This window comes from Frigoribacterium sp. PvP054 (assembly GCF_040547465.1).
Taxonomy (GTDB): domain Bacteria; phylum Actinomycetota; class Actinomycetes; order Actinomycetales; family Microbacteriaceae; genus Frigoribacterium.
In genome coordinates this window covers 1-56,712 of record NZ_JBEPPU010000004.1, presented here as the reverse complement: position 1 = coordinate 56,712, position 56,712 = coordinate 1, and the positions used below count along the sequence as shown (strand labels likewise).

Genomic DNA, 56,712 nt, shown 5'->3' with positions numbered 1-56,712 from the left:
AGTCGCTCGGCAACCTGGTCAAGGTGAGCGAGCTCGTGGCCGCCGGTCGCGACCCGAGGGCGGTGCGCCTCGCCCTCCTGTCGCACCACTACCGCTCCGACCGCGAGTGGTTCGACGCCGACCTCGGCGACGCCGAGGCCCGCCTCGACCGCTGGCGCGCCTGGGCGGCCACGAGCCACGGAGGCGCGGTGCCGGTCGAGACGCCCACCCCGTTGCTCCTCGCCCTGCGTGCCGCCCTCGGGGCCGACCTCGACACGCCGTCGGCCCTGCTCGCCGTGGACGCCGTCGTCGCCGGGGGTGCGTCACCGTCCGAGGTCGACGTCGACGCCGTCCAGGCCCTGCTGGGAATCGATCTGCGCGCCTGAGCCCCCGGCTCCGACCCCCCCGCCCATCGACGGACAGGATGCGCGACCGGTTGTGCATGCGTCTGCATGAGACTTTCTCAACCAGCACGATCGTCTGCCCTACGATGGTCCGCGTGCATCCGTCGACCGTCCCCACCCCGACCCCGGCCCCGGCCGACGCGTCGGCCGACGAACGGCGGCCGCTGACCCGGCGGGACGGCCGCGTCGACCTCTGGATCGCCGCCCTCGTCTTCGGGCTCGGGCTCGCGACGCTGTGGCTGAGCGCCGTCATCGTCTCGGACTCCGACGGCGCGAGCGCGCCGTCGACCGTCGAGTCGGTCCTCTGGCTGGCCGCCCTGTGCGTGCCGATCGCCCTGCGCCGGCACCGGCCCGTCGCGGTCCTCGTCGTCGTCTCGGCCGTCTTCCTGGCCGCCCAGCTGAGGGGCTACCCCGACACGCTGACCCCGTCCATCGTCGAGTTCGTCGCGATCTTCACCGCGAACGCCTGGGCCTCACGCCGCGGTCGGGCGCTCGTCGTCAGCGTCGCCGTGACGGCCGTCATGTTCGTCTGGCTCGGGGTGTGGCTGAGGACGGTCTACGTCTCGGACGCCGACTCACCCGACGCCGTGACCCTGGCCACGATCGCCTACACCCTCGTGTCGAACGGCATCGTCCTCGTCACGGCCATCGCCTTCGGCCGGGCGGCACGCGTCTCGGCCAGCCGCCTGCACGCCCTCGAGCGCACGGGGGTCGAGCTGCGGGCCGCCCACGAGCTCGTGGCCGACCGTGCGATCAACGAAGAACGCACGCGACTCGCCCGAGAGCTGCACGACGTCGTGGCACACCACGTCGCGGTCATCGGCATCCAGGCCGGTGCGGCCAGGCGGACCCTCGACCGACCCGAGATCGCCCGCGGCGCGCTGACCGCCGTCGAGGGGACGGCACGGACGACCATCGACGAGCTCGAACGACTGCTGAGCGTCCTGCGATCGCGAGACGGTGAGACCGGACCGGGCCCCTCGGGCCTCGCCGCCCTGCCCGACCTGATGACCGACACCCGGGCCCTCGGCCTCGACGTCCGGTTCTCGGTCGACGGCGACCCGCGCGACGTCCCCGAGAGCATCGGCGTCACGCTCTACCGCATCACGCAAGAGGCCCTGACGAACACCCTCAAGCACGGCAACGCCTCCCTCGCCGAGGTGTCCCTCCGCTACGGCGACCGCACGATCGAGGTCGAGGTGGTCGACGACGGACGCCCCGGCCCGACGCCCTACCCGGGGGCGGGCGGCCCGCACGTCGCCGCCACGTCCGGCGCCGGCCTGGGGCAGCGGGGCATGCGTGAGCGCGTCGACCTGCACGGGGGCGAACTGCACCTCGGTCCGAGACGTCGAGGCGGCTACCGCGTCCGAGCCGTCCTGCCGATCGGCGCCTGCGTCGATGCCCGCCCCCGCGAACCAGCCGTCACCCCCGACCCGTCCGAGAGAGCATGAACCACACCATCGATCCGATCGACGTCCTGCTCGTCGACGACCAAGACCTCGTCCGCACGGGATTCCGCATCATCCTCGACACCGCGCCCGACCTCCGGGTGGTCGGCGAGGCCCGTGACGGGCTCGAGGCCGTCGACCTGACCCGGCGACTCCGTCCAGACGTCGTCGTCATGGACATCGAGATGCCGGTCCTCGACGGTCTCGAGGCCACCCGACGCATCCTCGAGCAGTCCGCCACCGACGGTCCGGCCGTCCTCGTGCTCACCACCTTCGGTCGCGACGACTACGTGTTCCGCGCACTGCGGGCCGGGGCCAGCGGCTTCCTCCTGAAGACGGCGACGCCCGAAGAGCTGATCGAGGCGATCGCCGTCGTGCACCGGGGTGACGCGCTCCTGTCGCCGCAACTGACGCGTGCCGTCGTCGAACGTGCGGTCGGCGGCGATGCGGCCGCCCGCGTCGTGGTGCCCGGTCCCGCCCTCGCGACCCTGACCGAGCGCGAACGCGAGGTGCTCGACCGGTTGGCGTCGGGGGAGTCCAACGCCGAGATCGCCCGGCGGCTCTTCCTCGGCGAGGCCACGGTCAAGACCCACGTGTCGAACGTGCTCGGCAAGCTCGGGTTGCGCGACCGGACGGCTGCCGTCGTGTTCGCCTACGAGAACGGCGTGGCCGTCCCCGGCGAGTCGTCGCGCTGAGTCGCCACCCGGGCGGGGTCAGGGGACGGGTGGGTAGCGCGGGTCGTCCGGCCGGCCGTCGCCGCCCTTGCCGTCGCGCCGACGCAGGTAGCGCTCGAACTCCTGGGCGATGGCCTCGCCGCTCGCCTCGGGGCTGTCGACCGTGTCGCGGGCCTGCTCGAGCTGCTCGATGTAGCCCGCCATGTCGTCGTCCTCGGCCGCGAGGGCGTCGATGCCGGACTCCCACGCCGTCGACTCGGCGGCGAGCTCGCCGCGGGGGATCGCCACGCCCGACAGCTCGTCGAGCTTCTCGATGAGGGCGAGCGTGGCCTTGGGCGACGGGGCGTTGTGCACGTAGTGCGGCACCGAGGCCCAGATCGACAGGGTCGGCACGCCGGCGGCCTCGACGGCGTCGGCCAGGACCGACAGGATGCCGACGGGCCCCTCGTAGGTGCTCCGTTCGAGGGTGTACTCGTCGCGGACCGACTCGTTCTCGCTGCTGACGAAGACCGAGATGGGTCGGGTGTGCGGGACGTCGGCGAGCATCGCCCCGAGGAACACCACGCCCGTCACGTCGTGGACGTCGATCAGGTCGACGATCTCGGCGGCGAAGCCCCGCCAACTGCGCGACGGCTCGGCCCCGAGCAGCACCAGCACCTCGGTGGCGGACGCGGCGGGATCGCGGGGGAGGACGGTCGCCGCGTCCGCGGCCGCGTGCAGCTGGATGCGGGGCCACACGAGCGACCGCTCGCCGTCGTCGTCCAGGCCCACCTGGGGCCGGTTGAACTGGTAGTCGATGTACCGCTCGCCGTCGAGTTCGGCCACCGGTTCGAGCGACAGGGTCTCGACGAGGCTCCGCGCGACGCCGCTGGCGGCCTCGCCGGCGTCGTTCCAGCCCTCGAAGGCCACCACCAGCAGGCGTCCCGCAGCGAAATCCGACGTGTTCGTCAACCTGAGTCCTCACCGTGCCGGAGGGCGTCCGGCGCTTGACCTTCCACGATAGACCGTGGCGACGACCGGGAGGCGCGGGTCGGGAGCCGGTGGGCCCGCGCCCGGTAGACTCGTCCGCCGTGACCGAAACCCTGCCTGCCGCCGTCCTCTGGGACATGGACGGAACCCTCGTCGACACCGAGCCGTACTGGTTCCTCTGCCAGGTCGAACTGGTCGAGTCGTTCGGCGGCACCTGGAGCCGTGCCGACGGTGACGCCCTGATCGGCAGCGGCCTGTGGCAGTCGGCCCGCGTGCTGCAGTCGCACGGCGTCGAGCTGTCCGAGGACGAGATCATCGACCGCCTGACCACGGCCGTGCTCGAGCGCTCCGCGGTCGAGATCCCCTGGCGCCCCGGGGCCAAGGAGCTGCTGGCCGACCTGCGCCGCGAGGGCGTGCCCACGGCCCTCGTCACCATGTCGATCCGCCGCATGGCCCAGTTCATGGTCGACGCCATCGACTTCGAGGCGTTCGACGCCATCGTCGCCGGCGACGACGTGGAGCACGCCAAGCCGCACCCCGAGGCCTACCTCCGCGGTGCCGAGCTGCTCGGCGTCGACCCGGCCGACTGCATCGCCATCGAGGACAGCACGCCCGGGCTGGCCGCGGCCGTCGCCGCCGGCACCGTCGCGATCGGGGTCGAGCACCACGCACCGCTGGCCGACGACGGCCCGTTCATCCGTCGCGAGACGCTCGTCGGCACCACGGTCGACGACCTGCGTGACCTCCACCGGGCGGGTCGTGCCGTCCGCGACCGGTCGACGTCCGACTCCTGACCCCGGTGCGCCCACCGCGCCTCCTGCACCCCACCGGGTGCGACCCGATCGAAAGCAGCACCCCCGCATGACCGCGATCCGCCGACAGTCCGGCCCCTTCGTCGAGGGCGACAAGGTCCAACTCACCGGGCCGAAGGGCAAGATGAACACCATCGTGCTGACCCCGGGCGCCGTGTTCCACACCCACCGCGGCATGATCGCGCACGACGACGTCGTCGGCCTGCCGGACGGCTCGGTCCTGGCGAGCACGACCGGCGACGAGTACCTCGCGCTGCGCCCGCTGCTGAGCGACTTCGTCATGTCCATGCCCCGGGGTGCCGCGATCGTCTACCCGAAGGACGCCGCCCAGATCGTCGCCTTCGCCGACATATTCCCGGGGGCCACCGTGGTCGAGGCCGGGGTGGGCTCGGGGGCCCTCTCGCTCTGGCTGCTGCGCGCGGTCGGCCCCGAGGGCCGACTGGCCTCGTTCGAGCGTCGCCAGGAGTTCGCCGACGTGGCCGAGGGCAACGTCGCGAGCTTCTTCGGCGCCGAACCCGCGAACTGGACGGTCACGGTCGGCGACCTGGCCGACGAGTTGCCGGCGGCCCTGCCGGACGGCTCGGTCGACCGGGTCGTCCTCGACATGCTCGCCCCGTGGGAGAACGTCGACGTCACGGCCGACGCCCTCAAGCCCGGCGGCCTGGTCGTCTGCTACGTCGCCACGGCCACGCAGCTGTCCCGCACGGCCGAGGCGCTCCGGGCCTCCGGGGCCTTCACCGAGCCCGACGCGTCGGAGACCCTCGTGCGCGGCTGGCACGTCGAAGGCCTCGCCGTGCGACCGGACCACCGCATGATCGGCCACACCGGCTTCCTCCTCACCGCGCGACGCCTCGCCCCGGGCGCGGTGCTGCCGCAGCTCAAGCGTCGCCCGTCCAAGTCGGACTACAGCGACGCCGACGTCGAGGCCTGGACCCCCGGGGCCCTCGGCGAGCGGGCGGCGAGCGACAAGAAGCTGCGCAAGACCGCCCGTCAGGCACGCTCGGCGGCCGACGCCGCCATCGCCGCGACCGAGGCCGTCGACGGCGCCGGGCCCGCCGGTTCCGCACCTGCCTGAACCGCACGGGCGGGTCGGACGCCCCCGCTAAGCTGTCCCCGCATCCTCGCGACCCGACCGGTCGCCCCACTCGACCCCCCGGTCGCCTCGACGAAATGAGTCCCCGTGCGCAAGATCCCCGCCCTCGTCGTGACGGTCGGCCTGCTCGCCTCGATGACGGCCTGCTCGACCGCGACCGGGCCCGGCTCGACCGGCTGCCCGCCCACGGGTGACGCCGCCTCGGTGGTGACGGCGACGGGGGACTTCGGTTCGAAGCCGGACGTCGACGTGCCGACTCCGATCGTGACGAAGAAGACCGAGGTCTCCACGCTCATCCAGGGCGACGGTCAGCGCCTCGTCGACGGGACGCCGGTCGTCATCGACTACACGCTCTTCGACGGCACCACCGGCCAAGAGCTCGAAGACAGCGGCTACGACGGGTCGACCAACGTGCCCCTGACCGTGGGCGGCCAGACCCTCGCCCCCCTCGTCGACGCGCTCGAGTGCTCGACCGTGGGCTCCCGCGTCGCCGTCGCCGTGAAGGCCAGCGACCTCTCCGCCTCGATCAACGGCGCCGCGACGACTCCGAACGACGACCCCGACGCCGCCTACGTGGCCGTGGTCGACGTCAAGCGCGCCTTCCTCGCGAAGGCCGACGGCGTCCTCCAGCTCGGGGCGAACGGCCTGCCGGCCGTGGTGACCGCTCCCGACGGCGCCCCCGGCATCACGATCCCCGCGGGCGACGCCCCTACCAGCGAGGTCGTCCACCTCGTCCGCAAGGGCCACGGTCCCACGTTGACCGGCGACGACACCGCGGTCGTGCAGTTCACGGCCGTCACCTGGAGCCAGCCCTCGACGGTCGCGGGGTCCACGTGGACGAACGGGGGCTCGGCCACGCCGGTCGACCTCGGCGACTCGCAGATCCCCGACGACATCCGGTCGGCCCTGGTGGGCCAGCAGGTCGGTTCGCAGGTCATGGTCGTGCTGCCCGCCTCCGCCGCGAGCGGGGGGTCGGCCTACGTCTACGTGTTCGACGTGCTCGGCGCGATCCGATGACCCGCACCCGCTGAGCCGGTCCTCCGTGCCCGCTGCCCGCACCCCCCGCGTCCCCGTCGAAGAGCGCCTGTTCAGCCTCGTGCTGGCCCTGCTCGCGACGGACTCCGGGCTGAGCAAGACCGAGATCCTGTCGACCGTCCAGGGGTACCGGCAGAAGTACTCCCGGACCGGTGACAACGCCGCCCTCGAACGGCAGTTCGAACGCGACAAGGACGACATCCGCGAGCTGGGCGTGCCGCTCGAGACGATCGACGACCCCTCGGCGGTCGGCAACAACCAGGCCCTCCGCTACCGCATCCCGCGTGGGGAGTACGAGCTGCCCGACGACATCGCGTTCTCGTCGGAAGAGACGGCGCTGCTCACCCTGGCGGCCATGGTCTGGCGCGAGGGGTCGCTCTCCCACGAGTCCCGCCGGGCGCTGCTCAAGCTCCGTTCGCTCGGTGGGGCCGCGAGCGTCCCCGAACTCGAGTACGCCCCGCGGCTCCGCTCCCGCGACGCGGCCTTCGAACCCCTGCGCAATGCCCTCGACCGGGGCGTCGTCGTGCGCTTCGACTACCTCAAGCCCGGCGACGAGGCCGCACCCCGACGCGAGGTCGCGCCGGCCGCGCTCGTGCAGCACCACGGTCGGTGGCTCGTCTCGGCCGTCGAGATCGGCACGGGGGCCGTCAAGACCTTCCTGCTCTCGCGCATCGTCGGTCCCGTGCAGGTCACCTCGACCCCGTTCACCCGTCCGGACGACGCCACGGCGGAACGCGCCCTGGCCGACCTCGAGCAGGTCTGGCGCGACCGCACGGCGACGGTCCGCGTCGAACCCCTGTCGGACGCCGAGACGCGCCTCGGCAAGCGTCGCGGCACGACCCGGGTCGCCCCCGACGCCTTCACCGTCCACTGGACGGACGAGCACCTCCTCGCCGACGAGCTGGCCTCGTTCGGCCCCGAGGTGACCGTCCTCGAACCCGAGAGCCTGCGCGCCCTGGTGCTGAGCCGGCTCACGGGCGTCCTGCGGGCGCACGGCGGCTCCACGTCACCCACCGACGTCGACGTGAGGCGGGGCACCGGTGGCTGACGCGCGGGGCGCCCTGCACGCGGCCGACAAGCTGGCCTTCCTGCTCTCGCTCGTCCCCTGGCTGATGGACCACGAGCGGGTCAGCGTCGCCGAGGCCGCGGCGCACTTCGGGGTCAGCGTGGCCGAGATCCGACGCGCGGTCGAGCTCATCGCCGTGTCGGGCATCCCGGGCGAGACGACCCAGTACCAGCACGGCGACCTCTTCGACATCGCCTGGGACGACTTCGAGCAGAACGACGTCATCGTGCTGACCAACCTGGTCGCGATCGACGACTCGCCGCGATTCTCGGCACGCGAGGCCGCGGCCCTGATCGCGGGCCTGCAGTACCTCTCGTCGCTCCCCGAGAACGCCGACCGTGCCGCCATCGCCACGCTGATGAGCAAGTTGTCGCGGGGCGCCTCGAGCGAGCCGAGCCAGGTCGCCGTCGACCAGGCCGAGACGAGCGAGGTCCTCCGCCTGGTGGGCCGGGCGGTCGAGACCGGGGTCCAGCTCGAGTTCGACTACCGGGGCACCAGGGGGGTGGCGGAGCGTCGCCGGGTCGACCCGTTGCGGGTCGAGTCGATCGATGCCGACTGGTACCTCCGCGCCTGGGACCACCTCCGCGAGGCTCCGCGCACGTTCCGGCTCGACCGGATCGCCGCCCCGGCGCTCACCTCCACGCCCATCGCCCACCGGGCCGTCGACGTCGCGTTGCCCGAGACGCTCTTCGAGGGGTCGCCGGACGACCTCGACGTCGTCCTCGACCTCGATGCCGCGGCGGCCCCGCTGCTGGCCGACTACGGCCCCGACGAACCGGAGGCGCTCGACGACGGCAGGGTGCGGTTGCGACTGCGCGTCAACCGTCTCGGGACCTTGTGTCGGGTCGTCGCCGGACTGCCCGGTCGGCCGGAGGTCGTCTCTCCCGAGTCGGCTCGCACCGCCGTGGCGGACTGGGTCCGCGAGGCGATCGCGCGGTACGCCGACGACGCGACCCGCGCCTCCTGACCGTCCCCGCCGCCGCCCGCCCTGTGGATCGCCTGCGCCGCACCCGTCTCGGGCGACACGTGACGGTAGACTGACCGTCACCCTGCCCCGCAAGGAGACCCCATCATGTTCGGAAACGCGCTCTCAGGCTGGCACCTGATCATCATCCTGGCGATCGTCCTGTTGCTCTTCGGTGCGCCGAAGCTGCCCGCCCTCGCCAAGAGCATCGCCCAGTCGATGCGCATCTTCAAGAACGAGGTCGCCAGCGACAAGAAAGACCCGGTCGACGACTACGACGAGCGTCCCACGCGTCGTTCAGACGAGTCCTCCGCCCGGTCCACCGACCCGACGACCGCTCGACGCGTCGACGACTCCTACCCGTCGCCCGATCGCGACCTGCCGCCGAAGTCCTGACGCGTGGCCACGACGACGACTCGTGGCGACAGCACCCAGGGGCGAGGGGCAGGCCGTGTCCGCGGTCGCGACGGCAAGATGTCGCTCGGTCAACACCTCCTCGAGTTGCGCAAGCGGCTCTTCATCTCCGCCCTGGCCCTCATCCTGGCCGCTGTCGCCGGTTGGTTCCTCGCACCCTTCGTCCTCGACGCCCTGAGGTCGCCGGTCGAGGCGATCGCTGCGGCGCGGACGGGTGCGACGACCCTCAACTACTCGAACATCACGGGTGCGTTCGACCTGAAGCTCCAGATCGCCGTCACGGTCGGCGTCGTCATCTCGAGCCCGATCTGGCTGTACCAGGTGTGGGCGTTCATCGTGCCGGCGCTCGTCCGGAAAGAGAAGCTCTATGCGGTCGGGTTCATCGGCACCGCGATCCCGCTCTTCCTCGGCGGCTGCGTCGCGGGTTGGTACGTGTTGCCGCACATCGTCGAGGTGATGACGAGCTTCGTCGACACCCAGGACTCCACGATCATCGAGTCGAAGGTCTACTACGACTTCGTCCTGAAGCTCGTCCTCGCGGTCGGCATCGCCTTCGTCATGCCCGTCTTCCTCGTCCTGCTGAACTTCGTCGGGGTCGTCTCGGCCGCCTCGATCGTGAAGGGCTGGCGTGTCGCGATCCTCGTGATCGTCCTCTTCACCGCCATCGCGACGCCCTCGGCCGACATCTTCTCGATGTTCCTCCTCGCCGTCCCGATGGTGATCCTGTTCTTCCTCGCCGCGGGTGTGGCCTGGTTGCACGACCGCCGCGCGGCGAAGCGTGCCGCGCTCCTCGACGCCGAACTCGCGGCGGGCTGACGCGGTGACTCCCGAGCTCAGCCCGGCGGAACGCTTCGCCGCCGCGAAGACGCGCGTCAAGACCCCCCGGCTCCAGGCGTTCCGGTCCCGCCTGGGCTTCTCCCTCGACCCGTTCCAGGTCGCCGCGTGCGCCGCGGTCGAAGAGGGCGACAGCGTCCTCGTCGCCGCCCCGACCGGGGCGGGCAAGACCCTCGTGGCCGAGTTCGCCATCCACCTCGCCATGCAGGACCCGCGGGCCAAGGTCTTCTACACCGCCCCGATGAAGGCCCTCAGCAACCAGAAGTTCCAAGAGCTCGTCGCCGAGTACGGGGCGTCCGAGGTCGGTCTGCTGACCGGCGACACGAACGTCAACTCGCGGGCCCGCATCGTCGTCATGACCACCGAGGTCCTCCGCAACATGATCTACGCGGGCTCCGAGATGCTCACCGACCTGCGCTACGTCGTCCTCGACGAGGTGCACTTCCTCGCCGACCGCTTCCGGGGTGCCGTGTGGGAGGAGGTCATCATCCACCTGCCCCTCGACGTGCGCCTGATCTCGCTCAGCGCCACCGTGTCGAACGCGGAAGAGTTCGGCGACTGGCTGCAGACCGTGCGAGGCAGCACCGAGGTCATCGTCTCCGAGGACCGCCCCGTGCCCCTCGACCAGCACGTCCTGGTCGGTGGCAAGTTCCTCGACCTGTTCGACTCCTCGGGTCAGGCCGCGACCAACCGGGTCAATCCCGAACTGCTCCGGGCGACGTCGCTGGGCCGGCGTGGCGGCCGCAGCGGGGGGCGGCGCAACGAGGGCCACTCGTCCGGCCGCAGCGGCCCCCGCGGCCATCTCGTCCCACCGACCCAGGGCGGGCCCGGACGTCTCGACCGCTGGAAGATCGTCGAGATGCTCGACGACCAGAACCTCCTGCCCGCGATCTTCTTCGTCTTCAGCCGCGTCGGCTGCGACCAGGCCGTCGCGCAGGTGCTGCGGTCCGGCATCCGCTTGACCACCGCCGAGCAGAGGCAGGAGATCCGCGAGATCGTCGAGGCCCGGTGTCGCACCCTGCGCGACGAAGACCTGGCGGTGCTGGGTTACTGGCGGTGGCTCGACGGGCTCGAGCGCGGTGTCGCCGCCCACCACGCCGGGTTGCTGCCGGCCTTCAAAGAGGTGGTCGAAGAGCTCTTCCAGAAGAAGCTCGTGAAGGTCGTCTTCGCGACCGAGACCCTCGCGCTCGGCATCAACATGCCCGCGCGCACGGTGGTCCTCGAGAAGCTCGAGAAGTTCAACGGCGAGGCGCGGGTCCCGATCACGCCGGGCGAGTACACCCAGCTGACGGGACGCGCGGGTCGTCGGGGCATCGACGTCGAGGGTCACTCGCTCATCCAGTGGCAGCAGGGCCTCGACCCCCAGGCCGTCGCCTCGCTCGCGTCGCGGCGCACGTACCCGATGAACAGCAGCTTCCGGCCGACCTACAACATGGCCGTCAACCTCGTCGAGCAGTTCGGGCGGTCGCGCACGCGAGAGGTCCTCGAGACCTCGTTCGCCCAGTTCCAGGCCGACCGGTCGGTCGTCGACCTGGCACGCAAGGTGCGGTCGCAACAGCAGTCGCTGGACGGCTACGCGGCGTCGATGGCCTGCCACCTCGGGGACTTCGGCGAGTACACCCTGCTGCGCCGAGAGGTGGGCGACCTCGAGAAGCAGGGTGCCGCGCGGGCCGACTCGCAGTCGCGGGCCGAGCGCGACAAGCGGCAGCGTCGCATCACCGAACTCCGTCGGCAGGTCCGACAACACCCCTGCCATGCCTGCCCCGATCGCGAGCAGCACGCCCGGTGGTCCGAGCGGTGGTTCAAGCTCAAGAAGCAGACCGACCAGCTCTCCGCGCAGATCCGCAGTCGCACCGGCGCCGTCGCCAAGGTCTTCGACCGGGTGACCGACGTCCTGCTCGAGCGCGGGTACCTCGTCCCGACGGGCGTGAGGTCCGGAGGCGCGGGTCGCGTCCCGCGCGACGCCGAGGTCGCCGTCGCCCCGGCCGGCCGCACGCTCCGGCGCATCTACGGCGATCGCGACCTCCTCGTGGCCGAGAGCCTCCGGCTCGGCCTCTGGAACCTCCTCGACGTCCCGTCCCTCGCCGCGATGGCGGCGACCCTGGTGTACGAACCCCGTCGTGACGAGGGGCAACTCTCGGAGCGCTTCCTGCCGCGAGGCGAGTTCCGCACGGCACTCGACGCCACGCAGACGCTGTGGGCCGAACTCGACGACCTCGAGCAGGAGAACCGTCTGCCGGGCAGTCAGCAGCCCGCCCCGGGACTCGCGCTCGCCATGCACCGGTGGGCCCGCGGAGCCCCCCTCGACTCGGTCCTCGAAGACGCCGACCTCGCCGCGGGCGACTTCGTCCGGTGGACGAAGCAGACCATCGACCTGCTCGACCAGCTGTCGGTCGTGGGCGACCTCCCCGTCGGGCCGACGGCCCGGCAGGCGCTGGACGCCGTCCGTCGCGGCATCGTGGCCTACACGGCGGTCGCTCCCTGACCTCCGGCTCCTCCCGTCGGGGGAGCGGCGGGCCGACGGGTCTCCCAGACGTCCCCACCTAGAATCGCGGGGTGTCCTCCCGAGCGTCCGACGTCCGACTGCCCCTCTGGCTCGCCGTGGTCGTCGCGCTGGGGGCCGGCGCCGTCCTCGACGGCGGCTTCCCCGACGGCGACGTCTGGCCCCTGACGTTCGTCGGCATCGGGTTCGTGCTGCTCGCGCTGAAGGGTCGATCGCTCGGTGGCTCGTTCCTCGTCGGTCTCGTCGCCGGGCTGTCGTTCTACCTGATCCACATCTCGTGGGCGACGCTCTTCCTGGGCGTCGTGCCGTGGGCCGCGCTCTCGACGCTCGAGGCACTGTTCTTCGCGGCCGGGGCCATGCTGATCACGCTCGCGTACCGCTGGGTGCCCAGGGTCTGGCCGGGAACCCTGGGCCGGACGGTCCTGCTCCCCGCCGTGGTGGGCGGGCTCTGGACGTTCCGCGAGTTCGTCGCGGGCAACTGGCCCTACGGCGGCTTCGCCTGGGGGCGGGTCGCGCTGAGCCAATCCGAGAGCCCGTTCGCCGGCCTCGTCGCCTGGCTGGGCATCTCGGGACTGTCGTTCCTCATGGTGGCGATCGTCGCCGCGCTCCTCCAGCTCGCCCTCCAGACCACCGTCCGCGGGTCGACCCGGGTGCTCGCCGGCGCCACGGTGGTCGTGGCCGCACTGGCGGTGCCCGCCTGGCCCACGCACTCCTCCGGGACGGCGACCATCGCCGCCGTCCAGGGCGACGGCGACGCCGGGTACTTCTCCGACCGCGAGTACGGCGACCTCACCAACGCCCAGGTGCTGGCGATGAGCAGCCTGCAGGCCCAGCTGGCCCAGCTGCCCCAAGACCAGCGCAGCCTCGACATGATCGTCTGGCCCGAGGGCGGCAGCGACCGCGACCCGACCCGTGACGCGGCCGGTCGGTACGTCTTCGACGCGATCAGCCGCGGCTACGACGCTCCGCTCGTCTCCGGCGTCATCACGCAGAGCGACGACGGCGAGACCGTCTACAACTCGTCCCTGCTGTGGTCCGACGGAGCCGTGCAGGACCAGTACGACAAGAAACACCCCGTCCCTTTCGGCGAGTACGTCCCCGACCGCGACTTCTGGCGTCCGTTCGCCCCCGACCTCATCGACCTCATCGGTCGGGACTACACCCCGGGGACGCGTGACGAGGTCTTCGACCTCGGCGACTTCCGGGCCGGCATCTCGATCTGCTTCGACATCGTCGACGACCAGCTCATCACGAACATGATGGACGAGGGCGCCCAGGTCATCATCGGCCAGACGAACAACGCCGACTTCGGCACGAGGCCCGGCCAGACCGACGAGAACGAGCAGCAGCTCGCCATCGCCCGCCTCCGGGCGATCGAGACCGCTCGGCCCCTGGTCAACGTCTCGACGGTCGCCTCGACGCGGGCCATCGACGCGTCGGGCCGGACGACGGCGAGCATCCCCGACTACGAACCCGGCACCATGGTCGCCGTCGTCGACCTCGGGACGGGGACGACACCCGCCGTGGTCGCCAGTCGCGCGATCGAACTGCTCGTCTCGTTCTTCGGGCTGGCCGCGCTCGTCCTGTCCCGCCTCTTCATCGGCACCCGCCGGTCACCGCGACGCCGTCTGCTCGACGAGGCGCCCGACCCCTTGTTGCCGCGGTGGCGGGTGGTCGACTGATCGGCCCGCCCCCGGGCCACGAGAAGAGGCCCGGCCACCTCACGGTGTCCGGGCCTCTCGTGGTCTGCGGTCAGGCGCCGATCTTGTGCTGACCCTTGCGGGCACGCAAGAAGTCGAGTCGTTCTTGCAGGAGCTCTTCGAGCTCGACTCGACTGCGGCGTTCGAGCAGCATGTCCCAGTGGCTGCGGGGGACCTTCACGTCGCCGGCGTCGATCTCGACCGGCTTGCCGTCGGCCGTCAGCAGACGGCCTTCCTGACCACTCTTGGGGGACTGCCAGATGTCCGGGATCTCGGCGTCCGCAGCGAACACCATGTCGAACGTCTGACCGTCGGCCGTCTGGTAGACGGCCTTCTTGCGGGGCGAGAACTCCACGCCCTCTTCGCTCTGCAGGCTCTGGCTGCCGAGCCTCATTCCGCGCAAACTGCGATCTGCCATTGTGTGGTCTCCTCTCGCGTTGCAATCACCCGTTGTAACCCGTTCTGGACCCCGCCCGTTCCGAGCCTTGCGCTTTCACAGTCGCTTCACAGTGCCCGGGCAGGCTCGTCAGCCGGTCACCCCAGGTCGTGACGCACCTCGGCCAGGGCCAGGTCGGCGCGGTCCGAGACGATGCCGTGGACGCCCAGGGAGAGCAGCCGGGCCATGTCGGCTGGCTCGTTGACCGTCCAGACGTGCGTCTCGACGCCCAGCTCGGCGAGCTCGGCCACACGCGCGGCGGTGACGATGCGGACGGGCCCCTTGCGCTCGGGCACCTGGACGGCCCCGCATCCCGTCAGGGCGCGACGGATGAGGGATCGCCGCAGCCGGGTGACCGGGACGAGCCCGGCGGCCACGGCCGCGACGATGCCGCGTGACGAAGCCGAGGTGGCGACACCCGGCAGCGCTGCCACGGCCCGCAGGCGCCGACGGTGGTCGAACGAGGTCACGAGCACGCGATCCGTGGCCCGCACCCGCTTGATCGACCGGACCGCCGACGCGACCGCCTCGTCCGACTTGAGGTCGACGTTGAACCGCGTCTCGGGGAACGCGTCGAGCGCTTCGTCGAGGGTGGGGATCTCGTGCTCGCCGTCGAGCCGGACGGTCTTGACGTCCGCCAGGTCGAGGTCGAGGAGGCGCTGGTCGCGTCCCGCGAGCCGCTTCAGGTCGGGGTCGTGGCTGATCACGGCGATGCCGTCGCGCGTGGCGTGGACGTCGGTCTCGACGTAGGTCGCACCCGCCGACACGGCCAGGGCGAAGGCCAGCATGGTGTTCTCGGGCGCCTCGACGGCCAGCCCGCGGTGGGCGAGGACGCGCGGCCCGGGCGGCGCGAACCAGCCGGCCGAGACCGGGGGACCGCTCGTCACGACGAGGTCGTCGGCGGAGCGGTCGGCCCGGTGCCCGAGGCGTCGGCCTCGGGGGCGGAGCCGGCGGCGGCGTCACCCGCCGCGCCTCCTCGGGGAGGCGTGCCACCGGCCGTGTCACCGGGGGTGGTCACCGTCGGGAACCCCAGGTCGGGTTCGGCCTCGAGGTCGACCGTCGAGGCCAGGTCGGGGGTGACGTCCATCTCGGAGACCTTGGGTGCCTCGGTCGGCGTCCATCCGGGCGCGTTCGGGTCGCGCGGGGCGAAGAACCCCTGCCCGATGCCCTTGAGTGCCTCGGTCAGCTCGCTCGGGATGATCCACATGGTGTTGGCCGAACCGTCGGCGATCTTCGGCAGGGTCTGGAGGTACTGGTAGGCCAGCAGCTTCGGGTCGGGGTCACCGGCGTGGATCGCGTTGAACACCGTCGCGATGGCCTCGGCCTCACCCTGTGCCCTCAGCACCTGGGCCTTCGCGTCACCTTCGGCCTTGAGGATGGACGACTGGCGCGAACCCTCGGCCTCGAGGATCTGGGACTGCTTGGTGCCCTCGGCGGTGAGGATGGCCGCGCGACGGTTGCGCTCGGCGCGCATCTGCTGCTCCATCGAGTCCTGGATCGACAGGGGCGGGTCGATGGCCTTGAGCTCGACGCGTCCGACCCGGATGCCCCATTTGCCCGTCGCCTCGTCGAGGACGATGCGCAGCTGACCGTTGATGTTGTCGCGGCTGGTCAGCGCCTGCTCGAGGTTCAGCCCGCCGACGACGTTGCGCAGCGTCGTCGTCGTGAGCTGCTCGACGGCTCCCAGGTAGTTCGCGATCTCGTAGGTCGCGGCCCGGGCGTCGGTGACCTGGAAGTACACCACCGTGTCGATCGAGACCACCAGGTTGTCCTCGGTGATCACGGGCTGTGGCGGGAACGAGACGACTTGCTCGCGCATGTCGATCAGCGGGCGCACCCGGTCGATGAACGGCACGAGGAGGTTGAGTCCGGGGGAGAGGGTCTTGTGGTACCGACCCAGGCGTTCGACGACGCCGGCGCTCGCCTGCGGGATGATGCGGACGGAGCGGAACAGGATGACGAGGACGAGCACGACGACGATCGCGACGACCACGACGGTGACGACGGTTCCGGCACTGATGGTGTCCATGGGTTCAGGACCTCTCTGCGGGGGCGACGAACGCGGTCGACCCCTCGATGGCGGTCACGACGACCGGGGACCCGGTGTCGAGTGCGAGGTCGGCGCCCGCCGACGTCGCGGGGGAGGACAGCACCCGTGCCGTCCAGGTCTCGCCGTTGGACAGCTTCACCTGGCCGGGGTCGGACCCGATCGGCACCACGACGGTGCCACGCAGGCCGAGCAGGGCCTCGACGTTGCTGGGGGTCGGATCGCCGCCTCGCCGGAGGGCGCGGAGGAGGGGCGGTCGCACGGTGAAGAGCAGCAGCACGGCGAGGACGGCCGCCACGATCGCCTGCAGCCACCACGGGGCGCCGAAGAGCCCCGCGAGCAGGCCCCCGACGCTGCCGAGGGCGAGCATCAGGAAGGTGAACTCGAGCGTCGTCACCTCGACGATGACGAACACCAGGATGAGCGCGACCCACGCGACCCATGCGAAATCGTCCAGGACGTCCATGTCGACCTTCTCTCGTTCCCCTGTTATGGAAACTACCACCGTCCACCGACGCTGACGAGGGTGGTTGGTAGGGTCGAGTCCGGCCCGCGGGCCGATCGACCCCTCGCACAGTCTGGAGCACGCCTTGTCCAACCCCCTCGCCGCAGAATCCCTCACCGGAACCCGAGTCCTGGTCACCGGATCGTCCCGGGGGATCGGCGCCGACACGGTGCGCTACTTCGCCGAGGCCGGGGCCAAGGTCGTCGTCAACTACCGCAACAAGGAGAAGCGGGCACTGCAGCTCGTCTCGAAGATCGAGGAGGCCGGTGGTGAGGCGATCGCGATCGGTGCCGACCTGACCGACGACGCCAGCGTCACCGCCCTGTTCGACACGGTGCGCGACGCGTGGGGCGGGCTGGACGTCCTGGTCATGAACGCCTCGGGCGGCATGGAGACCGGCATGGCCGAGGACTACGCCCTCAAGCTCAACCGCGACGCCCAGGTGGCCCTGCTGACGGCCGCGCTGCCGTTGCTGGCCCCGGGGTCGCGCGTCGTCTTCGTGACCAGCCACCAGGCGCACTTCATCCGCACCACCGAGACGATGCCCGAGTACCTGCCGGTCGCCCTCAGCAAGCGCGCCGGCGAGGACGCCCTGCGCGAGATGCTGCCTCAGCTCGAGGCCGCGGGCGTCGAGTTCGTCGTGGTCTCGGGCGACATGATCGAGGGCACCATCACGGCGACCCTGCTCGAGCGGTCGAACCCCGGCGCCATCTCGTCGCGCAAGGAGAGCGCGGGCAAGCTCTACAACGTCGCCGAGTTCGCGGCCGAGGTCGCGTCGGCCGCCATCGACCCGATCCCGGCCGACCACACCCGTCTCGTGGGCGACACGAGCGATTTCGCCCCGATCGTCTGAGACGGGGCACGTCGTGACCGAGAGGGTCGTGCGTCCGACCTCGCGCCTCCTCGTCCTCGACGAGGACGACCGACTGCTGTTGATGAAGACGGTCGCTCCCGACACGAGCCGTCTCGCCCGCTGGATCACGCCGGGCGGCGGCGTCGACCCGGGCGAGACCCACGTCGAGGCGGCCGTCCGTGAACTGCACGAGGAGACCGGCCAGGTCGTGACCGAGGTCGGCGACGTCGTCCGCGTCGACGACTTCGAGGTGCCCTGGGACGACGCCGACCACACGCACGGTCACGCCGAGTTCTTCGTCGTCCGACTGCCGCACTTCGAGGTCGTCGACGACGACTGGACCGACGACGAACGAACCGACATCCTCGAGTCGCGCTGGTTCACGCTCGACGAGTTGACGACCGGCGACGAACAGGTCGAGCCGGCCGACCTGGCCGGGCTGCTCCGTCAGGTGCTCGACCGGAGCTGACGCGACGAGCCCCTTCTCCAAGTCTGTCGTGGGTGACTGATAATGCACATTATGTCAAGTAGTAAGAGCACTATTTGCAGGAATTGCTCTTAGGTCAAATTCGGTAAGTCTCGGCGATGCCTCTTTAAACCACATTTGATCAGGATATTCGTCACCAGCTGAGCCGTGAGCGCGGATCACAACCCGAAAGCCGTTCTCGCGCTTCGGGCCCCTGAGAACATGGCCCTGACCTGGGATGTCGTGGTTGCCGCCTGCGGCTTTTGCTCTTAGAATGCAAAAAATGCATTCAAGGCGGGACGTGTCGTGGTCGAACAGCTGGGTGGGTTGTCCTTCCTTCCGTTGCCCGACCGCGGACCCGACCGTGATGCGTTCTTCGGGCAGATCCTGACTGGATGGAAACGGCAGCAGTTTGCGAAGAACTTCGGTGCATCCACAATCAATCGCCGACTGGCCTCGATCCAGGCCTTCGCAGACTTCACGGAAAAGTTTCCCTGGGAATGGACTCCCGGAGATGCTGATGACTACTTCACCCACCTGCGGCAGGTCCGCGGACTAACCGTTGCGACAATCAGGGCGTATCAGAGCGACGTACTTTTGTTCTGCGCCTATGCGACGAGCGACGACTACCCCTGGAACGAGACCTGCGGACGCACCTTCGGTATGTCGATGTCGCAAGTCATAACCGACCAGAATAAAAGTCGCCACAGGACAGACAGCCCGTCCTCTCTGGAGAAGAGATCCTTCGAGATCGACGAGATTCAGGAATTCTTCGACTTCGCTGACGACGAAGTTGAACGTGTGGTGAGGAGCAAGCGCAAAGGTGGCTTAGAGGCTTGGCGTGACGCCGTGGCTTTTAAAGTGGCGTACGGATGGGGCCTCAGGCACGATGAACTTCGTCGGCTCAGAGTGTCGGATTTCTCGGCCAGCGCCAAGGCGCCCTACTTCGGAGACTATGGAGTCCTTCGTGTTCGCCATGGCAAGTCCACCGCGGGGAGTCCGAAGCGGCAGCGTTCCGTTCTAACTCTCATGGACTGGGCCGCCGAGGCCGTCGCGGACTGGATCGACAACGGCCTGCCACGGCTGGGAGAACCTCTAGACCTTCTCTTCCCCACTTCCTCTGGAGGCGTTGTTTCCAAGGGGCAGCTGCTGAGGCGCTTCAGGAGCTACGCGGCCGCACTCGATCTCGCTCCTGGCCTTGACATTCACGGGCTACGCCGGTCTTACGTGACGCACATGATCACGGTTGCCGACTACGACGACAAGTTCATTTCAATGCAGGTTGGTCACACCAACACGTCGACCACGACTATCTACACCCTCCCCTCCGCCGACTATGCCGCGAAAGAGCTAGAACGCGTCCTGACTAGGGACGTGCTGAAAAGCACTGGAAAGCTCCTCCGCAAGCCTTTAAGACCATCTGGAAGGAAACCTCGATGAAACGCCAAATCGAGTACCAGTTCCGAGTACGAGAACTCATGGCTCGGGCCGGGATGCGGAACAGTCGCGACCTCGTGGAGCCGCTGCGTGACCGTGGCGTAACCCTCTCGGAGTCTCAGATCTACCGTCTCGTGTCTCAAGATCCAGAACGAATCTCATTCCAGGTCCTGGCCGCCCTCTGCGACATCTTCAGAGTTGAGGCCGGAGAGCTCCTCACGTTCACGGCATCTGACGTTCAAGCGAGGCGCCCTCGGACTGCTGTCGGGCAGAACTCCGATGTCCCGCTTCTCGAGGCCTACCGTCCAGTACGCGCTCGCATTCGGCCCGCTGAAGATGACTGAGTTCAAGCCACGCGGCCGTCCGCAAACAAGCAGGACGGGGCACACCTGTGACCGCTGCGGACGCCAGACAGGAAAGATTCGAGTGCGTTGGCCAGACGGACGCATTTGCGGCATTTGCTTCACGAACGCAGTGCACACCTTTGGAACTTGCCCTCTCTGCGACCAGCAGCGCATGCTCCCTGGCCGCCACGAATCAGGCGCCGACATTTGCGTCGACTGCGCGGGGATCCACACCAACGTAACTTGCGATGAGTGCGGCCAAGAGCGCGAACGCTTCCGAGGTGGGCACTGCATCTCTTGCGTGGTCCAATCAGAACTGACTTCCATTCTGAGACCGAATGACCCACCTGATCTCCGCCTCAAGAGGCTGGTCCTCATTCTCAGCACGGTTAAACGGCCGGAGAGCATCTACACATGGCTGAGAGCAAACCACGGCGCCTCGGCGGAGCTGCTTCGTCAGATCGGCAACCGCGAAATCGCTCTGTCGCACGAATCCTTCGACAAGCTTCCAAAGACAGCCTCAGTTGAGCATATTCGAGCGATTCTCGTGCACAACAAGATGCTGCCGGCCCAGGACGATCGTCAGCTCGCGATGTTCACGCAGTGGCTCGACGAGCGGTTACTCACACTTAGCGCCACACCAGCGATCCACTCCCCCATCGAACGGTTCGCCAGATGGCACCACCTCCCACGTCTAAGGGAGAAATCCACTGAGACGAAGAATATGAACTACGCCGTGCGGAACGCTAAGCAGGAGATCACTGAGGCAGGAAAGTTTCTGCAGTGGCTCCTCGACGAACGAATGACGACAGCGACTCATCTGGGCCAGATCCACCTTGATGAGTACATCTCGGAAGGACCCTCAACGCGGCAGCACATCCGAAACTTCGTGAGGTACCTTCAACGCGAAGAGACCCTGACCCGCGTCGATGTAGCAAGACGCGAAGCCAAGACCACCCCCATGCTCACCCAATCGGAACGCCTGAATCATGTAAGGCGGCTCATGGAAGCCGAGAACATGAGCGATTCCATTCGAGTTGCAGGCCTGATATTCCTGCTCTACGGCATTCCGATCGGTCGCATCTCCATGATGAAAGTCGATCAAGTGAGCGTGCGACCGACGGGTCTCACCATCCGTCTCGGCAAGGAGTTTGCCCCTGTCCCCGAGGCTCTCATCCCACTGTTTCTGGACCACCTCGGTTCGCGGGACATGGGTGGCACTGTCAACACCGGAACAGACTGGCTTTTTCCTGGGGCCCGGGCAGGGAAGCCCCGCTCCCCCAATACGCTCCTCCTCAAACTTCGCGACGATCTAGGGATCGACCTTCGGGGCGTCCGCAATACAACGTTGCGCGGACTAGTCGAAGAGATTGATCCAAGCTCGCTTGCCAAAATGCTCGGATACTCAAAGCAAACGATGTCGAAGCACGCCTCCGCAGCCACCGTCCCATGGTCGCGCTACGTGACAGACAAGAACCCGAACTACGCGAGTCCAAGACCGACACGTCCACCTGCGGCACCTTAGGCAGGCCAGCAGCATCCCTCCTCATCCCAGAAGATCCGAAAGCGCAGTAGCGCATCGGCGCGACATCGACCACCTCACCCCTGAGGTAGCGAGCCCCTACTCTGGTGTCGTGAGCAACAGTTTCCGACAACGACCACGCGAACTTGCTCCCGAACCTTGGCCCGAGTGCCCTTCCGAAGATGCGACGGTAGAAGCTGCTCGACGTTTTGTTCTCCGTTTACGCGAGGCCATGGGGCATCTCAGCACTCGCGCTGTTGCGAGGCAAGCCGGCATGAACCACGTCACGCTGCTGAACGCCCTCGCGGGAAATTCTTGGCCTGACCTTCTCACCCTGGCCCGACTCGAACTCGCCTTGGATGCAGAACTTTGGCAGCGTCCAAGTTCCGTCACCGACTAGACGGCTTGGAGCGCCTCGAAAGGAAACTAAGTACTAGACGGCTTGGAGGGCCTCGAAAGGAAACCAAGTACCGCAAGTGAGTCCCGCTAGCTCCTTTAGCGAACCTTCACGGGACCGCCGGGACGCAATTGGTTCGGCTCTCAAGTGACGAAGCCTGAGGCTGAGGAGTTCTAGCAGGATCTGCGTCACTTCTCTCAGATTCTCCATCCCCGAACCCGCGCTTAGAACGTACTCCCCCGATGCGAGATCGCAGACAGCCGCCACCTCCGCGCCATCACGCCGTAGTAAGAAATCGACTCGCGAGCCAACGGCCCCGTATTGGACCTGTAGCCCAGAGGGTAACTGAACCTGCGCCAGCCACTGAAGGTCGACGGCTTGGTCTTCGCCTGTATCGATGGTCACAAGCGGACCACTGCGCGCCTGGATCGAGACTGCAAAGACCATGTGGTTAGTATAATCACCAGTCATGGCAGGAGTGACCGTTCCTCCAGGGGCGGGCCAACGTGATCCTCTGTCCTCCCCTTGGGAAGCGCAAAGAAGGATGTCCGGTTTGAGAATGCATGCGCGGCAACGACGTCCTCGGCACCTCTTGATCGATATTCGCTTCGAGGTTCGGGGTCCGAACTGTCAGGACCATTCCGAACGAGAACTCCATAGAAATCCTCCTAGTGGGCCGCCCGTTTTCGGAAGTCGACCAGCGGACGAAGGTCAAACGGCGGAACTCGCTGGTGGCGCGGGCGAGCCGCTTGTCGCGACGACCATACGGATACCTCGCGTCCTCAAGCTCAGAGCCGAGTCGGCTGTCTTGACGACGACGGGCCGTACTGGCGGCTACAACTCGCTCACGTCGTTCATTGCCGGGGCAATCAGCCACGAATTGGTCCGGCTGGCCACCGACCTGAACGAGGGGCGACCATTTGCACCAAACTCAGGCCCGTTCCGCATCGGCCGCCCTGCGGGCCGAGGTCGAGGGTGACGGTGCTGGCGCCAAGAACGATCGGCCGGACTAAAGCCGACTGACCATCGAGCCACTAAGAACGGCAGTCCACAGCATGGCCGATGCTTACGAACCGCAGCCGAGCGTCATCGCCACCAGGGCCCCACTTTGTACCGCAACACAACGGAAGGACCATCGCCATGGGACGCGTCATCGTTCACGCAAAGGGTTTTGACTTCGGTCCACGAAAGCGACAATTACCCTCACGGCCAGCGAGGCAGCTAACAGCCGAAGAGGCAGCCTTTTTCGTGAGCTCACGATCAATAACTCCGGCGCAATTGGACGATTCCCAGGCTCGAATCGCGCGAGGTGATCTCCGGTGCCTTGAACGCAGAACGGAGAGGTCAGCAATCGAAGAAGCCACGACACCAAGGCATGCCGCGAGCCTTCTGGGGCTGGAACACGACGGGCTCGTCGCCTTCAATGGCGATCTCTTCGCGTTCGTAGCAAACGGCGAGCTTTGGTATCCAGGATGGCAGTTCACCGGCTTTGCCAGCCGCCCCGTCATACCCGCTCTGCAAGAACTCACGAACGCGTTCGAGGACGACATGCACCCTGCGTCCATCTTGGGGTTTATGACCACCCCCCAAGACGATGCGCGAATCGACGGCACAGCAAAGACTCCCAAAGAGTGGCTCGAGCAAGGACGCAGCGTTGACACGCTCGTGGGCATCTTGGAGAGCTTTCTAATGTCTTGAGCCACCGGATCTCCCCGCCAAGGCGTGCAGCCCTTCGTATGGGCCTGACGCGGGTCAGCAGAGTTGCGGCTGTCACGGGTGCAGTTTTACGGGGTGCCGAGCAAGTCGACCGTCTCGGCCTCGCGCTCCTACCCGGCGGGATCCAGGTCTGCGGCGGTTACTGCGGGGTCGAGCTGCTGCAGGTCGAGGCCCTGGGGGCGGCTGTAGGTGATACGCACGGCGGTTCTCCTGCGGGGTCTTGGGTCTGCGGTGGCGGCGTGGCCGCCGAGGTGAGGGGCCGTTGCGCTAGCCGCGACCCCTGGTCGGTGTCAGGCGGCGTCGGCCTCGTCGGTGTCCTCGTCCTCGGGGTCGAGAATCGCGGCGTTCCGGTGCGCGGTGGCGAGCACGCGGGCGGCGGCCCTGCGGATCAACTCGACGTCGGCGTCTGCCCATCCGGCGACGTATCCGACGCTGTAGGCGCTGGTGTCGAACCCGACGAGCCCGGCGACGACGTAGGCGACGCTCTCGGCCTCTGTCTCCATGAAGCCGCGGTGCTCGGCGTACTCCGCGAGGTCGTCGACGTGGCCCATGAGCACGTGCGCCGTCTCGTGGATCATCGATTTTGCGGCGTGCTCGGGGCTGAGGTGGTTCCCGATCACGACACAGCGACCCTCGGGGTCGCTGTAGCCGTTGCGGCCGCCGCTGAGGTCCTGGAGCTCGACCGTCCATCCTTCGCCGTCGAGGTAGGCACTGAGCGCGTCCACAATGCCGTGGTCCTCGGCACCCGTGAGCTGGTCGACGATCGTTCGATCCGTCTCCCCCTCGATCACGTCGGTTTGGGCGATGTTGAACACGGAGAGGATGGGGAACCTGGCGATGCGCTTCTCCACCTCGTCGCCGTTCTCGTCCTCCTCGGTCACCTTCTTGGTGCTGTAGCCGAAGATCCGCACGGCCTTCTCGCCCTTGCGGACCTGGCGGCCGAGGCTCTGCCACTTGCGGAGCCCCGCGACGCGCTCGGCGTCGGGGCGCTGGCTGAGGATCAACAACACGTTGTTGAGGCTGTACGAGTGGAACGCGGACGCGAACGCGAGAAAGGCCGTCCAGCGGTCAGAGTCGCGGAGGGCCTTGACCTGAGTCGCGATCGACTCGTGGAGGGCTGCGGCCTGGGCTTTCTTCTCCTCGATCGTCTTGCGGGGCGTGGCGGCCTTCTTGGCGGGGCGGCGGGTCTTCGTGGTGGTGGTCATGGTTCCTGCTCCTGGGTCGATCGGTGATGATGGGTGGAGCGGGAGGGGGCGATTACGGTTCGTCCCCTCCCGCGCTTGGTCACTCGCTGTCGGTGCGGGTGAGCGTGTCGACGAACGTCACGACCTCGGGGCCGGTGATGGTCGCCGTGTGGGCGAGTTCCCACCCGTTCCGCGCGAACGTCGCGAGGTCCGAGTCGCGCTCGCCCAACTTGCGGAGCTGGCGCTGCAACTCGCCCTCCCCGACGACCGGAACGAACGTGGTCACGGTGGTGATCTGCTGCTTCTGCATTTGCTTCCTCTCCCTCTCGTTTTTTTGCCGTGAAGGCGGTTTTCCGCCTTAGCAACCGGAGGGCGCAGTGCAACCCGAAGGGCGGCAGGGGAGAGAGTTTCGGCGCGAAATAAGGGAGCTTGCGACCGCGTGCCGAAAATCTCGGAGGAGCCGGTGGCGTAGCCACTTGAACGGAGTCCCGGAGGTAGCTACGAGGGAGCGCAGCGACCGAGCCGCCGAAGGCTTCACGGCAGAAAGACGTGCCCGAAGGGCATTGAGCGCCGCGTAGCGGCTCCCTGGGAGCGCAGCGAATCCCCCGGACCGCGCAGCGGGCCGTGCCCTGGGCCGGCACCGGACTCGAGAACGATCAGGGCGCACGGAGAAGCCCCCGCCCGGCTGGGGGGAGCCGGAATGCGGGGGCTGCTGCTGCCTAGCGGGTTAGGGACCGCCCGGCAGCTCTCGGCCAGCTTGGGGGGAAGCTGACCGGAGCCAAGCTACGCGCGGCCCCTGACGGCTCTCTCGGGCTCAGTAGGGAGCGACCGAGGTCACGATGCGATCCTCAGGGAGAGTGGCGCGCACCTGGTCGATCGCGTCGGCCGGCGTCGGGACGCCTGTCTCAACGGCCTCGGCCTCGGCGCTCGTGTCGCCTTTGGGGCCGTGCCTGACGAACCAGCTCATGACCGGGAGCTACCCGCGGTCACGACGGCCACTCGTCCGGCTCAGGGTGCAGCCGGCCTGTTAGGGCCGACAGCTCGGGCTCGTGCTGGATAATCCACGCGACGGCACTGTTCAAGCTGGCCTCTCGGCGTAGCCAGGGCCGGCCGCCGGCATCGTCTCGGCCATGGGCGTAGCAGTGATAGACGATCCCGCCCAGCTCGTGGCGTGAGAGGACGTAGCCGAGGGGTGCGGCACGGTCCCGGCGGACCTGCCAGACGCCGAACGTGCCAGGGATCGGAGGCACTGCAAGCGGGTGCGTCGGGATCGGCCGGCGCAGAATCTTCGCCGCCGCCTCGCCTGCCCCTTGAACTCCCACGGCGGGAGCGTAGGGCGAGCCCCCGTCAGTGCAGCTCGGAGGGCCTGTTTCGATTGTCCCAGAGGTCGAGAGCTGCCTCGATCATGTCCAGAGCGGCGTCGAAGTAGCCGGCCACGACGAGCAGGCTCGTGGTGACTCTGTAGTCCGCTCCACCGCGTTGAGCCTGACCGACCTGCTCGCGATCGAGAAGCAGCAACATCATCGCGTTGTTGCCGTGGGCCATACCACTCGACGTCTGCCACAAAGCCAACGGAGTCAGGAAGAGGTCGGGGAAAAGCGGCGCAATCTCGACGAGGCGGTCAGTGACCGACAAGACAGGACTGAGCTTCACGCCGACCAGGGCCTCGCGACCATCGCGGTCACGTTCCAGTGCGGCGATCGCTTTCTCCCAGCCGGGGTCCTCGCGGCCGGACTTCTCCATGACGTTATGCACCTGTCGGCGGTTCTCGCGGGCGAGTTTCAGCGATCGCAACACCCGCTCATCGCGTGACGTCGGGCTCAGTAGCCAGAGAGCAGTGGCGGTGGACTCGTAGGCGCTCCGCACGAGCGTGAACATTGTGAACGGCAGGACGGCCCCGCCGTCCGTGACGATGATCTTGAAGCCGTGTAGGTGGTCGAGAGCGACGCCGAGACTGGCGCGCACCTGGTCGGGGACCGAGCTGTATGGCGTAGCGCTCTGATCCCCCGCGAGAGACGAACCTGCCCGCATGGTCATAGTGTCGGCACGAGCCGCAAGGGCGTCGTAGCGGGCGAAGCTGCGCGCGAGGGCACGTCGCCCAAGTTCCTCGTGCTCAGGAGTTTCCTGCCGATCGTGCTGGCCTCGCTTACCGCCACCTGCTGCTGCCATACAGACCATCTTGGAGGCCGTGAACGTCGTCCGACCGACCATCCGTCAATGGGCGCATGACAGAGACTCAGTCGGTGTCAGTGCCAGTCCGGAAATCGTTGACGGCGTTGTATCCCGCCGCGCCGAGCCTTGACACCTGGGGAAGGAAAGGCAGCACCTCCTCAATCGTGTCGCGTCGATCGCCCTCGGAGACTTCCCCGTTGCGCTCAGACAGACCCAGATAGAGAGCCCACAGCCGCCCATAAAACTTTGGGTGAGCGGGCTCACTGACCGCACCTACAACGGCCCCAAGGAGGCCACGGAGTGTTGCTGTTTCAGGGACTCGCATGCCTAGATATTGACAGAAATAGGTGTCTCGATAGCCGATAGGTGATCGGGCACGATCGCGTGGAACGATGAGGGCGTGACGAAGAGTGACCAGCTCAGTGTGTCTCCCGAAGACAGTGCCGACTCCCGACTTCTGGCCGCCGGCATCTGGGCTTGCGCCACAGCTCTCCGCGACGCCCTGCCGATAGTCGCCCCTGCCCGGGAGAAGCTGGCAGGCATTGAGGGGGCACTGCAAAACCCAGGTGCGCAACTGATCGTGGCTCGAAGCGCATCGGCACCACTCGGGTTTGCTGTCCTGGTCCCGCGAGAGGTCACCACGGAAGTGCTCTATCTGGCCGTCGATCCTGCAGGCTGGGGGCAAGGTGTTGCCACTGCTCTGCTCGATCACATTCGGGAACACGCAGCGCCGTCGAGCGCCGATCTCGAGTTGTGGGTAATCGCTGATAACGCTCGGGCCGTGCGAACGTACGAGCGCGCAGGCTGGATCGCAACCCAAGATGTCAAGGTCCGCAACGACTCAGGCCGTTTGGAACGGCGCTACCGGCTGTCCCGATAGACGATCGCTCACCGAGCAATGGCGGAGGACAGCCACTCCCCCGCAGCTGCGGGGCGCTGGCTGTCTCGATAGGTCAGTCCGAAACAGATCTCGATGAACGATCCCCTATCGGACAGGCCAACACACCCTTTTCTTGGTCGGAACGAATGTTGTATCAGCAGGTGCAGCTTGGTCGGATCAGTGCTTGACTGAGCGTGGCGGAGACGCCACGGCGGTGGGGCTCGCCGTCACCAACCTCGACTCAGGTCGACAACAGTCCCTATCTCAACCACTGGCGTAGTCAGAAACCGAGATAGGAGACCAGATGACCACCGACACCATCGTCGTCGGAGCCCATACCCGGACCGCCGACACCGTTCTCTCGACCGCCGCCCGGTTCGCGGCCCGGCTGTCGGCACAACTCGTCGTCGTGCAGGTCGACGACTCCCGCGTCCCCGCTGACCCCGACGACGCCAGCGGCCGAGGGGCAACCGTTTCCCTCGACCCAGACGAGTACGACGACGTCGCCGCCGCCGCCGCCGACAGATCTGCCCTCGAGGCGACGGCAGCCCGCCTCCGCACCGACGCGCAGATCACGGTCGACGTCCGTGTCCTCGCCGGTCACCCCGCAACGGCGTTGGCCCGCGTCGCCGCCGACACGCACGCTGTGATGATCGTCGTCGGATCCTCGAACGGTCCGGCCGCGGGCCTGAAGGCTGCACTGCACGGGTCCACGGCATCGTTCCTCATGCACCATCAGCTCGTGCCGATCCTCGTCGTGCCGGTCTCAGAAGCACGGCCGTGACAACCCGGATCGCCCTCGTGCGACATGGCGAAAGCCAGGCCAATGCCGATGGTCTCTTCACCGGCATCACCGACTCACCCCTCACGACCGGAGGCCGGGAAGAAGCCCGCCGTGCTGCACACCTGCTCGACGAGGCGGGTTTCCGCCCGGCATCGACCCTGTGCTCACCGCTGGCCCGTGCAACTGAGACTGCCCGCATCATGGTGGCCGAGAACAAGTGGCCCGTGCCCGCCACCGTCGACGTGCGACTCCGGGAACGCGACTACGGCGACCTGACCGGACGGACCAAGGCGGATGTTCGCCGCTCAGCGGGCGAGGAGGACTTCACCCTGTGGCGGCGCTCCCTGGATACCCCGCCCCCGCCGTCCTCTGACGCGCTGTTCGCGAAGCTGTGGGCTCAGGATGCCCTCCGTCATGTAGAACCCGAGAACCGCACCCGGGCCGAGAGCCTGCTCGACGTCATCGCCCGGGTCCGCCCCGTCACCGAGGCGGTCAAGGCCGGGACCGCCGGCGGCACCGTGCTCGTGGTGGGCCATGGCAACAGCCTCCGCGCACTCTGCCTGCTGCTCGACGCGCTGACCCCGCTCGAGGTCGCCGCGCTCAACATCCCGACCGGACACCCACTGATATACGACCTCGCCCCTGACGGGCATCCGCTGACACGGGGCGGCACGTATCTTGACCCGGCCGCAGCGGCCCTCGCCGCCGCGGTCATCACCCACGAAGGAGGAACCTGACATGAACGACTACATCAGCAACCGCACCATCCACACCCACGACGTCGGCACCTACGTCACCCACGGAGGTGCACACCCCGTCCAGATCGTGTCCGCCCTCGGGCGGTCGATCTTGGACTCCCGCGGCTTCCCCACCGTCCAGGTCGACCTCGAACTCGCCGACGGCACCCTCGTCTCCGGCGCCGCCCCCGCAGGAGCCTCCACCGGTGCCCACGAGGCCGTCGAACTCCGAGACGGTGGCGCAGCGTTCAGTGGGATGGGCGTCCGACGAGCCGCGCAGATGGTCACCACCGAGATCGGCGACCTCCTCACCTCACGCCCTTGGGCCGGGATCAGCGAGATCGACCGTGCCCTCGCCGACCTCGACGGCACCCCGAACTGGTCGCGGCTCGGCGCCAACGCCGTCGTCGCGACCTCGATCGCGGCGTCCCGGGCGCTGGCCCGCGAAGCCGGCCTGCCCCTGCACCGGTGGATCGCCCTGCTGTCGGGGGCGAACGAAACGCTCCCCGTCCCGCACTTCAACGTCCTGAACGGAGGCGCCCATGCAGCTAACGACCTCGACTTCCAGGAATTCATGATCGCTCCCGTCGGGGCGACCAGTGAAGAGGAGGCGGTACAGACCGGCGCAGAGGTCTACCACGCCCTGAAGACGCTCGTACAGACCCGCTACGGCACCGCAGGGCTCGGCGACGAGGGCGGCTTCGCCCCGGCGATCAGCAACCCCGAGGAGGCCCTCGACCTCATCGTCCAGGCGATCACCGACACCGGCCACCAGGCCGCGCTGGACGACGTCGCCATCGCCCTCGACCCTGCCGCGAACGGATTCGGCGACGGAGACGGCCGATACCGAGTCGCCGGGCAAGACCTCGATCGTGGAAGTCTCGCGGACCGGTACGGTGCCCTGCTCGACGCGTACCCGATCAGGAGCATCGAAGACGCCTTCCACGAGGACGACCACGACGGGTGGGCGCTGATGGCGTCGAGGTTCGGCGGACGGGTTCAGCTCGTCGGCGACGACCTCTACGTGACCGACCCCAGAAGGATCGCCGAAGGCGCGGAGCAGGGCTGGTCGGACGCCGTCCTCATCAAGCCGAACCAGATCGGTTCTGTCAGCCAGACCCTCGACGCGATCGCGACGGCCCGGTCGCACGACATGGCCTGCATGGTGTCGCACCGCTCCGGGGAGACCACCGACACGTTCATCGCCGACCTCGTCGTCGGCACCGGGGTCGGCCAGATCAAATCCGGTGCCCCCGCACGCGGGGAACGGGTCTGCAAGTACAACCGCCTCACCGATATCGAAGCCGATCAGCCCGGACTCCCCTACGGCCTCAGCACGAAGGACGATGCATGACCACCCCCTCACCCGACTCACCGTTTCCGCCGCTGCCTTCGAGGAGAGGTGACGAGTTCGAAGGGCTGGGCCAGGACCCGGACCTCGATGTCGACGACTCCACGGGCAACGAACGGCCCGTGCACCTGCGGTGGCGGTTCATCGGACTCGTCACCCTCGGCGGCACGATCGGCACGGGCCTGCGCGAAGCCCTGGCGTTGAGCTTCCCCGCGGCCCCGGGCAGCATCCCCGTGACGATCCTGCTGATTAATGTCGTCGGTGCGTTCGCGCTCGGGCTGCTCCTTGAGTCGCTGGTGCGACGAGGGCCGGACGCGGGTCGCCGACGCGACCTGCGGCTGCTCATCGGAACAGGCGTTCTCGGCGGATTCACCACCTACAGCGCCCTCGCAGTCGACACCGCGACCCTGCTCGGTGACGCGCTGCCGATCGCGATCACCTACGGTGTGGGATCGGTCGTGCTCGGCGCCGTGGCTTCCTGGGCCGGCATCACCGTCGGTGCCGCCCTCCACCGCCGTTCCGAGGCGGTGTCGTGATCGCCCCGTGGCTCTTCGTCGCGACCGCGGTCGCCGGTGGTGTGGGTGCGGCCCTGCGCCTAATCGTTGACGGCGCCGTCCGCAGCACGTGGTCGGCCCCCATTCCGCTGGCAACCCTGGCCATCAATGTCAGCGGGTCGTTCGTGCTCGGCTTGCTCACCGGTCTTGCCGACCACGCGGGGCTGCCTCGAGAGTGGCTGCTCGTCGCGGGCGGCGGGCTCATGGGCGGCTACACCACGTTCAGCACCGCCAGCGTCGAGACCGTGCGCCTCATGGCCGAGAAGAAATGGGTTGCTGGAATCGCCAACGGCGCGGGCATGCTGCTGCTCGCCGTCGCTGCCGGGCTCGTCGGCCTCACCATCGGCACGTCATGACACCCCTCTGCTGACGAGTCGCGGATTCTCGTGACGGCTGACCGTCGGGGCATGCTCGTGGTTGCATCAGGTCTGCGACCGTTTCATGCAGCCGCATCGGTCGGCGGCCGCCGACTCCCTTATCCATTTCGACGAACGAGTGAGCAGGAGAAAGCACCATGAACGACACGGTCATCCATGACTTGGTTTCCGAGATGCTGAGTCGGCTTCCGTCCGGTCGAGGCATCGTGGCTGTGGACGGCGATGCTGGCGAGCAACTCTCGGACATGGGCAGTCAGTTGGCTCGGGAGATCAGCGCGAGAGGCCTCACGTCATCCGTCCGAGCATTCACGGGCACGGACTCCGAGTCCGCGCCCGCCGGCACGGACGTCGTGTTGGTCGTCGGCGAGGGCGCGCTGCAGCCTGGCGTCCGGGCGCGGTGGAATTGGACTCTGTGGGTGGAGGCCTCCGGGGTGCGTGACCCGGCGAGCAACGACCTCACCGCGGTGGCGTTCGAGAGCTACCGGTCGCGTGACGAGCCCAAGGGCGCCGCCTCGGCCATCGTCGACGTCAGTGACCCCGAGGCCTATCGCCGTGACTGGAACGACGCCTGTTCGATCTGAGCCGCTCCCCCACGCCCCCACGTCATCCGCGGTCAGGGCAGGGGACGGGGAGGCGCGAGGAGCGTTCCGCGGATGACGCTGCCGTGGAAGGTGCGCACGGCGACCGTGATCCAGGCCCCGACGAGCCCGATGTAGAACACGACCGCCAGTACCTGCAGCGCGACGAGGCCCGTGTGCAGGGCCAGACCGTTCAGGCCTGTCACGCAGGTGCCGACGGGGAAGGTGAACGACCACCAGGTGAGTGAGAACGGGAGCCCCTGGCGGATGGTGCGGAGGGTGATGGCCGATGCCAGTGCTGCCCACATCAGAGCGAATCCCAGAGTGGGCACACCGTAGACGAGCCCGAAGACGAACAGGGCGTGCGAGGTTGCCTGGTCGACGGCGAGGTGGGCGTTGCCACCGAGCAGGTTGGCTGCGGTGATCGACTGCCCCAGGGGGCCGAGGACGATCCAGAGGGTCGGGACCATGCCGGCCGGGCCGATCTTGTGCTGGGCCAGGCGTGACCAGATCAGCGTGATGATCACGATCGACGCCAGCAACGACAACCCGAACATCGCGTAGCACCCCCAGAGCATGTTCTGCCTTGCCTGCCCCGCGGGCAGGAAGGGCAGCAGCAGCGCACCGGTCGAGGCAGACACCATCGGAGGAACCACGGGCATGAGCCAGCCGCCGAACGCACTGTCGGGGGCCGTGTCGTGCCGGGTGAACGTCAGGTACGGGACCGCGATCGCGCTGACGAGGCCGAGCACCGTACCGATGGTCCACAACACCCAGTCGATGCCGACCGCCAGGGGCGTGCCGAGGACGTCTTTGCCCAAGAGCAGGGTTCCCGCGCCGACGGTCAGCAGCGCCATGGGCGGTGCCCCGTAGAAGTGCGCCATCACCGGATTGAGTCGATGCCCCCGCGCGGTGGCTTGGTAACGCACCGAGTGCATGACGGTCGCCGTGCTGAGAGCGACCAACAACACGCTGGCCAGTGCCCAGACGATGGTCGCGGCGGGGCGCAGCCCCGGGAACTGCAACGGCAGGGTCGCCGCGGCGTTGGCGACGATGCCGGTCCCCATGATCGACGCGAACCAGTTCGGGGTCAGGTTCGACACGATCTGCCCGCGGTGCTCGAGCTGGCGGAACAGACCGTGCGTGCGGGGAGGGGCGACAGTCGGTGTGATCGTGGCAGGCATGCCTCGATTTTCGTACGTGCGTCCGGCTGCCGATACGGGCGGATGCTTGTGGTGTCACAATCGATCCTTGTGACCGGACTCCCTATTGATCTCGAGACGCTCCGACTGCTGGAGGCGATCTCGAGGTCGGGCAGTCTGGGCCGTGCCGCGACATCGGTGGGCATCAGCCAGCAGGCGGCGTCGTCTCGCATCACGGGCGCCGAGCGGCGGCTGGGTCGTACGTTGCTCGTCCGCTCTCGGGCCGGCTCGGCGCTGACCGAGCACGGACTCCTGGTGTGCGAGTGGGGCCGCCCCCTGCTCGAGGCGGCGACCACCTTCGAACGATCGCTGCACACCCTGATGACCGGCGCCTCCGACGCTCTCCTCGTCGCGGCGAGTCAGACGGTGTCAGAGGCGCTGATGCCCCGCTGGATGACAGCGGCAGCGGATCGTGTCCGGGTGCGCCTGGAATCGGGCAACAGCGACTGGGTCGTCGACGAGGTCCGTTCGGGGCGCGTGCACCTCGGGTTCACCGAGACCCCTGATGAGGCCGATGGGCTCGCCAGCACCGTCCTGGGTGTCGACGAACTGCTCATCGTCGTCTCGCCCAGACACGCATGGGCATCGAAGTCCGAACCCGTGACGGCAGCCGATCTCGCATCCACACCGCTCGTGTCTCGGGAGTCGGGCTCGGGCACCCGCCGGACCCTCGAGCTCGCCCTGGGGATCGACCCTGCCCTGATGGCAGAACCCGCTGCGCAGTTGTCGTCGACGGGCGCCATCCGGGCGGCCATCGCCGGCGGTGTGGGCCCGGGAGTCATCAGCTCGTTGCTGGTCGAAGACGACCTCCGCGCCGGGCGCCTCGTCACCGTCCCGGCAGCCGTCGACCTGAGACGACCGTTCCGCGCTGTGTGGTCGGCCGGTCTGAACACCGGGGCACAGGATCTCCTGGCCGTGATCGCCGCGTTGCAGCACAGCCCCGACTCCTCGCCGAGATGATCAGAGAAGCGAAGCGTGCCGTAGGGCCGTGACGGCCCGCAGGTGCTTCTCGCCGGCGCGGGTGGCGTTCGCCGGCGACAGATGGGGTGCCGCGAGCACGGGCACGACCCTCGCACGCGGTTCCAGGGTGAAGTACCTCATCACGCCCGTCAGGGCCGGAGTGCCGAAGGTCACGATCGCCCGCAGCTGCGGCAGAGAATCGAGCAGCTGAGCCAGGGCAGGGCGTGCGTCGTCGAGATCCGTGACGGTCGGCGCCCGACCCAGGGCCCACGGGACGATGTTCCATCGCAGGTAAACGTTCCTGCCCAGACCCGACTCGATCCGTGCTCGCCTGAACGCAGACGCCGTCGGCCCCGAGTTGTCCTCACTGCTGATCGCGTCCTCGCCCTGCCTGATCGTGGCAGGACCGGGTGATTCCATCAACACGAGAACTTTCGCCGCTGCTCCTCCACCTGATGGGTCGAAGCCCGGCACGAAGCGCGCACGTTCTGGTCCAGAGCTCCGCCATTCCGATACGAGCTGATCGAGGCCCCTGGGCTGCTGCATCCCTAGACGCTACGACGTTGAGGACCGCTTTCGCCCGCTCACCGACGACGCGGAACGACCAAAACGGCGTCCTCTCCGAGTGCGCTCGCCCCACAGCAAGTCATCCAGTGGGCGATCGTCTATCGGGACGCCGCCCTGAGCAGGTTTGCGAGATGGAAGTTCCACCCCTCCTCGTGTGCGGCTCGAAGTCCGTCGCCATCTACGAGCTGCCCAAAACCTCGTTCCGTCAGCGTGACCGTGCTCCGCTCGCCGTCACTACGGATGTCGAAGCGGACCATAAGTGGCGACGGCCATTCCGGCTGCTGCCACACGAAGGCCAGCCGACTCGGCGGTACTGCTTCCGTCACGCGATCGTCAGCGAAGTGCTCGCGGCCGCCCTCGGTCCAGGTCTCGCGCACGACCGAGCCGACCTCGGGAGTCAGCACTAGTTCAGGCCACCAGGAGTCGCGCTCGTCCGTAAGCGCGCACCACAGTCCCTCCGCGGAGGACACCGATGCGACGGTGATCGACAGCGAGTCAGCGCACATGCTCAGACGCTAGTGCGTCTGCCCAGCACCGGTGCCGATGTGCCGGCCAACGATCCCCTACCGGGCATGTCTAACGTCGCGAGTCATCCCTCCGATGAGCTTCTCTTCGAACCAAACGCGAGCCTGCGGTTCCGGCTGACGATGCCGATGCCGATGCCGATGCCGGCCAGTATCATCGGCACTTTGATGATGGGCGGCTGTTCAACGCTGAGCCACCGACGATTATCAGCCCAGGCGACCGGGTCCCGAGGGGCGATCTGCCGACCCTGCATCTCGCGGACCCTGCCGGCCGTCTTCTCTATGTTCTGGCTGGAGATGAGGCGGTCGGCTGTCGACCCAGCACCCATCATGGCGCTCCGAGTGCTCGAGCAGATTGACTTCGCCCAACGCAGCATCGCAATGTCGGATCCCCTTTGTAGACTGAAGAGATCAGCCCGACGAAGAGCGGAGTGCGTTAGATGGCTCACCTGAAGCAGCAATTCAAGGATGCGTTGAAGTCCATTGAGCCCGGCGATGACAAGGCTAACGCGCCAGAGGCGCATCGTCTCGTCCGTGATGCCCTCGCGGCTGATGCGAAGCTCGCCGAGTACGGGGTGAACCCGGTGCTGATTGGTTCCTACAAGCGAAGCGTGTCCATCAAGCGCGTAAAGGACGTTGACGTGTTCGTCCGCCTCCCCGATCTACCGAGCGACGTGACATCGAAGGAAATCCTCGATCGGTTCTTCACCGTTCTCCATGGTGAATTCGGGCGTGATGACGACGGGCATCAGCGGACCAAGCGACAGGCTCGAAGTCTGCAGGTCTCGTTTCCGGGCTACGACCTGTACGTCGACGCCGTTCCCGCTCGCCCGCACTGGGATGGCGAGACTTGGGAGATCCCGCAAAAGGGCGACGACAACAAGTGGGTGCGCACCAACCCCGAATCTTTGACGTCATTGTCGACCGAGATGAACACCGCGCACGACGGTTTCTACGTTCCGACGGTGAAGCTGCTCCGCCAGACCCGGCGCGCGCTTCTCCGTAAGAAGAAGCCAGGAGGCTTTTTCTTCGAGGTCGCGGCGTATCAGGCCTTTGCCTCTGGTCTCGTAACTGGAAGCGATCACGCGGAGTACTACGTCTCGGCACTCGACGAGATGAGCAAGATTGTCGCGGACTTCGTTACCTACGGCATCGCGGTCAGCGACCCCACACTCCCCGGGCACACCATCAGCATCCGCGCGACCGATGATGAGTTGGAGGCAGCGCGGACTCAATTCCTGGACGCCGCCGCCGACGCACGGGACGCGCTGGACGAGGAGGACGAGGGCAAAGCCGCACTGGCGTTCCAGAAGCTGCTCGGCAAGAACGGCGACGACGACACCGTCTTCCCGATGCCGCCAGGCTTCAACGACAACGGATCGAAGCGAGAGTTCGCGGTTTCCGCAGGTAAGCGGGTCGTACCGGCGGGCGCCAGGACCTTCGGTTGACGATAGCCGAGTACGAAGAGTACGTCACATATAGCCGTCAGCATTTCGAGGAGGGCCTGATCCGCGCGGGCTTCCTTGAGGGCGATAGTGAATGGCGAGGCATGGTCGCGCATCCAGGTGGGTCAACGGAGGTCGCAATCTCGTTCCGGGCTCGCTTTCCGTTCCAGCCGCCACGCGTTATCCCTGTCGATCCGGACAGCGTTGCGTGGTCCTGGCATCGAGAGCTAGACGGCTCGCTCTGCTTGGTGGCGGAAGACGACCATGAAGACCTGTGGTGGACAGAGGCGTCGGCCTTCCTGGAGCACGTAACCGCATGGTTTGAGCAGGCGAATGCCGGGTGGCCCGACGATCGGCCGGATCTAGATCTCGAACGATACTTCGAGTTCTCCAAGGACCAGCGCTTGTATCTCTACGACGACCCCACCTGCTACCCGAACGGCTTCGTGCGATTCCGCCCTAGTGGCAACAACACCATGCGGATCGGAAGCGGCACGCGCCTGCCGAAGGCGTCCAAGCACAATAAGGACCGCTTTGGCTATATCGCCGATCTCGGCGAGATAGACGTTCCGCCGAAATCCTGGCAGGACATCGCGGCCCGCATCGCCCCCGACGTGGATCTCGACCGACGGATCCGTAACCATCTCGTCGACGTCGTGCTGCTCATTTATCGCCGCGGTATGCATGACGGCGCGATCATCCTCGAGGTATGGCCGACTAGAGACGGGGGAACTGCCGTTCGGCGCCTCCGCTCGACAGCCGATACCCCTGCCGCCAAGACGGCCCGCGCTGGTCTTGTCGCGCCCCTGCTCCACGAAGCTCGGGTCGCGATCGTTGGAGTCGGCGCGCTCGGCTCTTTCGCCGCAGACATGCTCGTTCGTGCCGGCATCCGACGCCTGACGCTCATCGACGGCGACATAATCATGCCCGGCAACCTCGTCCGTCACCTTGTCGGACCGGAAATGGTGGGGCTGCCGAAAGTTACCGCGGTCAAGCGGCATCTGGTCTCCCGGCATGAGGTCGCCGGAGAGAACATCCAGGAGCTCGACGAAGCTGTTTTGTCCGGCGACGTCGCCATGGAGCTTCTGACGAGTCACGACCTCGTCGTGAATACCAGTGCCGACTTCGCCACGACCGCGCTCCTGCATGTCGCGGCCAGGTCCGCGCAAAAGCGAATCATCTCTGCCTCAATTCAGAACGACGGCGCCACTTACCGCGTTGATCTACTCCCACCGCTTGGGGGCGCCGACGCGCTGCCTGACTCGAGCCTCGTCGCCGATCAGCAGCCGCCTGCAGTGTTCGAAGCCGGGTGCGGCAGCCCGATCTCGCCAACGCCACCCCACGTCGCGGTCGAGGCAGCATCCGCGACCGTCCGTCACGTCATCGGTCTCCTCATTGAGCGTCCCGTTCACCCCGCAGGGGAAGTCCGGAACCTCGACAACTCAGCAAGGGTCGCATAATGACTCGATCCGCTCCAAGCATCGACGTGAGTGCTGGCGCGCACGAGACGATCACGTCCGAGACGGCGAAACGATTGCCCCTCGAAACCGGCGGTATCCTCCTCGGATACCGCGAGGTCGACAGAGTCGTGATCACGCACGCGCTCGTGATTGATGGCGGTGGCGCGACGCGGGACCGATATGTTCGCAATGACGTTCGGGCCAATATGCACCTTGAAGAATTTCTTTCGGATAGAGCGGACGATGACCCAATCGGCTATGTCGGCGAGTGGCACAGCCACCCCGAGCCATCTGGCCCGAGCGCCATAGACCGCAACGCAATGCGCGCCGCTGCCAAAGCCGCTGGCGACCCTCTCGCGCTCCTCGTGTTCGCGCCCAGCCATACTGACGCTTACTTCGGTCTCATCGCACGACGCCACCGGCTAGGCCGAGTCGTCATGCTCAATGCGAACGTGACCCTCCCCACGCCACGATTCAGTCCGCTCAGCCCGCTTCCTGCTGGCGCCGTTCGCGGTCATGGACCCGTGTTCATCTCGTACCGCCAGTCAGACGGGACGCGGCAAGCGCAATCGTTGGAGGACTTGCTTAGGGCCGCTGGCCTTGTCCCGTGGAGAGACCGCATCGACCTGCAAGCAGGTACGACCACCGACCGCCTCGAGCAGGCCCTCACCGAGGGGCTTTCGGCAGGCGTGCTTGTAGTAACGCCTGACATCGTCGACAGCGAGATCGTCCGCGAACGCGAACTTCCCCGACTGCTTCAGCTCGACGAGAACCCCGCGTTTAGCCTGTGCATAGCCAACAAGGTCGCACGAGAGGGAAGCCAAACAAAATGCGATTACGACGCCCCGGACCGACTGCTGCGACTCGCACCGGCACGAACACTGGCTGAAAAAAAGCAGGCCAACGTGCTCGACCCCGCCGGCGATCTCGAAATCGTTCGCGACCTCCTCATGCACCGCATCAAACAACGTCGACCCGAGATCCGCTCAGAGGGCCGGGACTTCACCATTCGAGTTCAAAGCCGCCCTGCCCCGTTCGCACTAGATGCTGACGACGACGACCTTCATATACGAATCAAGGAGGCCACCGAAGGAAGGCTCCCATCGCCCGACGGCCTCGAACTCCTTCAAAGGACACTCCCACTCACCGGTGACGCAGTGTTCGCGGCAGGCGCGAAGCGCGTGCAAATTTTTGGCGGCGCACACCTTGCGATCGGCCTCGCGCTCGGCGCAGCATTGCCTGAGACAAAGATCGGCAACGTCGAGGTCCTCGATGTGCGGAACAACGCTTGGGAGTCCACACCAACGAGTAATGACCAGGGCATCACCCCACTCAGCGTCGAGGCGCTTCCCACCGAGGCCACCCGGCCGAGCAACGCTGCGAACATAGTCGCGGTCTTCGTGACGCTTACCACTAACCCAGATCTCAACGCCTTCCAGCTCCTGGTACGCGAATCCGGAAAGGTGTTCGCCGACGCAAAGATCGTCTCCGTCACGAACACCAGTCGAATCGATCCACAGGACGCGGGTCGTCTCGCCCAAGCCATCGCTCAGCACATCAAGCGACTGTCAGCAGATCACGGGCGAGCCGAAGTACATCTAGCCTTCCACGGCCCCTTTCCCATGGCCGTGCTCGTCGGGCGGCAACTGAACACGCTCCGCATCGTCGCCTACGAATGGGACGGCGACACGATCAACGGCCCCCGCTACCGGCCAGCAATCGCCCTCGAGCCCGGCGTCGCCGGTGGTCCGATCACCGAGATACTTCTGTAGCAACGGAACCAAGCAGACCAAATCGATCGCACAATGGACGACTTATGGACCAATTGCGGGCACAGCCCGTAACTGGGTCGGCTACCGGATAAACGACGCCATTTGTAGGGCTAAACGCGCTGTGTCGATTTACGACTGCTCGCCTCGCTGAATAACTCGGTAGACCGTCGAACGGGCAACGCCGAACAGCCCCACGATCTCGCTCGTCGTGTGGGTGCCCGCGCCGTGCAGCTGCACGAGGTGCTTCTCCTGCGAGGGGGTGAGCTTGGGCTTGCGTCCGCTGAGCTTACCGGCGGCCTTCGCGATCGCCATGCCCTCCCGAGTCCGGGCACGGATCAGGTCGGCCTCGAACTCCGCCACCATGCCGAGCACGTTGAACAGCAGCCGGCCGACCGGGTCGGTGGGTTCGTAGACCGCTCCCCCGAGGTTCAGCGAGACACCCTTCTTCGTGAGCTCGTCCGCGATGTCGGTCCCGTCCCGGAGTGAGCGGGCGAGACGGTCGAGCTTCGTGACCACGAGGACGTCGCCGACTCGGCTCGCGGCCAGCGCCTCGCGGAGGCCGGGCCGTGCTCGAGTCGCGCCCGACAAGCCGTGGTCAACATGCACGTGTTGATCGTCAACACCCAGCGCTGCAAGACCGTCACGTTGTGCTGCGAGATCTTGGCCGGACGTTGAGACGCGGGCGTATCCGATGAGCGTTGGATGACTGAAGCGTTTAGACCCCCGTCACCGGGCATTTTTGCGGGACAGGCATACGCGAATCCGCAGGCCAGGCGCCGCTTGACCTCGGCCGGCCGAAGCAGGCCCGCCGAGGTGTCCCGGTGAGCGACCGTCTAACGGGCGCCCGGTCGCCGCCCAGTCAAAATACGTCACTCCCACAAGAGCAGGTACTTGCCGGCTCGCTGCACACCCATGATCCTGATCTAGTGAAGCTCAAGCACGATGCCCGTTCGCTCAAGAACAAAGCGATTTCATCGATGCGAGCGGCCATGACCGCGTTCAACAGCCCTGTCGACGACGGAAGGCCGACCGAAATTCTGCTGCGCCTTCAACACGCCTTCGAGATGCTTCTTAAAGCGGCCCTTGTGCAAGGTGGCAACCGCGTCTTCGACCCGCAGTCGGGCAGATCGATCGGCTTCGAGCTAGCCGTCAGGAAGGGCCAGGAGCTATCCGGGCTGAAGGTCACCGATGAAGAGGCAGGCACCCTCCGAGCGATTGACGCCCTTCGTGACGAGGAGCAGCACTGGTTCGCGGAGGTACCCGAACAGCTGCTCTACTTGCACGCACGGGCCGCAATTACCCTCTTCGACGACATCCTCCACCGTGTCTTCGACGAGCGCCTCGCCGACCACCTCCCGTCACGAGTGCTCCCCATCTCCACCGAGCCGCCCCAGGATTTCGTGACTCTCATCGATCGCGAGTACTCGCAAATCGCCGAACTACTCAAGCCCGGTCGCCGAGCTCGCTCAGCAGCACGCGCCCGCATGAGACCACTCCTGGCTATGGAATCGCACGTCGACCCCGATGCCCGAGTGAGCGAAGCCGATGTGCGCAGAGTGGAACGCGGCATCCTCGACGGCAAGACGCGCGAACAGGTCTTCCCAGCCCTAGGGGCTGTCGGGGCGGACATCAGTGGCACTGACCTAGAGGTGCAAGTGCGCTTCGTTAAGGTCGATGGCCTCCCCGTCACCTTTACGGCCGATGCCGAGGATGCAGCCGCAATTCGCGAAGTCAACCTGCAGAAGCGCTACAGCATCTCCCGGACGGATCTGGCCGCAGCCGCAGCTCTGACACCACCTAAGAGCGCCGCGCTACGCGAGCACCTCGGCCTCGACCAAGGCGAGCCTTTTAGCAATGTCTTCGTCTTCGGGTCCCAGAAACACCCGCGGTACTCGGGTGAAGCAGTCAAGAAGATGCGCGACGGCCTCGAACGCTACGACATGGAGGCCATCTGGCGTGCCCACGGTGCCACGCCGGGCAAAGCAGGCAGACCGCCATGCACCCAGCCGGACTGCGCCTCTGCGGCTAGCAGATAGGTGACGGGTGCCTGACAGGCCTCGACGAGGTGACGCCACAGCCCGGTGGAATGCGAATCCGGTCGGACGCGCAAGTGGCTACTAGTGGTTTGACTGCTCCTCCGCATGTCGACTCGGTCCGGAGTTCTGGCACAGAAGGTTGCTGCAGCACATCTGCCGGCCAAAACCGATCGAGCGGCTTCCTGTCCGGCAAGTACCGCAGCAAGGACGACTTCGACGACTCAGCCCGCAGCGGCTTCGCCTCCGCCTACCTGAACGACGCGAGCGTGAAGGTCCTCCAAATGGCAGACGAGATCGCGGAGGCGCGCGACGTGACGATGCCGACCGTGGTCGCTCCCATCGCCAGTGCCCGGCTGACCGAACAGCTGGAGGCACTGCTGGCCGCGATGACATTCGAGCTCTCAGCCGACGATCTCGACCGTCTCGATGCAGAACCTGCCCGCATCCCCGGGATGACTACCGCCCGATGGCCGTAGCTGCCGCCAGGCGTCTGTTCCTCGCCGCAGCTCATCCATCGCTCTCGTACGTCTAGCCGCACGCCGTCCGCAGACAATCGTCAGGCCGTCCAGCGAGCGAACAGTCTCGCCCCAGGAGCGGCTGACAGGCGCCCGCAGGGGCCGCTCAAGGTGCGCTCCCACGCCACGACCAATAGGTCCCAAAGTGATAAAGCTCTTACCCAGTTACCGTGGGAGACGCCCCGGATGAGGTAGCACGGGGTGGGCAGAACGCCCGTCACGGACGGCGCGACCGATCCCGTCGCCTGAGAGGATGGTGCGATGACCCACCCGCCGATCGACCGGCCCCGCATCGAGGCCGCCGTGCTCGAACTGCTCGCCGCGATCGGTGAGGACGTCGGTCGACCCGGGCTCGAGTCGACGCCGCGGCGCGTCGCAGACGCCTACGCCGAGTTCTTCTCGGGGCTCACGGTCGACGCCACCGACCTCGTGGCCCAGGCCACCGTCTCGGCCGAGAGCCACCAGCTCGGCGAGGTCGTCATCGTCCGCGACATCTCGTTCCGTTCGGTGTGCGAGCACCACCTCCTGCCCTTCGTCGGCGTCGCCCACGTGGCCTACGTGCCCGGTGAGACGATCGTCGGGCTCGGCGCACTCCCCCGGGTCGTCGACGCCGTCGCCTCGCGGCCGCAGCTGCAGGAACGCCTCGGTGAGGAGATCGCCGAGGCCGTCCAGGCCGGTGCCCGTCCCGACGGCGTGCTCGTCGTGCTCGACGCGGCGCACGGCTGCGTGACGACGCGGGGAGCTCGACAGACCCGCAGCACGACGGTGACGCTCGCCAGCAGGGGCGTCCTGTCCGAGCCCTCGGCTCGCGCCGAGGCCGTGGCCCTCATCGGCGCGTCCCGTGTCTGACCCCGCGAGCGGCCGTCGCGAGGCCGCCCCGTCGGCGGTCGTCCTGCCGCCCCTCCGCGTCCCCGTGCGGCGCATCGGGGCGCGCACCGTCGACTTCTCCCGCCAGGTCGCCGTGATGGCCGTCGTCAACCGGACGCCCGACTCGTTCTTCGACCAGGGCGCCACCTTCGCGCTCGACCGGGCGGTTCGTGCCGCCGTGGACGCGGCCGAGGCGGGTGCCGACTGGGTGGACATCGGCGGCGTCCCGTTCGCCCCGGGGCCCGAACTGTCACCCGCCGACGAACTCGACCGGGTGCTGCCGGTGGTCGAGGCCCTCGCCGGCCGGTCCGACGTCGTCATCTCGGTCGACACCTTCCGTCCCGAGGTCGCCGAGCGGGTCGTCGCCGCCGGGGCCCACGTGATCAACGACACCACGGGGCTGCACGACCCGCGCCTCGCCGACGTGGTCGCCGACTCCGACGCCACGCTCGTCGTCACCCACAGCCTGGCCGCACCGCGTCGCCCCCATCCCCGCCCCCACTACGACGACGTCGTCGCCGAGGTCGTCGAGTTCCTGACCCGCCGGGTCGACCTCGCTCGGGCCCACGGCGTCCGCGACGACCGGATCGTCGTCGACCCGGGGCACGACCTCAACAAGACCACGCGGCATTCGCTCGAGCTCACCAGGCGACTGTCCGAGGTGGCGGCCCTGGGGCACCCGACGCTCGCCGCCGTGTCGAACAAGGACTTCGTCGGTGAGTCGCTCGGCCGTGACAGGCCCGACCGTCTCGCCGGTTCGCTCGCGGCGGCCACGGTCAGCGTGCTGCAGGGCGCGCGCATCGTCCGGATGCACGACGTCCGGGCCAGCGTGGACGCCGTCCGCATGGTCGAGGCGATCCTCGGCTGGCGGGACCCCGTCGTCGAACGCCACAACCTCGAGGACGAGGCCCCGTGACCGCGACCACCGTCACGCAGCTGCATCCCGCTCCCCCGCGGGCCGGCGCCGTCCTGACGGTCGACGACCTCGTCGACCTGCACAGCCCGCCCGACCGCTCCAGCCCCCGGGTCCGAGCGAACTTCGTCGCGAGCGTCGACGGCTCGGCGACGGCCGCCGGCCGGACGCGCGACCTCGGCGGCCCGGCCGACCTGCTGGTGTTCGACCTGCTGCGTCGGCTCTGCGACGTCGTGGTGGTCGGGGCCGGCACCGTCCGCGACGAGGGCTACGGTCCGATGCGGCTGGACGACGACGCCGTCGCCTGGCGCCGCGCGGCCGGGCTGCCCGACCACCCCGTGTTCGCGATCGTCTCCGGCACGCTCGGCCTCGACCCGACGAGCGGGGTGTTCACGGACGCCCCCGTCCGCCCGGTCGTCCTGACGCACGACGGAGCCCCTCGTGACGCCCGCGCCCGACTCGGCCAGGTCGCCGACGTCGTGTCGTGCGGTCGCGACCTGGTCGACCCGCGCCTCCTCGTCCGGGCCCTGGTGGAGCGAGGTCTGACCCAGATCCACACCGAGGGCGGACCGGCGCTGTTCGGCGACCTGGTCGCCGCCGACGTGGTCGACGAACTCTGCCTGACGGTCTCACCGAACTTCGAGGGGGGCGCCGGGCCACGCATCGTCGCGGCCCGCGAGGCGATGGCGCTCAAGGGACTGGCCCTCGACCACGTCCTGCTCGCGGACGACATGCTGCTGACGAAGTGGTCGCGACGCCGCTGACGACGACGCCCGGGAGGCGCGGGTGGCGCGGGGCGGTCAGCTCGCCTTCTCGCCGAACCCGCCCTCGATCAGCGTGATGAGGTCGTCGACGGCCGCGGCGGCGTCGGGCCCCGTGGCCATCACGGCCACCGTCGACCCGACGCCCACGTTCAACCCCATGATGCGCAGCAGGCTCTTCGCGTCGACGCCGTTGACGGTCACGTCCGCCTGGTACTTCGACGCGTGCGTGACGAGGTCGGCGGCCGGGCGGGCGTGCAGTCCGGACTCGTTGACCAGCACGGCCGAGCGCTCGATCGCGTCTCCGCCGCGCAGCTCGCGCTCGTCGGCGTGGGCGTCGGCGACGCCCGTCGCGGTGCGGGCCGCCGCGGCGACGGCGTCGAGGTCTCCCCCGGTCTCGGCGGCGACGGCCGCGGCCACCGTGCCTTCGACCAGCGGGGCGTCCGCGATGACCACGCGCTCCTTGTCGGCGTCGTCGAGGAAGTCGACGGCCGTCTCGCTGGTCAGGATGGCCGAGCCGAGGTCGCAGAGCACGACGGCTCCCCCGCCGGCCCCGGCCACGGCCAGGGCGGCCGAGATCTTGTCGAAGCTCGTGCCGATGGCGCCGTCGTCCGTCCCGCCGGCGGCGACGAGGGTCGTCGTCGGCGCCATCTGACGGGCCAGGTCGACCACGCCCTCGGCGATCTTTGCGCTGTGGGAGACGACGACGATTCCGATGGTGGGCATGCTCAGGACTCCTTGGTCGTGCCGTCGGCGGCGTCCGCCGCCGCGGCGATGATGAGGGACGACGACTGGGCGCCGGGGTCCCGATGGCCGACGGCTCGTTCGCCGAGGTAACTGGCCCGTCCCTTGCGGGCCACCAGGGGCTCGGTCGAGGCGGCTCCGGCCGCGGCGGCGTCCGCGGCCGCCCGGAGGACCTCCGCGGGGCTCGCTCCCCCGGCTGCGGCAGCTGCGGCGGCGTCGACCGCCGGCGTCCAGGCGTCGATCATGGTCTTGTCGCCCACCTCCGCCTTGCCGCGCAGCACCACGCCGTCGCGGGCCGCCGTCAGGAACGCCACCAGCGCCTCCGAGTCGAGCTCGGTCGCGTCGCCCAGAGCGGCCGACCCCTTGAGGTACGCCGTGCCGAGCAACGGACCCGAGGCGCCGCCGACCGTCGAGATCAAGGTCGTCGCGACGAGCTTGAGCGCCGCACCCGGCGTCGCGTCCGCGGGCAGGTCGGCGAGCCGGCTGCGGACGGCGGTGAATCCCCGCGAGAGGTTCTCGCCGTGGTCGCCGTCGCCGATCTGCCGGTCGAGCTCGCTGAGGGCGGTGTGCTCGGCGGCGACGACGTCGGCCGTGCGGTCGATCCAGGCCCGGGTCCAGGTGGCGTCGAGTGTCATGCGGTCGTCGATCCTCTCGTGGTGCGGTGTCTCGTGGTGCGGTGTCTCGTGGTGCGGTGTCTCGTGGTGCGGTGTCGTGGCGTGGGGCGTCCCGGTGTCGCCGCGGGGTGGGCCGTCGCGTCCGCGTCCTGGTCGGACGGGGCTCCGTCGACGCCGGGTCACCGTCCCCGGCGGAGCGCAGCCGTCTCGACCGGCGCGTCCCAGAGCTCGGTGAGTTCGTCGTCGAGACGCGTCAGCGTGATCGACATGCCCTGCATCTCGAGTGACGTGACGTACGAACCGACGAGGCTGCGCGTCACCTCGACCCCCTGACCCTCGAGCACCTCGGCCGCATGACGGTAGGCGATGTACAACTCGACCAGCGGCGTGCCCCCCATGCCGTTCACGAAGAGCAGCACCCGGTCTCCGGACGCGACTCCGAGGTCGTCGGTCACGGCGGCCAGCAGCCGGTCGACGACCGCGTCGACGGGCTCGAGCGGTACGCGCTCACGACCGGGCTCTCCGTGGATGCCTATGCCGATCTCGATCTCGTCGTCGGCCAGCGTGAAGCTCGGCTCACCGGCGTGCGGGACCGTCCCTGCCGTGAGCGCCACCCCCATCGACCGGGTCGCCTCATTCGTCCGACGGGCCACCTCGGCCACCGCGTCGAGCGAGTCCCCGCGTTCGGCCGCGGCCCCGGCCGTTTTCTCGACGACGACGGTGCCGGCCACGCCCCGTCGACCCGCGGTGTAAAGCGAGTCCTTGACCGCCACGTCGTCGTCGACGAGCACGGATCGGACCGTGATGCCCTCGGCCTCGGCGAGGTCGGCGGCGGTCTCGAAGTTGAGGACGTCGCCCGTGTAGTTCTTGACGATGTAGAGGACGCCGGCCCCGGCGTCGACGGCCTGGGTGGCTGCGACGATCGGGTCGGGCGTCGGCGAGGTGAAGACGGGGCCGGGCACGGCGGCCGAGAGCATCCCGTGGCCGACGAACCCGGCGTGCAGGGGTTCGTGACCGCTCCCCCCTCCGCTGACGATCGCGACCTTGCCCGGCACGGGGGCTGCCGCGCGCCGGACGAACGTCGGATCGTGCGAGACGACCACGAGGTCGGCGTGCGCCGCTCCGAAGCCGGCCACGGCCTCGTCGACGACGTCGGACGGATCGTTGATGAGCTTCTTCATCGAAGTACCTTTCTCGGCGCGGGAGGCGGTGCTCGGGGCACCAGGCTGTCGCTCAACCTACTCCCAGGGCACCCCGATGCACATATGTGCAAACCCCCGATGTTTCCTTCTCATCCCGTGTGATCACAGCACTAAGGTGTTGACACACGCTCACCGCGGGTGCACTGTCGCCCCGCCGTACGACAAGGAAGGTCGACGTGAACCTGGGATTGATTTTTCTCTCTGAAACGGTGGGCACCGCGATGCTGCTCACCCTCGGTGGCGGCGTCGTCGCCAACGTCGCGCTGACGAAGACCAAGGGCTTCAACGGCGGGACACTCATGGTCAACTTCGGCTGGGGCCTCGCGGTCTTCGTCGGGATCCTGGTCTCCTACTCGTCGGGCGCCCACCTCAACCCGGCCGTCAGCATCGCGCAGCTGATCCTCGGCAACATCACGTTCGGGGCGTTCCTCGTCTACGTGCTGGCCCAGATGGTCGGAGCGATCATCGGTGCGGTCGTCGTCTGGCTCGCCTACAAGCAGCACTTCGACGACGAGCCCGACCCGGCCACCAAGCTCGGCGTCTTCTCGACCGGCCCGGCCATCCGCAACTACGGCTGGAACCTCGTGACCGAGATCATCGGCACCTTCGTGCTGGTCTTCACGATCATCGCCATCACCAACGGCGCCTCACCGAACGCCGCCAACCTCGGCCCGCTCGGCGGCCTGGCCGTCGCCCTGCTCGTGGTCGGCATCGGCGCGTCGCTCGGTGGCCCGACCGGCTACGCCATCAACCCCGCCCGTGACCTCGGTCCCCGCATCGCCCACGCCTTCCTGCCCATCAAGGGCAAGGGCGGCAGCGACTGGTCGTACGCCTGGGTGCCGGTCGTCGGCCCGCTCGTCGGCGGCGCCCTCGCGGCGCTGCTGTCCTTCCCGCTCCTCCCCCTGGCCGGCTGACCCCGGCATCCACCTGATCGGCCGAGGCCGGCCCACCCGCGCCGACCGACCCCGATCGCACCACCCGCTCCCAGCAGAGGCTCGGGCCCGTCCGCTCGAATGGACCGTCCCGGGCCTCTGTGCGAGCCGCATCCATCAACGACGAAGGAGTTCCACCCGTGAGCGACACCGACTACGTCCTGGCCATCGACCAGGGCACCACCAGCACCCGCGCCATCATCTTCGACCACTCGGGTTCGATCGTGGCCACCGGCCAGAAGGAGCACGAGCAGATCTTCCCCCGTGCCGGTTGGGTCGAGCACGACCCCGCCGAGATCTGGGAGAACACCCGCGAGGTCATCGGCCAGGCCCTGTCCCGCGCCGACATCACGCGTCACAACATCAAGGCCGTCGGCATCACCAACCAGCGCGAGACCGCCGTCGTCTGGGACAAGACCACCGGCAAGGCCGTCTACAACGCGATCGTCTGGCAGGACACCCGCACGCAGCCCATTGTCGACCGCCTCGCGGCGGACGGCGGCGTCGAGCGCTTCAAGCCGATCGTCGGCCTGCCGCTCGCCACGTACTTCTCGGGCACGAAGGTCGTCTGGATCCTCGAGAACGTCGAGGGTGCCCGCGAGAAGGCCGAGGCAGGCGACCTGCTCTTCGGCACGACCGACACCTGGGTCCTCTGGAACCTCACGGGCGGCACCGACGGCGGCGTCCACGTCACCGACGTGACCAACGCCTCGCGCACCCTGTTCATGGACCTCGAGACGCTCCAGTGGCGTGACGACATCCTCGAGGCGTTCGACGTGCCGAAGTCCATGCTTCCCGAGATCAAGAGCTCGTCCGAGGTCTACGGCACGGTCGAGGCGTCGAGCCTGCTCCGCGAGGTGCCGATCGCCGGCATCCTGGGCGATCAGCAGGCCGCGACCTTCGGCCAGGCCGCCTTCGACCAGGGCGAGTCGAAGAACACCTACGGCACCGGCAACTTCCTGATCTTCAACACGGGCGAAGAGATCGTGCACTCGAAGAACGGGCTGCTGACGACGCTCGGCTACAAGCTCGGCGACGCCGCCCCGCACTACGCGCTCGAGGGGTCGATCGCCGTCACGGGCTCACTGATCCAGTGGCTGCGCGACAACCTGGGCCTCATCGGCTCGGCCCCCGAGGTCGAGGAGCTCGCCAAGACCGTCGACGACAACGGTGGCGTCTACTTCGTCCCCGCCTTCTCGGGCCTGTTCGCGCCGTACTGGCGCTCCGACGCCCGAGGCGCCCTCGTCGGCCTCACGCGGTACGTCAACAAGGGCCACATCGCCCGGGCCGCGCTCGAGGCGACCGCGTTCCAGACCCGCGAGGTGCTCGACGCCGTCAACGCCGACTCGGGCGTCGACCTGACCGAGCTGAAGGTCGACGGCGGCATGACGGCCAACGACGCCCTGATGCAGTTCCAGGCCGACATCCTCGACGTCCCGGTCGTCCGTCCGGTCGTCGCCGAGACCACCGCCCTCGGCGCGGCCTACGCGGCCGGTCTCGCGGTCGGCTTCTGGGAGACCCTCGACGACCTGCGCGCCAACTGGCAGGAAGACAAGCGCTGGACGCCGAACATCGACGCGGACGAGCGCGACCGCACGCTCCGCCTCTGGAAGAAGGCCGTCACGAAGACCTTCGACTGGGTCGACGACGACGTCAACTGATCCACGCCACGCGAAGGGCCCGTCCGACAGGACGGGCCCTTCGTCGTCGCCTCGACGCGACGGCCGCGAGCCGGCACCGCCGACCCGAGGAGGCGCGGCGACGGTCAGGAGGCGCGGCCCGCGTCACGAGGCGCGGCCGCGTCACGAGGTGCGCGTCGCCGCCACCCACTGGTCGAGCTTCGCGATCGCCGCTCCCGAGTCGACGGCCCGGGCCGCGACGTCGAGCTGCTCGCGGAACCGCGCGAGGATCGGTCGCTCCCGCTGGCCGGGGTCGGCGGCGAGCCCGTACGACACCAGGCCCGCGGCGGCGTTCAGCAGGACGATGTCGCGGACCGGCCCCCGGGCCCCGGCCAGCACTTCGCGGGCGACGCCGGCGTTGTGCTCGGCGTCCCCGCCGATCAGGTCGGCGATGCGCGCCCTCGGGATGCCGAGCTCGAGCGGGTCGAGGTCGTGCTCGGTCACCGAGCCCGCCGTGACCTCCCAGATGTGGCTGTGGCCCGTCGTCGTGAGTTCGTCGAGGCCGTCGTCGCCTCGGAACACCAGCGCCGTGGCACCCCGGGTCTGGAACACGCCCACGATGAGCGGCACCTTGTCGAGCGACGCGACGCCGACCGCGCTGGCCTCCGGTCGTGCGGGGTTGACCAAGGGGCCGAGGAAGTTGAACACGGTCGGCACCCCGATCTCACGACGGACGACGGCGGCGTTGCCGAAGCCCGGGTGGAAGGCGGCGGCGAAGGCGAAGGTCAGGCCGGCCTCCTTCAGCACCGCCGCCACGCGGTCGGCGCCGATGGAGAGGTCGATGCCGAGGGCCGAGAGGACGTCCGACGAGCCCGAGGACGAGCTCGCGGCACGGTTGCCGTGCTTGATGACCGGCACGCCCGTGGCGGCCACGACGATCGACGCCATGGTCGACACGTTGACGGTGCCGAAGCGGTCGCCGCCCGTGCCGACGATGTCCACCGCCATGCTGTCCACCGGCAGGGCCACCGCGTGGGCGAGGACCGCGTCGCGGAAGCCCACGATCTCGTCGACGGTCTCGCCCTTGGCCCGCAGGGCGACCAGGAAGGCCCCCAGCTGCGCGGGGGTGACGTCGCCCGTCATCACCTGGTCCATCGACCACGTGGCCTCGTTGATGGAGAGGTCCCGACCGGTGAGCAGAGCGTCGATGATCAGGGGCCAGGTGAGCTCGGAGGTCATGCCCACAGGCTACCGGCGCGGCCGGACCCGTCCGATGTCTCGTCGTCAAGGGAAATTCCCGACCCGGGGTTTCCGGCGCAAACCCAGGGCGAGTTACCAGGCATAATGGACCTCGTGACAAGTACCTCTCTCTCGAGACCTTCTGGCGGCCCGGTCGTCAACCGACCCAGCACGGTTGCCGTGGGCACCATCGTGTGGCTCGGCAGCGAGGTCATGTTCTTCGCCGGCCTCTTCGCGATCTACTTCACGCTGCGCTCGACGTCTCCCGGCCTCTGGGCCGACCAGACGGCACTGCACAACGTGCCGTTCGCCCTCACGAACACGATCACGCTCGTGCTCTCGTCGGTGGCCTGCCAGTTCGGCGTCTTCGCCGCCGAGCGCATGCAGCCGCACCGTACCGGTCGCCTCTTCCAGGTCGGCCGCTGGGGCATGGTCGAGTGGTTCTTCCTCACCTACGCCATGGGCGCGGTCTTCGTCTGCGGCCAGGTCTACGAGTACGCGACCCTCGTCTCCGAGCACGTGACCCTCAGCTCGAGCGCCTACGGCTCGGCCTTCTACATGACGACCGGGTTCCACGGCGCGCACGTCATCGGCGGTCTGATCGCCTTCCTCCTCACCATCGGTCGTGCCTACGCCGTCAAGAACTTCGGGCACAAAGAGGCCACCACGGCCATCGTCGTGTCGTACTACTGGCACTTCGTCGACGTGGTCTGGATCGGCCTCTTCATCGTCATCTACCTCCTCAAATAGGCATTGGATCGTCTGCACAGCATGTTCTCCAGAACCTCGTCCTCCCGACGCACCAAGAAGGTCGGCCGTCGCGGCCCCGTCGCCACCGCCTCCTTGCTGCTCGTCGGCCTGCTCACCACGGGTGGTGCCTACGCCCTCTTCTCGTCGACCGCCTCGGCGGACGAGAGCAGTGCGACCGCGACCTCGCAGCAGAGCATCGACGAGGGCCAGAAGCTCTTCGCCTCGAACTGCGCCACGTGCCACGGTCTGAGCGCCGCCGGCACCGACAGCGGCCCGAGCCTGATCGGCGTCGGTGCGGCGTCGGTCGACTTCCAGGTCGGCACCGGTCGCATGCCCATGGCCGTGAACGGTCCGCAGGCCGAGCAGAAGCCCACCCAGTTCTCCGACGAGCAGGTCGCCGCCATGGCCGCCTACGTCGCGTCGTTGGCCCCCGGCCCCGCCATCCCCGACGACTCGTTGCTGCAGGCGGACGGTGACACCACCAACGGCGCCGAGCTCTTCCGCATCAACTGCGCCATGTGCCACAACGTCGCCGGTGCCGGTGGTGCCCTCACGCAGGGCAAGTACGCCCCGCCGCTCGAGGGCGTCACGGCGCACCACATCTACGAGGCCATGCAGACCGGCCCGCAGAACATGCCGGTCTTCAACGACCTCAACCTGTCGCCCCAGGACAAGGCCGACATCATCACGTACCTCAAGTACGTCGAGAACACCCCGTCGCCGGGTGGATTCGAGCTCGGAAGCCTCGGCCCCGTCGCCGAAGGCCTCTTCATCTGGATCTTCGGGCTCGGTGCGATCGTCGCGATCACCATCTGGTTGACCGCCCGGTCGAACTGACCCGCGTTCTCTCCGTACTTCACGAAAGGCAGAAACAATGGCAGAGCACGACGACGAGGCCCCCACGGCGGGCTCGGCTGTCGAGAAGCGCGAGCCTCGACAGGTCTCGGCCGGCACGGCGGTCGTCACGTCCGACGTGTTCCAGAACCCGGGCGAACCGCCGCACCGCGATCGCGTCACCGACATCGACCCCAAGGTCGAGAAGCGTGCCGAACGCCAGGTCAGCCTCTTCTTCTTCCTGTCCATCGTCGGCAGCATCGCCGCCATCGGTGCCTATGTGGCGTTCCCTATCACCTCGGGTGACTCGGGCTCCGTCCGACTGAACAACCTCTTCCTGGGGCTGGGCATCGCCCTCGGCCTGCTCTCGGTCGGCATCGGTGCCGTGCACTGGTCCAAGACCCTCATGCCCGCGCGTGAGATCACCGAGATGCGGCACGACACCCGCGGGTCGGAGCCCACGCGCGAGAAGGCGGTCGAGGTCTTCGCCCTCGGCAACCACGAGAGCGGTTTCGGACGCCGGTCCCTCATCCGCAACAGCCTCATCGGCGCCCTCGTCGCGACTCCCCTGCCGGCCGTCGTCCTGTTCCGCGACCTGGCACCGGCCGAAGACCCGAACGCGGTCCTCCGCCACACCCTGTGGGAAGAGGGCATGCACCTCGCCACCGACCCCGCCGGCGCCCGCATCCGTGCGTCCGACGTCACCCTGGGTTCCGTCTTCCACGTGATCCCCGAGAACCTCAACGAATCAGAACACCTGCTCGAAGAGAAAGCCAAAGCGGCCGTCCTCCTCATGCGCCTCAAGCCGGAAGACCTCCACCCGGCCGAGGGACGCGAAGACTGGCAGTACGACGGAATCGTCGCCTACTCGAAGATCTGCACGCACGTCGGCTGCCCCGTGGCACTGTACGAGCAGCAGACACACCACCTGCTCTGCCCCTGCCACCAGTCCACGTTCGACGTGACCAACAACTGCGAAGTGATCTTCGGGCCCGCCAAGCGCCCCCTGCCGCAGCTGCCCATCACGGTGGACGCCGACGGGTACCTCGTCGCGCAGAGCGACTTCCACGAACCTGTGGGCCCGAGCTTCTGGGAGCGCGAAAAGTGATCACCACCACCCCGACACACGGTGCCGAGCCGGCCACGTCCGACAACATCGGCAAGGCTCCCGCCTTCGCGCCGACGAAGACCAACAAGATCCTCGGCGCCACCGCGAACTACATCGACGAGCGCACCAGCATGTCCGGCCTGGTCAAAGAGGTCGGTCGCAAGATCTTCCCCGACCACTGGTCGTTCATGCTGGGTGAGGTCGCCCTCTACTCCTTCGTCGTCATCCTGCTCTCGGGCACGTTCCTGACGTTCTTCTTCCAGCCGTCCATGGCCGAGGTCAACTACAACGGGTCGTACGTCCCGCTGAAGGGCCTCAACATGTCGGCCGCCATGGCGTCGACGCTCGACATCTCGTTCGACATCCGCGGTGGTCTGCTCTTCCGTCAGATCCACCACTGGGCAGCCCTGCTGTTCGTGGCCGCGATCATGCTGCACATGCTCCGCGTGTACTTCACGGGGGCGTTCCGCAAGCCGCGTGAGATCAACTGGGTCGTCGGCTTCTCGCTCTGGATCCTCGCCATGGCCGAAGGTTTCACCGGCTACTCGCTTCCCGACGACCTGCTCTCCGGCAACGGTGCTCGAATCATCGACGGCATGATCAAGGGCATCCCCGTCATCGGCGTGTGGATCTCGTACCTGGTCTTCGGTGGCGAGTTCCCCGGCACCGACATGGTGGGGCGTTTCTACTCGCTGCACATCATGCTGCTGCCTGCCCTGCTCATCGCCCTCCTGGGTGTGCACCTCCTGCTGCTGATCATCAACAAGCACACCCAGTTCGCCGGGCCGGGCAAGACGAACCAGAACGTCGTGGGCGTTCCGGTCATGCCCGTGTTCGCGGCGAAGGCCGGTGGGTTCTTCTTCATCGTCTTCGGCGTCATCGTCCTGATCGCCTCGCTGTTCACGATCAACCCGATCTGGAACTACGGGCCGTACGACCCCTCCCCCGTGTCGGCCGGTACCCAACCCGACTGGTACATCGGCTTCGCCGACGGCGCCCTGCGTCTCGTCCCGCCGGGTTGGGAGTTCGTCGCCTTCGGCTACACCGTCTCGATGAACATCCTCGTGCCGATCACGGTCCTCGGTCTGTTCATCGTCGTGGTCCTGCTCTACCCGTTCTTCGAGGCCTGGGTCACGGGTGACAAGCGTGAGCACCACATCCTGGACCGCCCTCGCAACGCCCCGACCCGCACGGCGATCGGTGCCGCCGGCATCGTGTTCTACGCCAGCCTCTGGGCGGCGGCGAGTTCCGACATCATGGCGACGCACTTCCACCTGTCGTTGAACTACGTGATCCACGCCTGCCAGGCTGCGTTGATCCTCGGCCCGTTCATCGCTTTCTGGGTCACCAAGCGCATCTGCTTGGCACTGCAGAAGAAGGACCGCGAGATCGCCCTGCACGGCTACGAGTCGGGCCGCATCGTCCGCCTTCCCGGTGGCGAGTACATCGAGGTGCACGAGCAGCTCGACGAGTACGAGCGCTGGCGCCTGCTCGACTTCAACGAGTACGAGCCCCTCATGGTCCGGCCGAACGCCAACGGCAAGATCACCGCACTCCAGCGGGCACGAGCCTCGGCGTCGTCGTTCTTCTTCGAGGACCGCATCGCCCCGGTGAAGCGCTCCGAGATCGAGGCATCACACCACGACGAAGGTCACTGACACCACGACCATCTGACGGACGAAGGCCCGGTCGCACATTCTGTGCGATCGGGCCTTCGTCATGCACGCTGCGGGTCGGGTCGGGTCGCGTCGGGTCGGGTCGGACGTCGTCCTCCGGCTCCAGCCGAGGCACTCGTCGAACGAGCGGCTCGAAGCCCGTCCGGAGCATGGCTCGCCGCTGCACCGTGCGCGGCGTGAGCTCGAGCAGGCAGCGCTACAGCCGCGGGCGCTCCCGAGAACAGGGACGCCCTCTCGACGGCGCCCCGAGGGGACGGCCTCCCCACTCGCCTTCACCGAGCGTGCTGTCGAGCTCATGCCGTGGTCTGCACCCATGAAGGCCGACGTCCCGACCACTCGCTGCACCCCGGCCGAATGACGGCTCGAGGGCCCGAGGCCCGGGACCCTGGCACGGCCTCACCTGACGGCGGGCCGCTCGCCAGGGACGAAGTGCGAACCTCACCATGCAGGCCAGCTGGGCTCGTCGTAGGCGGGCTGGCCTCGTCGTGGGCCGGCTGCTGGGCTCGTCGTAGTCGGACTGGGCTCGTCGTAGTCGGACTGGGCTCGTCGTAGTCGGACTGAGCCCGTCGTAGTCGGACTGAGCCCGTCATAGGCGGGCGGGGCTCGTCGCAGGCGGGCGGGACTCGTCGCAGGCGGGCGGGGCTCGTCGCAGGCGGGCGGGGCTCGTCGCAGGCGGGCGGGGCTCGTCGCAGGCGGGCGGGGCTCGTCGCAGGCGGGCGGGGCTCGTCGCAGGCGGG

General features: G+C 68.0%; 58 protein-coding genes (1 of these 58 only partly in view). 40 read left to right on the top strand and 18 right to left on the bottom strand.

The window, feature by feature from the left end:
• The 3 genes from mshC to ABID81_RS07305 form a co-directional block, all read left to right on the top strand.
• Positions 1–365, top strand: the 3' end of a protein-coding gene (gene mshC, locus ABID81_RS07315; RefSeq protein WP_354594152.1) for a cysteine--1-D-myo-inosityl 2-amino-2-deoxy-alpha-D-glucopyranoside ligase. Its footprint begins 898 nt before the window's first position; the window shows 365 of its 1,263 coding nt (coding positions 899–1,263); its start codon lies off the left edge, out of view; its stop codon occupies positions 363–365.
• A 113-nt stretch (positions 366–478) separates the two neighbouring features.
• Entirely contained in the window at positions 479–1,834 is a 1,356-nt protein-coding gene (locus ABID81_RS07310; RefSeq protein ID WP_354594151.1) for a sensor histidine kinase, read from the top strand.
• Entirely contained in the window at positions 1,831–2,526 is a 696-nt protein-coding gene (locus ABID81_RS07305) for a response regulator (RefSeq protein WP_354594150.1), read from the top strand. Before ABID81_RS07310 ends, ABID81_RS07305 begins: the two co-directional genes overlap by 4 nt.
• Positions 2,527–2,544: 18 nt before the next feature.
• Here the strand turns inward: ABID81_RS07305 and ABID81_RS07300 are convergent, their stop codons facing one another.
• Positions 2,545–3,456: a proteasome assembly chaperone family protein gene (locus tag ABID81_RS07300; protein WP_354594149.1), complete on the bottom strand. Its 912-nt coding sequence runs from the start codon at positions 3,454–3,456 to the stop codon at positions 2,545–2,547.
• A 119-nt stretch (positions 3,457–3,575) separates the two neighbouring features.
• On the opposite strand from ABID81_RS07300, the gene ABID81_RS07295 reads away from it, so the two are divergent.
• The 9 genes from ABID81_RS07295 to lnt all read left to right on the top strand — a co-directional run bounded on the left by ABID81_RS07295 (position 3,576) and on the right by lnt (position 13,877).
• Positions 3,576–4,268 carry an HAD family hydrolase gene (locus tag ABID81_RS07295; RefSeq protein WP_354594148.1) on the top strand — a complete coding sequence of 231 codons (693 nt, stop codon included), beginning with the start codon at positions 3,576–3,578 and terminating at the stop codon, positions 4,266–4,268.
• 67 nt (positions 4,269–4,335) lie between these two features.
• Positions 4,336–5,361, top strand: coding sequence for a tRNA (adenine-N1)-methyltransferase (locus ABID81_RS07290; RefSeq protein ID WP_354594147.1), 1,026 nt, complete (start codon positions 4,336–4,338; stop codon positions 5,359–5,361).
• A 105-nt stretch (positions 5,362–5,466) separates the two neighbouring features.
• Positions 5,467–6,396 carry an FKBP-type peptidyl-prolyl cis-trans isomerase gene (locus ABID81_RS07285; protein WP_354594146.1) on the top strand — a complete coding sequence of 310 codons (930 nt, stop codon included), beginning with the start codon at positions 5,467–5,469 and terminating at the stop codon, positions 6,394–6,396.
• 25 nt (positions 6,397–6,421) lie between these two features.
• Positions 6,422–7,462 (top strand): helix-turn-helix transcriptional regulator, encoded by a 1,041-nt coding sequence (locus ABID81_RS07280; protein ID WP_354594145.1) that lies wholly within the window; start codon positions 6,422–6,424, stop codon positions 7,460–7,462.
• A complete protein-coding gene (locus tag ABID81_RS07275; protein ID WP_354594144.1) occupies positions 7,455–8,447 on the top strand; it encodes a helix-turn-helix transcriptional regulator in 993 nt (330 codons plus the stop codon). The genes ABID81_RS07280 and ABID81_RS07275 overlap by 8 nt, the downstream gene beginning before the upstream one ends.
• Before the next feature lie 105 nt (positions 8,448–8,552).
• Positions 8,553–8,840, top strand: coding sequence for a twin-arginine translocase TatA/TatE family subunit (gene tatA, locus ABID81_RS07270; RefSeq protein WP_354594143.1), 288 nt, complete (start codon positions 8,553–8,555; stop codon positions 8,838–8,840).
• 78 nt (positions 8,841–8,918) lie between these two features.
• The gene (tatC, locus tag ABID81_RS07265; protein WP_354594142.1) at positions 8,919–9,674 is read left to right on the top strand and encodes a twin-arginine translocase subunit TatC; all 756 of its coding nucleotides are present in this window, start codon (positions 8,919–8,921) and stop codon (positions 9,672–9,674) included.
• Positions 9,675–9,678: 4 nt separating this feature from the next.
• The gene (locus ABID81_RS07260) at positions 9,679–12,177 is read left to right on the top strand and encodes a DEAD/DEAH box helicase (protein ID WP_354594141.1); all 2,499 of its coding nucleotides are present in this window, start codon (positions 9,679–9,681) and stop codon (positions 12,175–12,177) included.
• Between the two features lie 71 nt (positions 12,178–12,248).
• On the top strand, positions 12,249–13,877 hold the full coding sequence (gene lnt / locus ABID81_RS07255; protein ID WP_354594140.1) for an apolipoprotein N-acyltransferase: 1,629 nt from the start codon (positions 12,249–12,251) through the stop codon (positions 13,875–13,877).
• Positions 13,878–13,947: 70 nt separating this feature from the next.
• Here the strand turns inward: lnt and ABID81_RS07250 are convergent, their stop codons facing one another.
• From ABID81_RS07250 to ABID81_RS07235, 4 genes are all read right to left on the bottom strand, one after another.
• Positions 13,948–14,313, bottom strand: a complete 366-nt coding sequence (locus ABID81_RS07250; RefSeq protein ID WP_354594139.1) for an RNA polymerase-binding protein RbpA — start codon at positions 14,311–14,313, stop codon at positions 13,948–13,950.
• A gap of 116 nt (positions 14,314–14,429) precedes the next feature.
• Positions 14,430–15,218, bottom strand: a complete 789-nt coding sequence (locus tag ABID81_RS07245) for a glycerophosphodiester phosphodiesterase family protein (protein ID WP_354594138.1) — start codon at positions 15,216–15,218, stop codon at positions 14,430–14,432.
• Entirely contained in the window at positions 15,215–16,360 is a 1,146-nt protein-coding gene (locus ABID81_RS07240; RefSeq protein WP_354594137.1) for an SPFH domain-containing protein, read from the bottom strand. The genes ABID81_RS07245 and ABID81_RS07240 overlap by 4 nt, the downstream gene beginning before the upstream one ends.
• A 4-nt stretch (positions 16,361–16,364) precedes the next feature.
• Positions 16,365–16,844 carry an NfeD family protein gene (locus ABID81_RS07235; protein WP_354594136.1) on the bottom strand — a complete coding sequence of 160 codons (480 nt, stop codon included), beginning with the start codon at positions 16,842–16,844 and terminating at the stop codon, positions 16,365–16,367.
• Between the two features lie 124 nt (positions 16,845–16,968).
• Here ABID81_RS07235 and ABID81_RS07230 point away from each other — a divergent pair, with 124 nt between their 5' ends.
• From ABID81_RS07230 to ABID81_RS07205, 6 genes are all read left to right on the top strand, one after another.
• The gene (locus ABID81_RS07230) at positions 16,969–17,736 is read left to right on the top strand and encodes an SDR family oxidoreductase (protein ID WP_354594135.1); all 768 of its coding nucleotides are present in this window, start codon (positions 16,969–16,971) and stop codon (positions 17,734–17,736) included.
• A gap of 13 nt (positions 17,737–17,749) precedes the next feature.
• On the top strand, positions 17,750–18,205 hold the full coding sequence (locus ABID81_RS07225; RefSeq protein ID WP_354594134.1) for an NUDIX hydrolase: 456 nt from the start codon (positions 17,750–17,752) through the stop codon (positions 18,203–18,205).
• Positions 18,206–18,508: 303 nt separating this feature from the next.
• Positions 18,509–19,642: a tyrosine-type recombinase/integrase gene (locus ABID81_RS07220; RefSeq protein WP_354594133.1), complete on the top strand. Its 1,134-nt coding sequence runs from the start codon at positions 18,509–18,511 to the stop codon at positions 19,640–19,642.
• Positions 19,639–19,983 (top strand): helix-turn-helix domain-containing protein, encoded by a 345-nt coding sequence (locus tag ABID81_RS07215; RefSeq protein WP_354594132.1) that lies wholly within the window; start codon positions 19,639–19,641, stop codon positions 19,981–19,983. The genes ABID81_RS07220 and ABID81_RS07215 overlap by 4 nt, the downstream gene beginning before the upstream one ends.
• Before the next feature lie 301 nt (positions 19,984–20,284).
• Positions 20,285–21,508, top strand: coding sequence for a site-specific integrase (locus ABID81_RS07210; RefSeq protein WP_354594131.1), 1,224 nt, complete (start codon positions 20,285–20,287; stop codon positions 21,506–21,508).
• Between the two features lie 1,534 nt (positions 21,509–23,042).
• Complete coding sequence (locus ABID81_RS07205) at positions 23,043–23,600, top strand: hypothetical protein (protein WP_354594130.1); 558 nt, start codon at positions 23,043–23,045, stop codon at positions 23,598–23,600.
• A 308-nt stretch (positions 23,601–23,908) separates the two neighbouring features.
• Here the strand turns inward: ABID81_RS07205 and ABID81_RS07200 are convergent, their stop codons facing one another.
• The 4 genes from ABID81_RS07200 to ABID81_RS07185 all read right to left on the bottom strand — a co-directional run bounded on the left by ABID81_RS07200 (position 23,909) and on the right by ABID81_RS07185 (position 26,971).
• Positions 23,909–24,823, bottom strand: coding sequence for an ArdC-like ssDNA-binding domain-containing protein (locus ABID81_RS07200; protein WP_354594129.1), 915 nt, complete (start codon positions 24,821–24,823; stop codon positions 23,909–23,911).
• A 79-nt stretch (positions 24,824–24,902) separates the two neighbouring features.
• Positions 24,903–25,112 (bottom strand): hypothetical protein, encoded by a 210-nt coding sequence (locus ABID81_RS07195; protein ID WP_354594128.1) that lies wholly within the window; start codon positions 25,110–25,112, stop codon positions 24,903–24,905.
• 504 nt (positions 25,113–25,616) lie between these two features.
• The gene (locus tag ABID81_RS07190; protein ID WP_354594127.1) at positions 25,617–25,769 is read right to left on the bottom strand and encodes a hypothetical protein; all 153 of its coding nucleotides are present in this window, start codon (positions 25,767–25,769) and stop codon (positions 25,617–25,619) included.
• Between the two features lie 380 nt (positions 25,770–26,149).
• On the bottom strand, positions 26,150–26,971 hold the full coding sequence (locus ABID81_RS07185; RefSeq protein ID WP_354594126.1) for a hypothetical protein: 822 nt from the start codon (positions 26,969–26,971) through the stop codon (positions 26,150–26,152).
• 403 nt (positions 26,972–27,374) lie between these two features.
• Between ABID81_RS07185 and ABID81_RS07180 the strand changes: the two genes are divergently transcribed.
• The 7 genes from ABID81_RS07180 (at position 27,375) to ABID81_RS07150 (ending at position 32,238) form a co-directional block, all read left to right on the top strand.
• The gene (locus ABID81_RS07180) at positions 27,375–27,854 is read left to right on the top strand and encodes a GNAT family N-acetyltransferase (protein ID WP_354594125.1); all 480 of its coding nucleotides are present in this window, start codon (positions 27,375–27,377) and stop codon (positions 27,852–27,854) included.
• Between the two features lie 304 nt (positions 27,855–28,158).
• Complete coding sequence (locus ABID81_RS07175; protein WP_354594124.1) at positions 28,159–28,638, top strand: universal stress protein; 480 nt, start codon at positions 28,159–28,161, stop codon at positions 28,636–28,638.
• Entirely contained in the window at positions 28,635–29,375 is a 741-nt protein-coding gene (locus ABID81_RS07170; protein ID WP_354594123.1) for a 2,3-bisphosphoglycerate-dependent phosphoglycerate mutase, read from the top strand. Before ABID81_RS07175 ends, ABID81_RS07170 begins: the two co-directional genes overlap by 4 nt.
• 1 nt (position 29,376) lies before the next feature.
• Positions 29,377–30,729 (top strand): phosphopyruvate hydratase, encoded by a 1,353-nt coding sequence (eno, locus tag ABID81_RS07165; RefSeq protein WP_354594122.1) that lies wholly within the window; start codon positions 29,377–29,379, stop codon positions 30,727–30,729.
• Positions 30,726–31,262, top strand: a complete 537-nt coding sequence (locus tag ABID81_RS07160) for a fluoride efflux transporter FluC (RefSeq protein WP_354594121.1) — start codon at positions 30,726–30,728, stop codon at positions 31,260–31,262. Before eno ends, ABID81_RS07160 begins: the two co-directional genes overlap by 4 nt.
• Positions 31,262–31,636 (top strand): fluoride efflux transporter FluC, encoded by a 375-nt coding sequence (locus ABID81_RS07155; RefSeq protein ID WP_354594328.1) that lies wholly within the window; start codon positions 31,262–31,264, stop codon positions 31,634–31,636. The genes ABID81_RS07160 and ABID81_RS07155 overlap by 1 nt, the downstream gene beginning before the upstream one ends.
• Positions 31,637–31,794: 158 nt before the next feature.
• Positions 31,795–32,238 carry a hypothetical protein gene (locus ABID81_RS07150; protein WP_354594120.1) on the top strand — a complete coding sequence of 148 codons (444 nt, stop codon included), beginning with the start codon at positions 31,795–31,797 and terminating at the stop codon, positions 32,236–32,238.
• 32 nt (positions 32,239–32,270) lie between these two features.
• On the opposite strand, the gene ABID81_RS07145 is transcribed toward ABID81_RS07150, so the two are convergent.
• Entirely contained in the window at positions 32,271–33,419 is a 1,149-nt protein-coding gene (locus tag ABID81_RS07145) for a TDT family transporter (protein ID WP_354594119.1), read from the bottom strand.
• On the opposite strand from ABID81_RS07145, the gene ABID81_RS07140 reads away from it, so the two are divergent.
• Positions 33,351–34,397, top strand: coding sequence for a LysR family transcriptional regulator (locus tag ABID81_RS07140; RefSeq protein ID WP_354594118.1), 1,047 nt, complete (start codon positions 33,351–33,353; stop codon positions 34,395–34,397). The genes ABID81_RS07145 and ABID81_RS07140 overlap by 69 nt on opposite strands.
• On the opposite strand, the gene ABID81_RS07135 is transcribed toward ABID81_RS07140, so the two are convergent.
• From ABID81_RS07135 to ABID81_RS07125, 3 genes are all read right to left on the bottom strand, one after another.
• Positions 34,398–34,943, bottom strand: a complete 546-nt coding sequence (locus ABID81_RS07135) for a uracil-DNA glycosylase family protein (RefSeq protein WP_354594117.1) — start codon at positions 34,941–34,943, stop codon at positions 34,398–34,400.
• A gap of 119 nt (positions 34,944–35,062) precedes the next feature.
• On the bottom strand, positions 35,063–35,470 hold the full coding sequence (locus ABID81_RS07130; RefSeq protein WP_354594116.1) for an SRPBCC family protein: 408 nt from the start codon (positions 35,468–35,470) through the stop codon (positions 35,063–35,065).
• 83 nt (positions 35,471–35,553) lie between these two features.
• The gene (locus ABID81_RS07125) at positions 35,554–35,820 is read right to left on the bottom strand and encodes a hypothetical protein (RefSeq protein WP_354594115.1); all 267 of its coding nucleotides are present in this window, start codon (positions 35,818–35,820) and stop codon (positions 35,554–35,556) included.
• 108 nt (positions 35,821–35,928) lie between these two features.
• Between ABID81_RS07125 and ABID81_RS07120 the strand changes: the two genes are divergently transcribed.
• Genes ABID81_RS07120 through ABID81_RS07110 form a run of 3 tightly spaced genes read left to right on the top strand, consistent with a single transcriptional unit; the run spans position 35,929 to position 40,165 of the window.
• Entirely contained in the window at positions 35,929–36,936 is a 1,008-nt protein-coding gene (locus ABID81_RS07120; protein ID WP_354594114.1) for an SMODS domain-containing nucleotidyltransferase, read from the top strand.
• The gene (locus ABID81_RS07115; RefSeq protein ID WP_354594113.1) at positions 36,933–38,393 is read left to right on the top strand and encodes a ThiF family adenylyltransferase; all 1,461 of its coding nucleotides are present in this window, start codon (positions 36,933–36,935) and stop codon (positions 38,391–38,393) included. The genes ABID81_RS07120 and ABID81_RS07115 overlap by 4 nt, the downstream gene beginning before the upstream one ends.
• Positions 38,393–40,165, top strand: coding sequence for an SAVED domain-containing protein (locus ABID81_RS07110; RefSeq protein WP_354594112.1), 1,773 nt, complete (start codon positions 38,393–38,395; stop codon positions 40,163–40,165). The genes ABID81_RS07115 and ABID81_RS07110 overlap by 1 nt, the downstream gene beginning before the upstream one ends.
• Before the next feature lie 129 nt (positions 40,166–40,294).
• On the opposite strand, the gene ABID81_RS07105 is transcribed toward ABID81_RS07110, so the two are convergent.
• Complete coding sequence (locus ABID81_RS07105; RefSeq protein WP_354594327.1) at positions 40,295–40,858, bottom strand: recombinase family protein; 564 nt, start codon at positions 40,856–40,858, stop codon at positions 40,295–40,297.
• A gap of 233 nt (positions 40,859–41,091) precedes the next feature.
• Here ABID81_RS07105 and ABID81_RS07100 point away from each other — a divergent pair, with 233 nt between their 5' ends.
• The 5 genes from ABID81_RS07100 to ABID81_RS07080 all read left to right on the top strand — a co-directional run bounded on the left by ABID81_RS07100 (position 41,092) and on the right by ABID81_RS07080 (position 45,260).
• A complete protein-coding gene (locus ABID81_RS07100) occupies positions 41,092–42,201 on the top strand; it encodes a DUF8611 domain-containing protein (RefSeq protein ID WP_354594111.1) in 1,110 nt (369 codons plus the stop codon).
• A 74-nt stretch (positions 42,202–42,275) separates the two neighbouring features.
• Positions 42,276–42,677 carry an aldo-keto reductase family protein gene (locus ABID81_RS07095; RefSeq protein WP_354594110.1) on the top strand — a complete coding sequence of 134 codons (402 nt, stop codon included), beginning with the start codon at positions 42,276–42,278 and terminating at the stop codon, positions 42,675–42,677.
• A gap of 300 nt (positions 42,678–42,977) precedes the next feature.
• Entirely contained in the window at positions 42,978–43,565 is a 588-nt protein-coding gene (gene folE, locus ABID81_RS07090) for a GTP cyclohydrolase I (RefSeq protein WP_354594109.1), read from the top strand.
• A complete protein-coding gene (gene folP, locus ABID81_RS07085; protein WP_354594108.1) occupies positions 43,558–44,499 on the top strand; it encodes a dihydropteroate synthase in 942 nt (313 codons plus the stop codon). The genes folE and folP overlap by 8 nt, the downstream gene beginning before the upstream one ends.
• Complete coding sequence (locus ABID81_RS07080; RefSeq protein WP_354594107.1) at positions 44,496–45,260, top strand: pyrimidine reductase family protein; 765 nt, start codon at positions 44,496–44,498, stop codon at positions 45,258–45,260. The genes folP and ABID81_RS07080 overlap by 4 nt, the downstream gene beginning before the upstream one ends.
• Before the next feature lie 36 nt (positions 45,261–45,296).
• On the opposite strand, the gene dhaM is transcribed toward ABID81_RS07080, so the two are convergent.
• The 3 genes from dhaM to dhaK form a co-directional block, all read right to left on the bottom strand.
• The gene (dhaM, locus tag ABID81_RS07075) at positions 45,297–45,983 is read right to left on the bottom strand and encodes a dihydroxyacetone kinase phosphoryl donor subunit DhaM (protein WP_354594106.1); all 687 of its coding nucleotides are present in this window, start codon (positions 45,981–45,983) and stop codon (positions 45,297–45,299) included.
• Positions 45,984–45,985: 2 nt separating this feature from the next.
• A complete protein-coding gene (gene dhaL, locus ABID81_RS07070) occupies positions 45,986–46,636 on the bottom strand; it encodes a dihydroxyacetone kinase subunit DhaL (protein WP_354594105.1) in 651 nt (216 codons plus the stop codon).
• A 158-nt stretch (positions 46,637–46,794) separates the two neighbouring features.
• Entirely contained in the window at positions 46,795–47,796 is a 1,002-nt protein-coding gene (gene dhaK / locus ABID81_RS07065; protein ID WP_354594104.1) for a dihydroxyacetone kinase subunit DhaK, read from the bottom strand.
• Between the two features lie 197 nt (positions 47,797–47,993).
• On the opposite strand from dhaK, the gene ABID81_RS07060 reads away from it, so the two are divergent.
• Complete coding sequence (locus tag ABID81_RS07060) at positions 47,994–48,731, top strand: MIP/aquaporin family protein (RefSeq protein ID WP_354594103.1); 738 nt, start codon at positions 47,994–47,996, stop codon at positions 48,729–48,731.
• Between the two features lie 158 nt (positions 48,732–48,889).
• Positions 48,890–50,410 carry a glycerol kinase GlpK gene (gene glpK / locus ABID81_RS07055; RefSeq protein ID WP_354594102.1) on the top strand — a complete coding sequence of 507 codons (1,521 nt, stop codon included), beginning with the start codon at positions 48,890–48,892 and terminating at the stop codon, positions 50,408–50,410.
• 141 nt (positions 50,411–50,551) lie between these two features.
• Here the strand turns inward: glpK and trpD are convergent, their stop codons facing one another.
• On the bottom strand, positions 50,552–51,607 hold the full coding sequence (gene trpD / locus ABID81_RS07050; RefSeq protein ID WP_354594101.1) for an anthranilate phosphoribosyltransferase: 1,056 nt from the start codon (positions 51,605–51,607) through the stop codon (positions 50,552–50,554).
• A 105-nt stretch (positions 51,608–51,712) separates the two neighbouring features.
• Here trpD and ctaE point away from each other — a divergent pair, with 105 nt between their 5' ends.
• Genes ctaE through qcrB form a run of 4 tightly spaced genes read left to right on the top strand, consistent with a single transcriptional unit; the run spans position 51,713 to position 55,957 of the window.
• A complete protein-coding gene (gene ctaE / locus ABID81_RS07045; protein ID WP_194593768.1) occupies positions 51,713–52,357 on the top strand; it encodes an aa3-type cytochrome oxidase subunit III in 645 nt (214 codons plus the stop codon).
• A 21-nt stretch (positions 52,358–52,378) separates the two neighbouring features.
• Complete coding sequence (qcrC, locus tag ABID81_RS07040) at positions 52,379–53,194, top strand: cytochrome bc1 complex diheme cytochrome c subunit (RefSeq protein ID WP_354594100.1); 816 nt, start codon at positions 52,379–52,381, stop codon at positions 53,192–53,194.
• Between the two features lie 37 nt (positions 53,195–53,231).
• Positions 53,232–54,299, top strand: coding sequence for a cytochrome bc1 complex Rieske iron-sulfur subunit (gene qcrA, locus ABID81_RS07035; RefSeq protein WP_056256107.1), 1,068 nt, complete (start codon positions 53,232–53,234; stop codon positions 54,297–54,299).
• A 47-nt stretch (positions 54,300–54,346) separates the two neighbouring features.
• Complete coding sequence (gene qcrB, locus ABID81_RS07030; protein ID WP_354594326.1) at positions 54,347–55,957, top strand: cytochrome bc1 complex cytochrome b subunit; 1,611 nt, start codon at positions 54,347–54,349, stop codon at positions 55,955–55,957.
• Positions 55,958–56,712 lie beyond the last annotated feature (755 nt).

What these genes read in the sequence shown, in the direction of transcription:
- ABID81_RS07305 (WP_354594150.1), top strand. Translation starts at nt 1,831, where the DNA reads ATGAACCACACCATCGATCCGATCGACGTCCTGCTCGTCGACGACCAA.
- ABID81_RS07290 (WP_354594147.1), top strand. Translation starts at nt 4,336, where the DNA reads ATGACCGCGATCCGCCGACAGTCCGGCCCCTTCGTCGAGGGCGACAAG.
- tatA (WP_354594143.1), top strand. Translation starts at nt 8,553, where the DNA reads ATGTTCGGAAACGCGCTCTCAGGCTGGCACCTGATCATCATCCTGGCG.
- tatC (WP_354594142.1), top strand. Translation starts at nt 8,919, where the DNA reads ATGTCGCTCGGTCAACACCTCCTCGAGTTGCGCAAGCGGCTCTTCATC.
- ABID81_RS07250 (WP_354594139.1), bottom strand. Translation starts at nt 14,313, where the DNA reads ATGGCAGATCGCAGTTTGCGCGGAATGAGGCTCGGCAGCCAGAGCCTG.
- ABID81_RS07240 (WP_354594137.1), bottom strand. Translation starts at nt 16,360, where the DNA reads ATGGACACCATCAGTGCCGGAACCGTCGTCACCGTCGTGGTCGTCGCG.
- ABID81_RS07235 (WP_354594136.1), bottom strand. Translation starts at nt 16,844, where the DNA reads ATGGACGTCCTGGACGATTTCGCATGGGTCGCGTGGGTCGCGCTCATC.
- ABID81_RS07215 (WP_354594132.1), top strand. Translation starts at nt 19,639, where the DNA reads ATGAAACGCCAAATCGAGTACCAGTTCCGAGTACGAGAACTCATGGCT.
- ABID81_RS07205 (WP_354594130.1), top strand. Translation starts at nt 23,043, where the DNA reads ATGGGACGCGTCATCGTTCACGCAAAGGGTTTTGACTTCGGTCCACGA.
- ABID81_RS07200 (WP_354594129.1), bottom strand. Translation starts at nt 24,823, where the DNA reads ATGACCACCACCACGAAGACCCGCCGCCCCGCCAAGAAGGCCGCCACG.
- ABID81_RS07195 (WP_354594128.1), bottom strand. Translation starts at nt 25,112, where the DNA reads ATGCAGAAGCAGCAGATCACCACCGTGACCACGTTCGTTCCGGTCGTC.
- ABID81_RS07190 (WP_354594127.1), bottom strand. Translation starts at nt 25,769, where the DNA reads ATGAGCTGGTTCGTCAGGCACGGCCCCAAAGGCGACACGAGCGCCGAG.
- ABID81_RS07185 (WP_354594126.1), bottom strand. Translation starts at nt 26,971, where the DNA reads ATGGCAGCAGCAGGTGGCGGTAAGCGAGGCCAGCACGATCGGCAGGAA.
- ABID81_RS07175 (WP_354594124.1), top strand. Translation starts at nt 28,159, where the DNA reads ATGACCACCGACACCATCGTCGTCGGAGCCCATACCCGGACCGCCGAC.
- eno (WP_354594122.1), top strand. Translation starts at nt 29,377, where the DNA reads ATGAACGACTACATCAGCAACCGCACCATCCACACCCACGACGTCGGC.
- ABID81_RS07160 (WP_354594121.1), top strand. Translation starts at nt 30,726, where the DNA reads ATGACCACCCCCTCACCCGACTCACCGTTTCCGCCGCTGCCTTCGAGG.
- ABID81_RS07150 (WP_354594120.1), top strand. Translation starts at nt 31,795, where the DNA reads ATGAACGACACGGTCATCCATGACTTGGTTTCCGAGATGCTGAGTCGG.
- ABID81_RS07145 (WP_354594119.1), bottom strand. Translation starts at nt 33,419, where the DNA reads ATGCCTGCCACGATCACACCGACTGTCGCCCCTCCCCGCACGCACGGT.
- ABID81_RS07135 (WP_354594117.1), bottom strand. Translation starts at nt 34,943, where the DNA reads ATGCAGCAGCCCAGGGGCCTCGATCAGCTCGTATCGGAATGGCGGAGC.
- ABID81_RS07130 (WP_354594116.1), bottom strand. Translation starts at nt 35,470, where the DNA reads ATGTGCGCTGACTCGCTGTCGATCACCGTCGCATCGGTGTCCTCCGCG.
- ABID81_RS07125 (WP_354594115.1), bottom strand. Translation starts at nt 35,820, where the DNA reads ATGATGGGTGCTGGGTCGACAGCCGACCGCCTCATCTCCAGCCAGAAC.
- ABID81_RS07120 (WP_354594114.1), top strand. Translation starts at nt 35,929, where the DNA reads ATGGCTCACCTGAAGCAGCAATTCAAGGATGCGTTGAAGTCCATTGAG.
- ABID81_RS07110 (WP_354594112.1), top strand. Translation starts at nt 38,393, where the DNA reads ATGACTCGATCCGCTCCAAGCATCGACGTGAGTGCTGGCGCGCACGAG.
- folE (WP_354594109.1), top strand. Translation starts at nt 42,978, where the DNA reads ATGACCCACCCGCCGATCGACCGGCCCCGCATCGAGGCCGCCGTGCTC.
- dhaM (WP_354594106.1), bottom strand. Translation starts at nt 45,983, where the DNA reads ATGCCCACCATCGGAATCGTCGTCGTCTCCCACAGCGCAAAGATCGCC.
- dhaL (WP_354594105.1), bottom strand. Translation starts at nt 46,636, where the DNA reads ATGACACTCGACGCCACCTGGACCCGGGCCTGGATCGACCGCACGGCC.
- dhaK (WP_354594104.1), bottom strand. Translation starts at nt 47,796, where the DNA reads ATGAAGAAGCTCATCAACGATCCGTCCGACGTCGTCGACGAGGCCGTG.
- trpD (WP_354594101.1), bottom strand. Translation starts at nt 51,607, where the DNA reads ATGACCTCCGAGCTCACCTGGCCCCTGATCATCGACGCTCTGCTCACC.
- ctaE (WP_194593768.1), top strand. Translation starts at nt 51,713, where the DNA reads ATGGACCTCGTGACAAGTACCTCTCTCTCGAGACCTTCTGGCGGCCCG.
- qcrC (WP_354594100.1), top strand. Translation starts at nt 52,379, where the DNA reads ATGTTCTCCAGAACCTCGTCCTCCCGACGCACCAAGAAGGTCGGCCGT.
- qcrA (WP_056256107.1), top strand. Translation starts at nt 53,232, where the DNA reads ATGGCAGAGCACGACGACGAGGCCCCCACGGCGGGCTCGGCTGTCGAG.